General features: G+C 43.7%; 54 protein-coding genes, 1 tRNA gene and 1 pseudogene. 25 read left to right on the top strand and 31 right to left on the bottom strand.

Going from position 1 to position 57671, the window contains the following annotated elements:
• The first annotated feature begins 258 nt into the window (after window positions 1-258).
• Window positions 259-969 carry an oligogalacturonate-specific porin KdgM family protein gene (locus AB4405_RS12345; protein ID WP_372061048.1) on the top strand — a complete coding sequence of 237 codons (711 nt, stop codon included), beginning with the start codon at window positions 259-261 and terminating at the stop codon, window positions 967-969.
• A 96-nt stretch (window positions 970-1065) separates the two neighbouring features.
• Here the strand turns inward: AB4405_RS12345 and AB4405_RS12340 are convergent, their stop codons facing one another.
• The 3 genes from AB4405_RS12340 to AB4405_RS12330 are packed head-to-tail and all read right to left on the bottom strand — an operon-like array spanning window position 1066 to window position 4046.
• Window positions 1066-2166 carry an ABC transporter permease gene (locus tag AB4405_RS12340; protein ID WP_372061046.1) on the bottom strand — a complete coding sequence of 367 codons (1101 nt, stop codon included), beginning with the start codon at window positions 2164-2166 and terminating at the stop codon, window positions 1066-1068.
• Entirely contained in the window at window positions 2163-3089 is a 927-nt protein-coding gene (locus AB4405_RS12335; RefSeq protein ID WP_372061045.1) for an ABC transporter ATP-binding protein, read from the bottom strand. The genes AB4405_RS12340 and AB4405_RS12335 overlap by 4 nt, the downstream gene beginning before the upstream one ends.
• Entirely contained in the window at window positions 3090-4046 is a 957-nt protein-coding gene (locus tag AB4405_RS12330) for an HlyD family secretion protein (protein WP_372061044.1), read from the bottom strand.
• Between the two features lie 454 nt (window positions 4047-4500).
• Between AB4405_RS12330 and AB4405_RS12325 the strand changes: the two genes are divergently transcribed.
• The 4 genes from AB4405_RS12325 to napH all read left to right on the top strand — a co-directional run bounded on the left by AB4405_RS12325 (window position 4501) and on the right by napH (window position 7843).
• Window positions 4501-5454, top strand: a complete 954-nt coding sequence (locus AB4405_RS12325) for a M23 family metallopeptidase (protein WP_372061042.1) — start codon at window positions 4501-4503, stop codon at window positions 5452-5454.
• The gene (locus tag AB4405_RS12320; protein WP_372061041.1) at window positions 5358-5885 is read left to right on the top strand and encodes a polymer-forming cytoskeletal protein; all 528 of its coding nucleotides are present in this window, start codon (window positions 5358-5360) and stop codon (window positions 5883-5885) included. Before AB4405_RS12325 ends, AB4405_RS12320 begins: the two co-directional genes overlap by 97 nt.
• A 294-nt stretch (window positions 5886-6179) precedes the next feature.
• The gene (gene napG / locus AB4405_RS12315; protein ID WP_372061039.1) at window positions 6180-6977 is read left to right on the top strand and encodes a ferredoxin-type protein NapG; all 798 of its coding nucleotides are present in this window, start codon (window positions 6180-6182) and stop codon (window positions 6975-6977) included.
• The gene (gene napH / locus AB4405_RS12310) at window positions 6977-7843 is read left to right on the top strand and encodes a quinol dehydrogenase ferredoxin subunit NapH (protein WP_102468083.1); all 867 of its coding nucleotides are present in this window, start codon (window positions 6977-6979) and stop codon (window positions 7841-7843) included. Before napG ends, napH begins: the two co-directional genes overlap by 1 nt.
• Here napH and AB4405_RS12305 read toward each other — a convergent pair.
• The 3 genes from AB4405_RS12305 to AB4405_RS12295 form a co-directional block, all read right to left on the bottom strand.
• Window positions 7840-8298 (bottom strand): hypothetical protein, encoded by a 459-nt coding sequence (locus AB4405_RS12305; RefSeq protein ID WP_372061037.1) that lies wholly within the window; start codon window positions 8296-8298, stop codon window positions 7840-7842. The genes napH and AB4405_RS12305 overlap by 4 nt on opposite strands.
• A gap of 37 nt (window positions 8299-8335) precedes the next feature.
• On the bottom strand, window positions 8336-8938 hold the full coding sequence (locus AB4405_RS12300) for a 2OG-Fe(II) oxygenase (RefSeq protein WP_372061036.1): 603 nt from the start codon (window positions 8936-8938) through the stop codon (window positions 8336-8338).
• A gap of 161 nt (window positions 8939-9099) precedes the next feature.
• Window positions 9100-10911: a PLP-dependent aspartate aminotransferase family protein gene (locus AB4405_RS12295; RefSeq protein ID WP_372061034.1), complete on the bottom strand. Its 1812-nt coding sequence runs from the start codon at window positions 10909-10911 to the stop codon at window positions 9100-9102.
• Between the two features lie 161 nt (window positions 10912-11072).
• On the opposite strand from AB4405_RS12295, the gene AB4405_RS12290 reads away from it, so the two are divergent.
• On the top strand, window positions 11073-11528 hold the full coding sequence (locus AB4405_RS12290; RefSeq protein WP_372061032.1) for an Lrp/AsnC family transcriptional regulator: 456 nt from the start codon (window positions 11073-11075) through the stop codon (window positions 11526-11528).
• Between the two features lie 213 nt (window positions 11529-11741).
• Here AB4405_RS12290 and AB4405_RS12285 read toward each other — a convergent pair whose 3' ends face one another.
• From AB4405_RS12285 to AB4405_RS12260, 6 genes are all read right to left on the bottom strand, one after another.
• Window positions 11742-12152: a phosphate ABC transporter substrate-binding protein gene (locus AB4405_RS12285; protein WP_372061031.1), complete on the bottom strand. Its 411-nt coding sequence runs from the start codon at window positions 12150-12152 to the stop codon at window positions 11742-11744.
• A gap of 10 nt (window positions 12153-12162) precedes the next feature.
• Window positions 12163-13296, bottom strand: a complete 1134-nt coding sequence (locus tag AB4405_RS12280; RefSeq protein ID WP_372061030.1) for a hypothetical protein — start codon at window positions 13294-13296, stop codon at window positions 12163-12165.
• 97 nt (window positions 13297-13393) lie between these two features.
• Window positions 13394-14860 carry a methyl-accepting chemotaxis protein gene (locus AB4405_RS12275; protein WP_372061098.1) on the bottom strand — a complete coding sequence of 489 codons (1467 nt, stop codon included), beginning with the start codon at window positions 14858-14860 and terminating at the stop codon, window positions 13394-13396.
• 583 nt (window positions 14861-15443) lie between these two features.
• A complete protein-coding gene (locus AB4405_RS12270; protein WP_372061029.1) occupies window positions 15444-16772 on the bottom strand; it encodes an anaerobic C4-dicarboxylate transporter in 1329 nt (442 codons plus the stop codon).
• Between the two features lie 363 nt (window positions 16773-17135).
• Window positions 17136-17624, bottom strand: a complete 489-nt coding sequence (locus tag AB4405_RS12265; RefSeq protein WP_372061027.1) for a DM13 domain-containing protein — start codon at window positions 17622-17624, stop codon at window positions 17136-17138.
• Between the two features lie 142 nt (window positions 17625-17766).
• Entirely contained in the window at window positions 17767-18612 is an 846-nt protein-coding gene (locus tag AB4405_RS12260) for a LysR family transcriptional regulator (protein WP_372061026.1), read from the bottom strand.
• Window positions 18613-19034: 422 nt separating this feature from the next.
• Between AB4405_RS12260 and AB4405_RS12255 the strand changes: the two genes are divergently transcribed.
• Together AB4405_RS12255 and AB4405_RS12250 are read left to right on the top strand one after the other, a co-directional pair.
• On the top strand, window positions 19035-19931 hold the full coding sequence (locus AB4405_RS12255; RefSeq protein WP_372061025.1) for a DMT family transporter: 897 nt from the start codon (window positions 19035-19037) through the stop codon (window positions 19929-19931).
• A 174-nt stretch (window positions 19932-20105) separates the two neighbouring features.
• Complete coding sequence (locus AB4405_RS12250; protein ID WP_372061024.1) at window positions 20106-20921, top strand: hypothetical protein; 816 nt, start codon at window positions 20106-20108, stop codon at window positions 20919-20921.
• A gap of 165 nt (window positions 20922-21086) precedes the next feature.
• Here the strand turns inward: AB4405_RS12250 and AB4405_RS12245 are convergent, their stop codons facing one another.
• From AB4405_RS12245 to AB4405_RS12235, 3 genes are all read right to left on the bottom strand, one after another.
• Window positions 21087-21797 carry a hypothetical protein gene (locus AB4405_RS12245; RefSeq protein WP_372061023.1) on the bottom strand — a complete coding sequence of 237 codons (711 nt, stop codon included), beginning with the start codon at window positions 21795-21797 and terminating at the stop codon, window positions 21087-21089.
• Between the two features lie 278 nt (window positions 21798-22075).
• Entirely contained in the window at window positions 22076-23107 is a 1032-nt protein-coding gene (locus AB4405_RS12240) for an HlyD family secretion protein (RefSeq protein ID WP_372061022.1), read from the bottom strand.
• The gene (locus AB4405_RS12235; protein ID WP_372061020.1) at window positions 23107-23562 is read right to left on the bottom strand and encodes a magnesium transporter; all 456 of its coding nucleotides are present in this window, start codon (window positions 23560-23562) and stop codon (window positions 23107-23109) included. The genes AB4405_RS12240 and AB4405_RS12235 overlap by 1 nt, the downstream gene beginning before the upstream one ends.
• A 566-nt stretch (window positions 23563-24128) precedes the next feature.
• Between AB4405_RS12235 and AB4405_RS12230 the strand changes: the two genes are divergently transcribed.
• Window positions 24129-24213: transfer RNA gene (locus AB4405_RS12230), tRNA-Leu, on the top strand.
• A gap of 33 nt (window positions 24214-24246) precedes the next feature.
• Window positions 24247-24876, top strand: a complete 630-nt coding sequence (locus tag AB4405_RS12225; protein ID WP_372061019.1) for a DUF2913 family protein — start codon at window positions 24247-24249, stop codon at window positions 24874-24876.
• A gap of 144 nt (window positions 24877-25020) precedes the next feature.
• Here the strand turns inward: AB4405_RS12225 and AB4405_RS12220 are convergent, their stop codons facing one another.
• Window positions 25021-25605: a TetR/AcrR family transcriptional regulator gene (locus AB4405_RS12220; RefSeq protein WP_372061017.1), complete on the bottom strand. Its 585-nt coding sequence runs from the start codon at window positions 25603-25605 to the stop codon at window positions 25021-25023.
• 320 nt (window positions 25606-25925) lie between these two features.
• Between AB4405_RS12220 and AB4405_RS12215 the strand changes: the two genes are divergently transcribed.
• Complete coding sequence (locus tag AB4405_RS12215; RefSeq protein WP_372061015.1) at window positions 25926-26585, top strand: nitroreductase family protein; 660 nt, start codon at window positions 25926-25928, stop codon at window positions 26583-26585.
• A gap of 151 nt (window positions 26586-26736) precedes the next feature.
• Here the strand turns inward: AB4405_RS12215 and glgC are convergent, their stop codons facing one another.
• Window positions 26737-28050, bottom strand: a complete 1314-nt coding sequence (gene glgC / locus AB4405_RS12210) for a glucose-1-phosphate adenylyltransferase (RefSeq protein WP_102468070.1) — start codon at window positions 28048-28050, stop codon at window positions 26737-26739.
• 619 nt (window positions 28051-28669) lie between these two features.
• Between glgC and AB4405_RS12205 the strand changes: the two genes are divergently transcribed.
• On the top strand, window positions 28670-29551 hold the full coding sequence (locus tag AB4405_RS12205; RefSeq protein WP_372061013.1) for a DnaJ C-terminal domain-containing protein: 882 nt from the start codon (window positions 28670-28672) through the stop codon (window positions 29549-29551).
• Between the two features lie 412 nt (window positions 29552-29963).
• Here AB4405_RS12205 and AB4405_RS12200 read toward each other — a convergent pair whose 3' ends face one another.
• Entirely contained in the window at window positions 29964-30260 is a 297-nt protein-coding gene (locus AB4405_RS12200; RefSeq protein WP_372061012.1) for a hypothetical protein, read from the bottom strand.
• A 560-nt stretch (window positions 30261-30820) separates the two neighbouring features.
• On the opposite strand from AB4405_RS12200, the gene AB4405_RS12195 reads away from it, so the two are divergent.
• The 10 genes and pseudogenes from AB4405_RS12195 to AB4405_RS12150 all read left to right on the top strand — a co-directional run bounded on the left by AB4405_RS12195 (window position 30821) and on the right by AB4405_RS12150 (window position 42322).
• Entirely contained in the window at window positions 30821-31597 is a 777-nt protein-coding gene (locus tag AB4405_RS12195) for an alpha/beta fold hydrolase (RefSeq protein ID WP_372061011.1), read from the top strand.
• A gap of 815 nt (window positions 31598-32412) precedes the next feature.
• A complete protein-coding gene (locus tag AB4405_RS12190; protein WP_372061009.1) occupies window positions 32413-32616 on the top strand; it encodes a pyrophosphatase in 204 nt (67 codons plus the stop codon).
• A gap of 1086 nt (window positions 32617-33702) precedes the next feature.
• Complete coding sequence (locus AB4405_RS12185; RefSeq protein ID WP_372061007.1) at window positions 33703-34920, top strand: CaiB/BaiF CoA transferase family protein; 1218 nt, start codon at window positions 33703-33705, stop codon at window positions 34918-34920.
• Between the two features lie 12 nt (window positions 34921-34932).
• On the top strand, window positions 34933-36510 hold the full coding sequence (locus tag AB4405_RS12180) for an AMP-binding protein (RefSeq protein ID WP_372061006.1): 1578 nt from the start codon (window positions 34933-34935) through the stop codon (window positions 36508-36510).
• A gap of 29 nt (window positions 36511-36539) precedes the next feature.
• Window positions 36540-37316: an enoyl-CoA hydratase-related protein gene (locus tag AB4405_RS12175; RefSeq protein WP_372061005.1), complete on the top strand. Its 777-nt coding sequence runs from the start codon at window positions 36540-36542 to the stop codon at window positions 37314-37316.
• 704 nt (window positions 37317-38020) lie between these two features.
• Window positions 38021-39235, top strand: a complete 1215-nt coding sequence (locus tag AB4405_RS12170; protein WP_372061004.1) for a phosphoribosyltransferase family protein — start codon at window positions 38021-38023, stop codon at window positions 39233-39235.
• A 327-nt stretch (window positions 39236-39562) separates the two neighbouring features.
• Window positions 39563-39682: pseudogene (locus AB4405_RS12165) on the top strand (substrate-binding domain-containing protein); the annotation flags it as partial.
• Between the two features lie 151 nt (window positions 39683-39833).
• Entirely contained in the window at window positions 39834-40535 is a 702-nt protein-coding gene (locus AB4405_RS12160; RefSeq protein WP_372061003.1) for a helix-turn-helix transcriptional regulator, read from the top strand.
• A 63-nt stretch (window positions 40536-40598) separates the two neighbouring features.
• The gene (locus AB4405_RS12155; RefSeq protein ID WP_372061001.1) at window positions 40599-40958 is read left to right on the top strand and encodes a VOC family protein; all 360 of its coding nucleotides are present in this window, start codon (window positions 40599-40601) and stop codon (window positions 40956-40958) included.
• A gap of 374 nt (window positions 40959-41332) precedes the next feature.
• Window positions 41333-42322 carry a zinc-dependent alcohol dehydrogenase family protein gene (locus AB4405_RS12150; RefSeq protein ID WP_372061000.1) on the top strand — a complete coding sequence of 330 codons (990 nt, stop codon included), beginning with the start codon at window positions 41333-41335 and terminating at the stop codon, window positions 42320-42322.
• A 223-nt stretch (window positions 42323-42545) separates the two neighbouring features.
• On the opposite strand, the gene AB4405_RS12145 is transcribed toward AB4405_RS12150, so the two are convergent.
• Both AB4405_RS12145 and AB4405_RS12140 read right to left on the bottom strand, forming a co-directional pair.
• Window positions 42546-42974, bottom strand: coding sequence for a MarR family winged helix-turn-helix transcriptional regulator (locus AB4405_RS12145; RefSeq protein ID WP_372060999.1), 429 nt, complete (start codon window positions 42972-42974; stop codon window positions 42546-42548).
• Between the two features lie 3 nt (window positions 42975-42977).
• A complete protein-coding gene (locus AB4405_RS12140) occupies window positions 42978-43613 on the bottom strand; it encodes a cytochrome b/b6 domain-containing protein (RefSeq protein ID WP_372061097.1) in 636 nt (211 codons plus the stop codon).
• A 145-nt stretch (window positions 43614-43758) separates the two neighbouring features.
• Between AB4405_RS12140 and AB4405_RS12135 the strand changes: the two genes are divergently transcribed.
• Together AB4405_RS12135 and AB4405_RS12130 are read left to right on the top strand one after the other, a co-directional pair.
• The gene (locus AB4405_RS12135) at window positions 43759-44238 is read left to right on the top strand and encodes a cytochrome c (RefSeq protein WP_372060998.1); all 480 of its coding nucleotides are present in this window, start codon (window positions 43759-43761) and stop codon (window positions 44236-44238) included.
• Between the two features lie 70 nt (window positions 44239-44308).
• Window positions 44309-44983, top strand: a complete 675-nt coding sequence (locus AB4405_RS12130) for a hypothetical protein (RefSeq protein ID WP_372060996.1) — start codon at window positions 44309-44311, stop codon at window positions 44981-44983.
• 119 nt (window positions 44984-45102) lie between these two features.
• Here AB4405_RS12130 and AB4405_RS12125 read toward each other — a convergent pair whose 3' ends face one another.
• Together AB4405_RS12125 and AB4405_RS12120 are read right to left on the bottom strand one after the other, a co-directional pair.
• Window positions 45103-45864: an endonuclease III domain-containing protein gene (locus tag AB4405_RS12125; protein WP_372060995.1), complete on the bottom strand. Its 762-nt coding sequence runs from the start codon at window positions 45862-45864 to the stop codon at window positions 45103-45105.
• A 295-nt stretch (window positions 45865-46159) separates the two neighbouring features.
• A complete protein-coding gene (locus tag AB4405_RS12120) occupies window positions 46160-47263 on the bottom strand; it encodes a carcinine hydrolase/isopenicillin-N N-acyltransferase family protein (protein ID WP_372060994.1) in 1104 nt (367 codons plus the stop codon).
• Between the two features lie 129 nt (window positions 47264-47392).
• Between AB4405_RS12120 and AB4405_RS12115 the strand changes: the two genes are divergently transcribed.
• Window positions 47393-47737: a hypothetical protein gene (locus tag AB4405_RS12115; protein WP_372060993.1), complete on the top strand. Its 345-nt coding sequence runs from the start codon at window positions 47393-47395 to the stop codon at window positions 47735-47737.
• A gap of 371 nt (window positions 47738-48108) precedes the next feature.
• On the opposite strand, the gene AB4405_RS12110 is transcribed toward AB4405_RS12115, so the two are convergent.
• From AB4405_RS12110 to AB4405_RS12070, 9 genes are all read right to left on the bottom strand, one after another.
• A complete protein-coding gene (locus AB4405_RS12110) occupies window positions 48109-49188 on the bottom strand; it encodes an aldose epimerase family protein (protein ID WP_372060992.1) in 1080 nt (359 codons plus the stop codon).
• A gap of 63 nt (window positions 49189-49251) precedes the next feature.
• Window positions 49252-50220, bottom strand: coding sequence for a D-2-hydroxyacid dehydrogenase (locus AB4405_RS12105; RefSeq protein ID WP_372060990.1), 969 nt, complete (start codon window positions 50218-50220; stop codon window positions 49252-49254).
• Window positions 50217-51758 carry a tripartite tricarboxylate transporter permease gene (locus AB4405_RS12100; protein ID WP_102468055.1) on the bottom strand — a complete coding sequence of 514 codons (1542 nt, stop codon included), beginning with the start codon at window positions 51756-51758 and terminating at the stop codon, window positions 50217-50219. Before AB4405_RS12100 ends, AB4405_RS12105 begins: the two co-directional genes overlap by 4 nt.
• A 12-nt stretch (window positions 51759-51770) precedes the next feature.
• Entirely contained in the window at window positions 51771-52676 is a 906-nt protein-coding gene (locus tag AB4405_RS12095; RefSeq protein WP_102468054.1) for a tripartite tricarboxylate transporter TctB family protein, read from the bottom strand.
• Window positions 52677-52760: 84 nt separating this feature from the next.
• Complete coding sequence (locus AB4405_RS12090; RefSeq protein WP_102468053.1) at window positions 52761-53774, bottom strand: tripartite tricarboxylate transporter substrate binding protein; 1014 nt, start codon at window positions 53772-53774, stop codon at window positions 52761-52763.
• Window positions 53775-53844: 70 nt separating this feature from the next.
• Window positions 53845-54813, bottom strand: coding sequence for a sugar phosphate isomerase/epimerase (locus tag AB4405_RS12085; RefSeq protein WP_102468052.1), 969 nt, complete (start codon window positions 54811-54813; stop codon window positions 53845-53847).
• Between the two features lie 102 nt (window positions 54814-54915).
• Window positions 54916-55881, bottom strand: a complete 966-nt coding sequence (locus tag AB4405_RS12080; RefSeq protein WP_372060988.1) for a transketolase family protein — start codon at window positions 55879-55881, stop codon at window positions 54916-54918.
• 19 nt (window positions 55882-55900) lie between these two features.
• A complete protein-coding gene (locus AB4405_RS12075; RefSeq protein WP_102468050.1) occupies window positions 55901-56725 on the bottom strand; it encodes a transketolase in 825 nt (274 codons plus the stop codon).
• A gap of 53 nt (window positions 56726-56778) precedes the next feature.
• A complete protein-coding gene (locus tag AB4405_RS12070) occupies window positions 56779-57432 on the bottom strand; it encodes a GntR family transcriptional regulator (RefSeq protein WP_102468049.1) in 654 nt (217 codons plus the stop codon).
• Window positions 57433-57671 lie beyond the last annotated feature (239 nt).

The raw sequence follows: 57671 nt of genomic DNA, 5'->3' as shown, positions 1-57671 counted from the left end.
AACAAATCGTTTGTGATTCGATTTGTTTTATATGTTGCGTATTTGGTCTTTTTTGTAGAAAAACATCTTCTTTATGACATTATTCCTGTGATGCTCATCACTTTAACTTTCCGCATGACATTTTCATGACATTGGCGCGGCGTAAAGCCATATTCTGGCCTCCGTTTAGTGTTGCAACGAAGGATGCTTGGCAGTGGCCTTGTTGTTAGCACGTTAAATCTATGCCGTTGGCATTCCTGTTCGATACGGAGCTTTATCATGAAAACATTAAAATTGACGCTAGCAGCAACGCTTGTTGCAGCTGTTGCTTTACCTGCAAGTGCAACCTACGTTGACGTTCGTGGCGCATACAAAACCGAAGCACAAACGTACGAGACTCGTGTACGTGCCGGTTTTGATTTCGCAGAAGATTGGCAGATCCACCTTGAAGGCACACAAAATCAAGGTGATAAGTTGTTGAGTAATTCAGGCAAAAACGTTGCAGCGTTTGAAACTGAGCTTAACTACAACTGGGCGATCAACGACAATGTAACCTTGACTCCTGGTTTCGTATACTGGAATGGTTCTGACCACACAGAATACCGTCCTTACCTAAAAGCGACGTACGCAACAGGTAACTTCTACACGGCAGCACGTTACCGTTACCAAGCGGCTACTAATAGCGTCTCTGGTGGAACAACGAATGACACGAACCAAGTTGACGCTTGGATTGGTTACAACGTGTCTGATTTCAACCTGGAATACAACCCAGCCTACATCAACCAAAAAGATGGCGGCGCATTTACAGGCAATGGTAAAGACCAAGCGGATACTAAATGGGAGCACACGTTCCAAGTTATGTACACGGGCTTTGAATCTTGGGCACCATACGTAGATTATCAAATTCTTGATAAGACTTACGCAAACGAAACATACACGAATTTCAAAACAGAAAACCGCATCCGTGCGGGTGTAACGTTTAATTTCTAAACCGTTACTTATTTCTCGTTCTATCGAGAGTCTGTTAAAAAGCAGTGCCTAGGCACTGCTTTTTGTCGTCTGGAACCTTGGCAAAAAGCCAGATCATTAATCCAAGCTTTTTTTAAACCGCAGCGATGCAACCACAATTCCGCCTAATGTGAAGCACGCCAACCACACGACATCACGCCACACATCCATGAGGTCGGCGCCACGCAAAATAATCCCACGGATCATGCGCATGAAATGTGTCGCTGGTAAAGCCTCTGCTACCCATTGAGCGGCGTTAGGCATCGCCTCATAGGGAAACATGAACCCAGACAAGAGAATCGATGGAAGTAGGATAAATACCGTCATTTGCATCGCTTGTAGTTGAGTTTGTGCAATGGTTGAAATCACTAACCCCAACGTGAGGCTGGCGGCAATAAACAACAAGCTACCAAGTAATATCTGACTGATATCCCCGTTGATTGGGACATTAAAAATAAGCGCGCCAAGCCCGAGGATGATAAAAATTTGGATAAGCCCGATGAAAATATAAGGGACGATTTTACCAATCATCAGTTCTAACGAGTGAATTGGGGTAGTAATAAGCAGTTCTAGATTGCCACGCTCGCGTTCCCGGACAATGGCGGCACTGGTAAATAAAATCATCGTCATGGTGAGAATGACACCTAATAACCCAGGCACAATATTCACCGCAGAGCGCCTGCTGGGGTTATACAGTAACGTCGCTTCAAAAGTCTTGGTTTGGTCGGGATGATAACCCGCGATCGCAAACTCAGCAATCGGCATGTTTTGGAGTGATAGCATTGCTGAGCTGATCATGGTATCCGAACCATCGACGAGCAGTTGACCTAATATCTCGTTGTGTGTGATGCGCTGGGCGAGATCAGAAGGAAGGATCAAGGCGGCGCGAACCACCCCCTCTTTAATCGCCGTTTCCGCCTGCGCAACGGTCGCGTAAGAGGCTTTAACATTCACCACCTGCGTCACTTTTATCGCCTCACTGATGATGCGACCTGGAGCTGAATGACTTTGGTCCACAATAGCAATAGGGATATTTCGCACATCCGTATTCATGGCAAAACCAAACAGGATTAATTGAATCAAGGGGATCATCACTACCATGCCAAATGTAATGCGGTCACGAGACAATTGTCGAAACTCCTTGACCATAATGGCACTCATTCGAGTTAAGCTTTTCATTGTCTTCCCTCCCCAGTGACAGAGACAAAGACATCTTCTAGGCTTGGCCTGGCGGGAGTGAGTTCGGCGCGTGTTAACTCAGGGAATTGTATTCGCAACCAAGCAATAGGATCCAAGATAGATTGGTGAATGGATATGCGTAAGCGGATGCCAATTTGCGCGGCAGCGCGAACCTCCGGTCTTTTAAGTAATTGTTCTTTTAAGGCTCGAAGATTAGTCGCTTTTACTTCAATGATGTTGACACCCATATTACTCATGAGTACTTCAGGCTCACCATCTGCGCGCATCTCGCCTGCTTCCATTATTGCGAGGCGATGGCAGCGCTCTGCTTCGTCCATGTAGTGGGTTGTCACCAAGATGGTGGTGCCTTGATCACTGAGATCAAAGAGTTGCTCCCAGAATTCACGACGATTCTCAGGATCAACGGCTGAGGTTGGCTCATCAAGGAATAACAACTCGGGTTGATGCATGGTTGCAGCGGCTAAACCAAGGCGTTGTTTTTGCCCGCCACTCATCCCGCTCACACGCTGTTTTCTCAAATTGCTTAGGCCATAAATGGCGAGTTGTTCGTCAAGGCGTTGCTTTCGCAAAAGAGCAGGCATTCCAAATATTTGCCCTATGAACTGCAGGTTTTCCACCACGGTTAAGTCGTCGTAAAGCGAAAACTTTTGTGTCATGTATCCAATTTTGAGTCGCAATGCTTCTGATTGTGCGGGAATACTCAGCCCCAATACATCAATCTTCCCTTCGGTGGGTTTTAGTAAGCCCGTGAGCATTCGTATCGTGGTTGATTTTCCGCACCCATTGGGGCCAAGGAAGCCATAAATACTGCCTTTAGGGATCGATAAGTTCACATCATTAATGGCGGTGAAATCGCCAAACCGTTTAACAAGGTGGTTCGCAGACACGGCGATCTCGGTCATTTATTTTAACCCCGCTAGGTCAACTTGGGCAGGGATACCAGATGGTAGAGGCTCGGCATTGGCGGGTAAATCAACCTCCGCAAGATACATCAAGCGTGAGCGTTCTTCCTCTGTGAGTGCGTAATAAGGAGTAAACGCGGGGTCTGTCGCTACCCAGCGTATTTTTCCTCTGAGCGGCTCGTCTAGTCCGTCGACATGAACCATTACTTCTGCACCGGGAATAAAGCGGACACGAGCAGAAGCAGGGACGTACACACGCGCATAGGGTACGCGGTCAGCCAGCACAACAGCGACAAACGCCCCCACTGATACGCGTTCACCTAAGTTAAAAGGCAGATTATCCAATACGCCATCTCGAGTGGCCACAATGGTAAGCTCTTCTAGCTGCTGGTTTTGTAAGGCAACTTCCGCATTGGCTGCGGCTAGCGCGGCTTCTGCTTGGGTGATGTCCTCGGGGCGCGTCCCAGCTGTTAATTTTGAAAACTCTTCTTTGCTCGAGTTTAGCTCTGCTCTTGCCGCATCTCGGTTCGCGACCGTTTGATCTTTTTGTGATTGACTTGCCAGTTTTTTACGCACGAGTTCGGAGGCGCGAGCGTAATTTTGTTCGGCTTCAATGAGTCTAGCTTGCGCCATATCAACCTTGGCTTGTGCGGCTGCGATGTCTTCTGGTCTCTCACCGTTAGTGAGCCTCAGTAAGTAGGCACTTGCTTTGGCCTGTTCAGCGATAGCATGAGCAAGGATGGCTTCTTGCCGCTTGGTATCAAGTTTCACCAGCACATCCCCCGTATTCACCGTACTGCCCTCCCGAACAGGTAAAGCACGGATGATTTCGCTGCCTGTTGCAGAAAAGGTAATACGGTCTCGTTCTAGGGTGCCTAGGGCTTTGCTGTGTTCTTCATCTTGGCAGCCTAGTAAGGCTAGAGCTAACGGGAGAACGAGGAAAAATGCACGTTTCATATTGAACCTTCTTAAATGCGGTTATCACACCAATATTAGAAAGGGTTGGGAGTATTTTCTAGCTAATTTTCAGAAAGTTATGACGATAGATAGATTTTAAGTGTGGGGTAAACTAGAGCGTGTAAAAAACAAGAGAGGTTAGCGGACCTTTGAACTAAATAATTAAGTCTAACTTGTTATTTTTATTCAATATTTGACTGAGTGTCACGTCCTGACATTTTCCATATTTTGCGCCCTAGTCATGATTAGAGTGAATGCGTAGAGTAATTGAAGAACATGAGTTAACCATTTATGAGGAGGCGGCTTTTTGCGCGAGTCAGCGAGTTCTTTGGTCAACAAGTACTTCCGTTAGCACAGCGATGAATCCAATGTCGAGTCAGATTAGGCAACGTATTACGCCGGGTTAGACCACAAGATAGCAATGACTTTATTTGTCAAAAAGACAGCACTGAATATGAAAGACCAGTTAACGATTTCCATCTCAACAATCAATGGCTCGGCACATTGGCAGCTAAGTAAGCGAATCAGAAGGGCTTTTAAAAGCCTCGTCGCAATAGGGGGGCTCACGTCTGTTGGTGTTTTAGGTTTGGTCATATATCTATCCAGTAGTGTGGATGATGCACAACTTAAACACACCGAACTTATCAGTGAATCTCAGAACATGGCGAATGAGTTGATTGAGTTGCAAGACTTAAAACTCACCCTCGAACAAGACTTAGTCGAACAAGAAGAGACGATCACGCTTGTATCAGAAAGACTGACCGATTTAGAGCACGTGTTGGGTGTCACCAATGACTCTCGAGCCGAACCGCTCGATGTGAGACTCGATATGGCCGCAATCCACTCCAATGTGCGAATGACGATGCTCACACAAATACCCAGCGGCTCACCGGTTGGTCAAGAGCGAATCTCGTCTCAATTTGGCAAACGCGTTCATCCGGTATCGAAAAAAGCCAAGATGCATCGAGGGTTAGATTTCGCAGTCAACACTGGAACAAAAATATTCGCCCCCGCCGATGGTGTGGTTGAAGTCACGAGAAAAAGCAGCAAGGGGTCAGGCAACTTCTTACGTCTACAACATGCTTATGGGTTTTCAAGTTCCTACTCGCACCTGAGCCGATTTAATGTGAAAAATGGACAGTTCGTACAAAAAGGAGAGTTGATTGCTATCTCTGGCAATAGTGGTTTGTCTTCAGGCCCTCATTTGCATTATGAAGTACGATTTGTTGGCAGGGCACTTAACCCGAAACCATTCGTGGATTGGGGCGTGAACGATTTTGAAGATATTTTTAAAAAGGAACGAGGAATACGATGGGAATCTTTAGTAAAAACAGTCGAACAACGAGTCGCCCAGCAGCTGCAACTCTCATCGCCAAAGGGTGTACTATTAGCGGAAAACTCAAATTAGAAAGCGACATTCAAGTGGATGGCGTCCTTGAGGGGCATATTCACGTTGAAGGTGCGCTTATTGTTGCAGAATCAGGTCGAGTAAAGGGTGAGATTCACGCGAAGCAATTACTTGTCAATGGTATCTTAGAAGGCAATTGCCACGCAGAGCGTATCCAAATACTCGCAAATGGCCGAGTAAAAGGAAAAATTTGGAGTAACGATCTGAGTATTGAGCCGGGAGGTAAGTTCTTTGGTGAAACGGCAGAACTGCCCGATAAAGAGGCGATTGCGCTTAAAGTGCCGAACGAAGCGGCTTCTGCTAAAACCGATGCTAAAAACATAGTCGCTAATAGCATGGTCTCTAAAAACATTGCATCTAAAAACATAGCCTCTGAGAAGCCGATGCACTTGGAAACCGGCCATAAAAAAACTGAATTGAAAACCGGTTAAGATCAATGACACGTAAACCACGCTCCGGGTCGTTGGGGCGTGCTTGTTCGTAAATCCCCCTAATATTCCGGTATTGTTCTCCCTCTCGTACCGCCGATTGCAATGCATGGTTGTGGTCCGTAGCGTTGCTCCTCTATTCACAAAAATGTCATGAATGTGATCGCGATGCCTGCTTTGGTTTGACGTAAATCAACCAATGTTGCGTATAACTCAAAAGGGTAATGTCAATTACCTAATTCCACATTAAATTTAAGGGATATGTGATTAATACCTGCCTATTTATAGCGTTTGTGTATGAATGGGCTCAGTCGAGGCATTGTTATGTCGAAATCAAAAACGTCGGAAGCTCGCAGACGATTTCTAAGGGATGCAGCCAGAACGGCAGTAGGTGTTGGGGCGGCGGCAACTCTGCTCGGCCTCCAATCAAAGCAAGGACAAGCACACACCAGTGGAGGCGTACCCATTCGACCTCCTGGAGCATTAGAGGGCAACCAATTTGACCAAGCTTGCTTGCGTTGCGGGTTGTGTGTCCAAGCGTGCCCGTACGATACTCTGAAGCTAGCCACGCTTCTTTCACCGGTTGCATCTGGAACGCCTTACTTTACCGCCCGCACGATTCCTTGTGAAATGTGTGATGATATCCCGTGTGTGGTGGCTTGCCCTAGCGGCGCCTTAGACCATAGCCTAACGAATATTGATGACTCTCGAATGGGACTGGCTGTGCTGATTGATCACGAAGAGTGTTTGAACTGGCAAGGCTTGCGGTGTGACGTGTGTTATCGAGTGTGCCCATTGATTGATGAAGCCATCACGTTGGAACCTATCAGGAATCAGCGCACAGGATACCACGCTAAGTTTATTCCGACCGTGCATTCGGATGCTTGTACAGGGTGTGGGAAATGTGAGCAAGCCTGTGTGACGGAAATTCCAGTGATTAAAGTCGTACCGATTGAACTCGCAAAAGGTTATATGGGCGATCACTATCAATTAGGTTGGGAAGAAAAGGTAGAGCTCAGAGATGGGCAGTTCCCAGACACGCCAGCGATTGCACCAAGCGAACACATCCGAATTAACGATGGAGGTCGCAAGTAATGGCAAAGAATTTAGCGAAAGATGCAGGAAAAGAGGCGATTGTCGCGCTGGGTTGGTGGAAAGCTCATCGATTTTTACTGCTAAGACGTTTATGTCAGTTGAGCATCATTGGGTTGTTTATGCTCGGCCCAACCTTGGGGATATTAAAGGGGAACCTGTCTTCAAGCATACTGTTCGATACTATTCCTCTAAGCGATCCTTTGTTGGTTCTGCAAATAATGGCGACGGGGCATTGGCCTGAGGTTAATGCACTCATTGGTGTTGCCATTGTCGTGATATTTTATGCGGTTCTAGCACCAAGGGCGTTTTGTGCTTGGGTGTGTCCATTGAATTTGGTGACGGATCTCGCAGCGTGGATGCGTAGAAAGCTCAATTTAAAAACGAGTTACAAGTGGTCAGCAAAACTTCGCTATTGGTTAATCCCAGTGCTACTGCTTGGGAGTGCAGTGTCGGGCTCTTTGCTCTGGGCGTGGGTCGATCCTGTCGCGACGCTACACCGCGGGTTGGTGTTTGGCATGGGGGCGGGTTGGATTGTGATTGCCTTGGTCTTTTTACTTGACCTTGTACTCGTTGAACATGGCTGGTGTGGTCATTTGTGTCCACTTGGCGCTACCTATGGTGTCATTGGCAGTAAAAGCATTATTCGGATTACAGCGACGAATCGAGAGGCCTGTACCAAGTGCATGGATTGCTACAATGTGTGTCCAGAACCAGAGGTATTGAGGCAGCCACTTAAAGAGGGTGACCGTAGAGTAATGAGCCAAGACTGTATTAGCTGTGGCCGTTGCATTGATGTGTGCCCAGAACAAGTATTAGAGTTTCGTTCTAAGCGCAGCATCATTAAATCAATTGACCCAAGTGATTAGGCCGGATTTTTAATCATTTTGCAGTGTTCGAAACGCGCGCTATCAGCATCAACCATATAGCCGTCGGATGAAAACTCTGAACTTAAAACCTCGACAAAATCTTTGTCGATAACATAGCGAACGGTGGTGTGCTTTTTGAATTTGTTGTTCATTGTCGCACTGCCGTTAGCGATGAAGACCTGTGTACCAAGAATTTTTCTACTGTCCGTGCGTTTGAGGTCTAAAATAGTCCCTTGTTCCGACAAGGCGTCCGCCGATAGTGTTTCGACGACCATATTTTTTTTGAACAACTTAATCGTGAGAGACGTATTGTGCTGGGGCTGAACATTACATTGAATGACAGTGGAAGGCGTCTCTGCCGCCGACAAAGAGGCTAAAAGAAGAATTGGCGTAAGCAAATCCATGCCCTCGCGTTGATGAGTAGTGGTGTCAATATACAGGTAAATTATCGACATTTCGAAAATTTACCCATATTTACAATGATTTAATTATTCAGTTTGCGATGTCTAGATAATTATCTTTTACACCGTTGATCCTAAACCACCCTGCAATACTAAATCGTTCACGCTGAGTGGGTAGCACTTCATGAGGGAACTGCTCGGAGAAAAAGACGAGCAACCGGCCGGATTTTGGCGTTACTCGGGCCAATTCTTTATCCTCGAGATCATAGACGACCAACTCACCACCATCCTCTTCTGACCACTCATCATTCATGTAAAATACCGTGGTTAATCGACGGTTCTCATTCCCTTGAAAGCAATCGAGATGCTTTTGATAGAAATCACCTTTATTGTATTTGGCAAAATGTGCTTCATATTCAAACAGACCCAAGAAAAAACGTTGGTTAGTTGCTTGGCGAATAACCTCCATCTTGCTCATGAATTGCTGAACAGGTTCACCCAATTCGCAAGTTAGCCAGCATATTTTGTCACTACGAATCGCACTTTCACGCATGACATCTTCATTTCTTCCTATGCAGGCGCTTTTCCAAGTGTCGGGTAAACACCCCTTGAGGGCATCGACTTGTTGGGGTGACAAGAAATTATCCCAGACGTAATAACCTTGCGAGTCGAGAGTATCAATAAGTGTTTGCATAAAGGAAGAGCACCAAGCCAACGGAGAATAGGAGGCGCTTTGTAGAGCAATCAGAGTGTTGCTTCAAATGCTCTTGTTTGTCGTCACGATTACTGAGATTAAAGCGTGCGAATAACTGGCCGTAAGCGGACGGCCAGCATCGTTACTTCTATGAAATGACGTTACGCTTTTAAGGCTTGAAAGCGTGGCAGATTTTGGGCAAATCGCTGGTGGACATCCATATAGGTTGTTATGTAAATATCATCGATGGTGTCAGGGCATGGAAAACTGGCCGAAAAGTCTGGGTGTTTGCGGTCTAATGAGAGTTTAGCGGCTTCGATGATGTGGGCGATAAACATTCTTGGATCTTCAAGTCCAATTGAAATACGCATTGTTGTCGGCTTGATTCCTGATTCGTTAAGGGCTTCGTCACTTAGCTCGGAATGAGTGGTGAGCGCTGGACATAGCGCGACAGTGTTGGTCTGTCCTAAGCTAACTTGCATGCCTATTGCCGGCTCAAGCATATCAAAGAATTGTTTGAACACGTCTCGGTTGATTGGTTCTCGGTTACCGTTGCCCTCCATATCGATGGTAAAGAGTGCGGCGGGTAAGCCAAGGTGCATGTTTTTTTGACAGTGTTCGTAGTTATCACTGCTTGGTAGGGCAGGACAAGAGACATTAATGTCTGGGTGGGCATCAAAAATAGTGGCAAGGGCGAGGGTGTTAATGGTTTTCTGAATCACGCGCATCTCATAGGTTTTCATGCCATTTAATACTTCGAATGCTTTGTCTGCGTCAAGGAATGCCCCTTTGATGTAGTAGACATTCCAAAACAGCGTCTCATTCCACGGGATCGTAACAAGATCGCCATTGGGCTTGGTGAACGCCATATCTTCACCTTTAGGCGCAAACATCGTCTCATTACGTCCTATAACCACACCAGCAGTTGTGGTGCCTGAGCCCGCGAGCTCCTTGGTGTAAGAATGGATGACAAAATCGGGCCTTTCCATGATGTCATCGCGTTTTAGAACCGGGTGTAATAAGGGGGTGCCGACGGTCGAATCTACGATGACGTCCCATCCTCGCAGATGTGATTCTCGGCTGATTGCCGCGACATCCAAAACGTACCCATGTGGATTGCAGGGGGACTCGAGGTAAACATAGATTTTTTTGCCTTTCGCCAAGCGATCAGCGTAGCGTTCTGTTATGTCATCGAGCCTTTTTGCGAAGGCTTCTCCCGAGTAACCATCGACCCATTCGACGGCAATGTTGAGATTGGATGATTTCCCAAACCAATCTTCAAGTAATTGGTAAGCACCACCATAGATATTGCGAGAGGAGAGAACAATATCTTCATAGCCAAGCAAGTGGCTAAATACACCATCAATCGCTGCCATGCCTGAGTTAAAGTTCCACGCTAGGTACTCGTTAGCTCGCGATCCCGCCTCTATGTCGACAATATGATTAGCCAACGCAATCGACGTTGGGTTCAATAACCGTGAATAGATATCATGCAAGGGTTCCTTGCCGTTAAACGCGTCTTCAATCCATTCCGTACAGGCAAATAAATAGGTTGCGGTTCTTGTAATTACAGGGCTCGCGGAGAATATCGCCGAGACATTATCGAAGATGGGGTACGCGCCTTTGGAGGCAAAATGACCATTGTTGGTCGCGATGGATTGATAGGTTGCCCGCATCGGATTTTGTAGATTATCTAGGATTTTGGCAATCTGAAATGACAGAAATCGCTTGGCATTAAACCACGCGATTCGGTCACTTTTATCCAGTTCAGAGAGTCCATCGACAGTCAAAGCCCACAGGTCATGGGTTTTATTGTTGGCGGTGTAGAGTGTAGTGGCCAGTTCGACCAGTGCGGTGCCGTATTCGGAGTTGGGGTCGATTCCAAAGTGTTGGGCTTGTTCGACCGCAAGCGCTTGGGCTTTTTCATGTTTTGTGGTTTTTCTGAGTGGGCTGAGCTGTGTCGCGATATTCATGTCTGAGTCCTTTTGACGATTCTCCTTAAAGTCTAGAAATTGCCAATGACGAATGATTGCGAGTTTGGTTAATAAGACCTAACCTTGAGCAATATTATTGCGCTTAAATGATTTATATAGTGCATTGATGCTAAATATTGATGAATTGTGGTGAAAGCAGAATGGATGATATAGATAAAAGAATTTTACGAGAGCTGCAGAGTAATGCGAGATTGAGTAACCAAGAACTTGCCGATCGTGTGTCTTTGTCTCCGTCACCGTGTTTACGTCGTGTACGTGCATTAGAAAAACAAGGCATTATAAAAGGCTACCATGCGAGCGTTGATCAAGAAGCCTGCGGACTGCCGATTACCGTCTTTGTATTGGTAAAGCTAGAAAAGCCGACAGAGGAACAAATGCACAGCTTTGAGCAACATGTTGAGTTGTTGGATGAAGTATTAGAGTGTTTTTTGATGACGGGTAATCATGATTACTTGTTGCATGTGGTCAGTGGTTCATTGAAAACCTATGAGCAATTTATTCGTAAAGAGTTAACTCGATTACCTAACATTGCGGCGATTGAGTCTAGTTTTGCGTTTGGACAGGTGAAAAATAAAACCCGACTGCCTGTTGCTTGATTGCTTTTATGACAGGGAAAAATAGATGGTTCAGGTTCTTTGCATTGATTGTCTTCGATGAACCCTTCTCGAGTGACATGATATGTCGGTCATTGAGCGCTATGTACGACGTTATGTAAAATAAAAATGGTCAGTGCAAAGCAGCTGACCATAAACCGTACGAGTTAATCGTTAGAGTGCACTCTAAAACGTTAACCTGTGAACACTCACGAATTAGTACTTAAACAGTACTTTTACGCCGTCGGTAAGTGCTGACTCATCAATGTAGCCGATAGCATTGGCATCAGCGGCAACGGTGCTGACAACCGCCCCGAAGTCAGCAACCTGTACTGGCGCTTCGGCTTTACCGGTAAAGACAAGACGTGACCATGCAGATTGCAGTTGCGACTCAGAACGACCAGTTGCGGCATCGTGAAAGGCGATACGTTGTGCGTCACCATCGTTAAGCTCAACTAAGTTGGCGGTTTGACCATTGCTAAGTTGAGTCTTCTTGCCTAAAAAGAGCTGTTTAACTTCACCACTTGATAAAGCATCCACGCCTGCGGGGTTGCCAATGACCACAAAGCCCGCTTGGGCGTTAAGAGACAATAAGCTTGTAAGCACTAAGGCTGTAATTTTTTTCATGAATTTCTCCTTAGAATACGAAGTCTACAGTTGCTGAATAAACCAACGAGCTATTTTCGTTGAATGAGTTGCCAGTGGCATTAATGTTGCCGATCAAGCCACCAGAAGTGTCGCGGTAATCGACGTACGTGACATCAAGTTTAAGCGCCATGTTCTGAGCAAAATCCCAACGAGTACCTGCTGAATAGGATAAGCGCTCAAAGTTATTTAGAGTTTGCTCACCGACTGGCGCATTGTCACGTTCATCGTCATCTGTGGTTTTATTCCAACCCATTGCAAAGTATGGCATCACACTATCAATACGATATCCGATTAATCCAGACACAGCACGAACATCTGAATATCGCCCTTCCATCTTCATTTCCATTGCTTCGATAACGCCAAGTAAGCTTCCGTTATCGTATTGAGCACCGATAGAAGCGAACGATGCTTTTTTGTCGTCCAAAATGCCTTCGACATATGCTTTTGTTTGGTCACTATCCATTGGTGGAATTTCAAGGTCACCTGGTGCTGAGTAGCTTGTTTTTGTCGATACATAAGAGCCGCGGAAGGTAAAGTCATCTACGTACCAAAGGGCAGTTAAACCAACAGTTTGGTTAAGATCAACCTCACCCCAAGTAGAATCACGTTCTTCTACCTGCGAAACGCCCGCAAAAGGTTGCAGTTGCAGTGTGGTTTCGCCGATAGAAAAAGGAATTAAAAGATCCGCACCCGTATAACTGTTGACAATGATGTGCTCGTAAACCTCTTGAGAAGGACGAATCATTGGATAGGCATAACCTACATCGATGTAATCAGAGTACATGAAAAGCGGGGTACGCATTTTACCTGCACGGGCCGTAAAGCCATCGAATTTGTACGATAGGTACGCCACTTCGATGGTTGGCTCGAAGTCATAGCGTCCATTAGCGACAAGTTGTGTGGTGAACTTGGCTTTGTCGTTGATATCAAAGTCAAACTGAATTCCAGCGATGGTATCTTGCTTGGTATCGAAGCGTTCGCTGGTGTAACCAGCGTATCCAGCATCGTTGTTTGATTTACCAATACCAACAGAACCAAAACCACTAATTTTTAGATCATCCAAACTGGCAGCGCTAGCGCCAAAGGAAAGCGCGATTAGAGAAGCAACCACTGTTTTTTTCATTACAAACTCCATAAGTAACGTATTTTCTTTTTATTTAGGCAAAACAAACCCCTCTCATGCCAATATTGGAATGAGAAAGGGATTTAAAAATAGGGACTTAGCTGACTTTAAAGCGACCCGTCAACTGATTTAAATTGCTTGTGATAGTGTTCATTTCCAGAGCTACTTGATTGACGTGTTCGACGGATTCTGAGGTCGATTTTGCCATCTGAGAAATGTCACCAATGACTTCTTGTATGCGAGATGACGAGTTTTCTTGTTGCTCGGTAGCACTCGCAATACTTTCGTTTCGTTCGTTGATCTCGACCATGTCCGTCGTGATTTGGCGCAGAGATTGCTCTGCGACAAGGGATTGTTCAACACAGGCTTCTGCTTTTTCGGCACTTTCGGCAATGATGGTTGCAGCCGTGCGCGTCTGATCTTGCAACTGTACTAAGACTTGCTGAATCTCTTGCGTTGAGGTTTGTGTTCGGGATGCTAGCGTTCTTACTTCATCAGCAACGACTGCGAATCCTCGGCCTTGTTCACCCGCGCGAGCAGCTTCTATAGCAGCATTTAATGCCAGCAGGTTGGTTTGCTCGGCAATAGAGCTGATAGAGTCAAGGATAGAGCCTGCACTTTGTGCATTAGTGTCAAGTTGACGTACAACATCAGAGGCTGAACGAACATCTATCGTTAGGTTTTGAACGGATTGAATGGTCTGATTAACTTGCTGTTCACCACGTTGTGCTTGAATATTGGCACTTTGCGCCGATGCGACGGTATCGTTCGCATTCATGGCGATGTGTCTGACACCCTCAAACATTTGGTTAAGCGATTCGGTTGCTTCGTCGACAGCAAGGTGCTGCTTTGTTGTGAGTTGATTCGAGTCTTGACAAGATTGCACCAGTGTATTGGCAATGGTATTTAAACCTTGGACGTTTTCAATTGTTGCCGTTACGTTTTGTTGTAACTGTTCGACAAAACTATTAAACGAATGGGCAAGTTGCGCGAGTTCATCACGTTTATTATGAACGAGTCGAACGGTTAAATCACCGTCACCTTCAGCGATATCACGCATCTTATCACTGATATTCTTAAGGTCATTACGAATACCTTGTACAACAAAGAACCCAAATATACTGAGCAATGCCAAAGCAATGCCACCAATTAATAGCATATAACGCTGAGATTGAGCATTTTCATTTTCTAAGGTTTGAACAATAAACTCAAACTCATCAGAACGCTGTTCTCGAAATTCGATCATATCATTAGATAAGGTTTCTAATGTCTTATTGTTTGCTGCCGCTAGTGACGCAGCATGAGATAAATCTAACGTTCCTTCTATCATTTTAAATGCAACATCATGCGTACCATTGTAATATTTATTGGCAGCTTGCTCTAAGCGCTGTACTGATAATGAAAGCGAAGGCTGTAAGAGTTTTTGTTGTTTAAAGTTAGCCAGTAAATTATCAAAAGTTAGTTTATTTTGCTCAAGTAACTCTTCATCACCAAGCGTAACGGCGAGGTTAAATCGCTCGGCGATTTGGTCTAAAATAACCGTATTGAGTGTAGCTGAGCTCATTATTGGATAATAACTATCCTTTAGCTGTGCTACTAGTTGAGTATTTGAGGTTAAGGTTTTATTACCAACGGTAAATATACTCGCAATACCGATGACAGCTAATACGCAGAGAAGCGTGATTTTGTTTTTAATAGACAGCATAGAGATAACATCCGACAGTATTTATTTTTATATTCCTTTATCGGCAAATCTATCAGAAAATTTATAGTTTTAACTCTAAATTTACACTTTTTTTCGAATTATTTGTTAAGGGCGGCGTCAGAATGATATATTTTAAATTGAGTAATGCTTGCGTTTTATAAAACGCACACTCTCATTAAGTGGCTTTATAAAAGTTGCATTGATTAATGTGGGTCATTAAATTAAATAATAATGTCAAAAAGTATAAATATTAATTTTTTTTGCATAAATAAGATGAGCGGCCCGATAGATGATGCCGTATTTAATCTTGATAGTTGAACTTTAAATAGTGATTAATGTTGATATTAATATTTATAATAATAGCTAATGACTAATTTTTTTAATCACTAGCTATTTTATTTTGATGAAGTGAGATTATTGTTCAATAGTGTCAATATTGAGTTTAGCCAATCACTACTTGGCCCAACACATAACCGGCGCAGCATGCTGAAATCACACCAATGAGACCAACACTCATGAAAGAGTGGTTGAAATACCATTTACCAATCTTTGTGGTTCCCGATGAATCAAAGTTCACAGTCGCAATGTCTGATGGGTAGTTTGGAATGAAGAAATACCCATAAACGGCAGGCATGAGACCGATCAATAGCGCAGGTTCTAAACCTAACGCTAGCCCGACAGGCAGCATCATTCTGGCTGTAGCAGCCTGTGAATTGACGACGACCGAAACGGTAAATAACGCGAGTGCAAAGGTCCATGGGTAGTCGGTTACCATACCTACGATGCCAGATTTAAACTGGGGCATGGCATACTGGAAATACGTATCGGACATCCAAGCAATACCAAAAATAGCGATCGCGGCAACCATACCTGACTTAAATACGACGCCGTTAGGCACTAAACGTGGGTCGGTATTGGTCGCCAGTAAGATAATTCCGCCAAAGCAGAGCATCATCATTTGAATGATGACCGACATACTGATGGGTTTACTGCCGTCGGTGATTGTGCGCAATTCTGGCACCATAGCGATGATGACGATGACAACGATCGAAAAAAGAAAGATGAGTACAGAGTTTCGGGCGGACTTAGGTAGCACTTCATCCAATGATGTCGCGGTAGTATTCAAAATACGCTCGCGCCATTCGGGGTCTTTCAGGCGTGCTTGGTATTCTGGATCATCGTTTAATTCTTTGCCTCGTTTCATGCTGTATAACGACATCAGCAATGTACCAAACAAGGTTGCAGGTACCGTGACCATCAAAATTGACAGTAGGGTAATGTTGGTTTGAATCTCTGCAAGTTGGGCGAGGTAATACACGACGGCTGCGGAAATAGGCGAAGCAGTAATCGCAATTTGAGAGGCGACAGAAGATGCCGCCATTGGGCGCTCTGGGCGTATACCATTTTTAAGCGCGACGTCACCAATGATTGGCATGATGGAGTAAACAGCATGTCCGGTGCCCAGCAAAAAAGTCATGCTGTAGGTGACGAAAGGGGCAATGAGTGTGACGCGTTTAGGATTTTTTCGTAGCAACCGCTCGGCAACTTGCAGCATGTATTTGAGACCACCTGCCGCTTCCAGTATGGAAGCACACGTGACAACAGCCAAGATGATAAGCATGACAGTAACGGGGGGCGACGTAGGGGGCATTTTGAAGATAAAGACTTCAATTGTCAGACCAATGCCTGACACCACGCCAAGACCAATACCACCCTTTCTCGAGCCGATGTAGAGCATGGCGAGTAAGAATAGAAACTCTAGGTATAACATCACAATTTCCTTATTTACATTTTGTAACAGTGACGTAATTATCCTTTATTATATTGTGGTTAATTGAACGGAAGATCACATAACTTATTGAATAAGATTCGAAAATTTATTTTTCTATGTTGGATCACTGTATGGCTGGTATTCGTGATTGAGGTGTAAATTGGATGTGAAGAATTCGAGGCCGTTACGTTGCATTACTGATAGGGATAGAGGTAGGAAGCCTGCAGAAGTTGGTTCTGCAGGACGGTAACATACTAAGGGTTTCAATAACGGGTATTTTGCGTCGCAGGGTCATGAGTTTGCCCCTGTCCCTTCGATGCGTGTTTACAACGTTATTGATATCACCGTTCACTGAATATTCACTTACTGAAGAGGGGAGTCCTTAGATGTAAGTTCGGCCGAGGTAATAAATTCACCAAACGTTTCACACCAAATCACTGCCGTATTGAAATCCGATAGATTTGTGCCACTGGGCAGAGGAAGAAGGAAGCGGTCAAAGGTTTTGATATCACCGATTCGTACCATTGTGGCTTTGTGTTTATTAAAATCGTCTTCGGTTTCCACAAAGGTGGGAGAAAGGTAAAGTTTGTAATCGGGCCCAGGGGCGAGTTCACCCATGAACATGACTGAGTCCTGCGTCAAGGCGATATCACCCTCGCCCCAATGGAAGAAGTCGCTGTCTTCCCGCTCTTTATCAAAGCGACCGGTTAAAGCGACCTGATTTGATTGATAAGAGGTGGCGTCAATATTGGGGGGGTCAGGTTGTATTAAAATCGGTAGCACATAGATACCTAACATAAATCCCGCGAATAATGTGCCGAGATGGCTGAACAGCAAAATCACTCGTTTCAAAACTACACTCCAATCGTTAACTGACATTCATACGCAAGTTAGGCATGCAATTGTCTTTAAACCTTAGTTCATATCATGCGAATGTACTTCATCAATTTATCGTTCAGGTCTTACTCTTATCTTGTTGGTGGCGCGCATCTGTTTATCGGTATTGATTGTTTTGGATGATGTGCTTGATGTTTTGACGAATCAGCTTGTGCTGCTCGTCATTTAGGAAGCGTCGATGATAGATCATTCGAAACTGTAAGTTGCGCATTGGAAACGGTATTTCCAAGACCTTGAGCTTGAGAATAGGTGCCATGTGTTTTGCTAGTGATACGGTCGAAGCGCCAATTAAATTGGTGGTCGCGGCTAACGACAGCATACTAGATATGGAACCTGTTTCTGCTTTAACGCGGCGGTTCGGCACAGGCTTTTCTGCTAGGAATTCAAGCATGATGACATCATTTCGTCGCAGTTTTAATCCGATATGTTCCAACTCAAAGTATTGTTCGAATGATAATGAATCCCCAACTTCAGGATGATCACTTCGACACACACATACGACGGGTTCACTAAAAAGATCCTCGACGATATGAGATTGACTAATGCTGGTGGCGACGTCGATGACCAAGTCAATTTTTTGAGAGTCAATATCAGCCAACAATTGTGACTCGCTGAGAGGGGGCTCTTGAAAGGAGGTACCCGCAATATCACAAACAAGATGCATCAGACTTTCATTACAATACACCTTTGTCATGTCTTTATTTTTTTCAATGGTTTCGAGCACCGCTAGTGGGGTTTGAATTTTGTTGGCGAGCGCAACCGCGGCGCCTGTAGGCGCGATGCCTCTTCCCGAACGGATAAACAAGGCTTTGCCAACCACGCCCTCCAATCTTTTTAATGCGGCGCTGACAGCCGGTTGTGTTAGCTCGAGCTGTTCTGCGGCCAGAGTGATAGAGCCGTGCTTATAAACCGCTTGAAACGTAGTGAGTAGATTGAGATCCATAACGTGTTGCTGCTCCATAGGATGAGGGGTTTACGGTCAAAATATGAGCGAACGATTCTACAGCGAACGACATTTTTGTTAGCTAATTAGCGATCAACAATACGGTGACGACGGATATCTGTGAGCGCACTAGAACGCTGTATTAGTGATATCTCTACATAGCATCGCTATCGTGATTGTTCTTTTAGCACTATGCTTTTTTGGAGTATCAACATACCGATTTTAAGCATCATTAATAGTAGTATAAAAGGCTAATGGTCTGTGTTCTAACGATAAAATTTATGCTACCAAAGCATAATGATGTGTCAATGGTTGAGGCTGATTGGAAGTGTTGTAAGTAAAATCGGAGATGAACAAATTGATTGTAGTTTCACTTTTGTTGCCTCACAGTGGCGTTTAATGGAATTTTTAGAGAGCAGGTTATGGATTTTGCCAGTTTTGTACGCCTTTTTGTTCTAGCCGCCATCTGGGGTGGCTCATTTTTGTTTATGAGACTCGCCGCTAACGTCATGGGCCCAGCAATCCTCATAGAAGCGAGAGTGTTGTTCGCAGCATTAGCGTTACTTTTAGTGGGTGCCTATCTGAAAAAAAAGCTGGAGTTTGTTCGATACCGGCGTCACTTTTTCACCATCGGCTTGTTTAACTCTGCATTACCCTTTCTTCTTTTTGCCTATGCGGCTCAAACCTTGAATGCGTCAACCTTAGCAATACTGAATTCAACCGCACCTATCTGGGGGGCGATTATCGGCGTATTTTGGCGTAAAGCGCCGCTGACTAAATCGGGTGTGCTCGGATTATGTGTCGGGGTCATTGGTGTCGTTGTGCTCGTGGGGTGGGATGCAGGGCGAATCGGACAAGAAGCGGCGCTACCCATTCTAGCCAGTATTATGGCCGCCTGTAGTTATGGTATCGCGACTAATTACGCCAAAAATGCACCGTCTATCTCTTCGTTTAATAACGCACATGGCAGCATGTGGGCGGCCTGTTTAATTGTCTTACCGTTGGTGCCATTTGTCCCGATGCGAGGGGAACCCACAAGCGATATCTGGTTAGCGGTTGTTTTACTCGGTGTGGTGTGTACGGGTGCGGCGTATTTATTGTATTTTCGTCTAGTGAACGATGTGGGACCTTCTTCTGCGTTGTCAGTGACCTTCTTGGTCCCTATGTTTGGTATTTTGTGGGGTAATTTGTACTTAGATGAGCCAGTGGGCGTGAATACGGTTGTAGGGGCATTGTTGGTGATCACCGGAACGATGTTAGTGACGGGCTTTTCATTTTCTACATTTAAAAATAACATAAAAAATAAAGCTAAGTCCTGATGGTATAAGGATTAAGCTACGGTCAAGACTCAAAATGTAATGAACACTATAACCCTTGGTTAATTGAGGTTAACGAGACGTCCTTTTAGGCTGCACGCGCGCTAAATGGACAGGGCGTTGTTTTAACTTGTTTATATCTGCTGGACGCGGATGTAAATCATAAGGTGATAGTTAATGCGTGCAAATACTTCAATTTTAGCCTCAGCAATCGTTGCGGCTTTTTCTTTTTCTGCAATCGCGTCTGAATCTGAAGCCACTCAAGTACAAGATATGTCTGACCCGTTAGCCGTTTATACCCAAGCGGGTGCGGGTATTTCGGATAAAGGTATCAACGTAAAAGTTGGCCAAGTCTACGATACGGGCAATCCTGATACCATGGCGATGAACATTCTTGAGGTGAAGGGTGTAGCGGGTGAATGGCTTGGTTGGACTGGTACTGGTGACCGCGATAATTCCATTGATTCCGTTCGAATCCGAAACTTTAGCGTAGACAAAACGAATGGCCGTGGCTCACAAATTGATGTGAACTACGACGTTGCGCAAGAAAACCTGAATGCGTCATATAGCATCATTCAAGCACTGCCTGCATTTGGTAATCTTAATCTTTATCCCCTCGCAGGCTTGGGCTTAAATGTTCGTAATGGGGAATTCCCTGATTATCAAAATCCTGATATGGATATTGATATAGAATCTAGAAAAATAGGTTACACAATTCCAGGCACCTATGCCGTTGTTGGTGCTTACACCAAGTATGCCCTTACCGACAAGATCTGGCTCAACTATAACCCGATGTGGTTGACCACAATCTCGGGATCCAAGTCGTATGTAGAGAATGCATATGGACAAGGCCAGAGCTCAATTTTTACCAATGAATTTGCCGTGTCTTATCAGATTACAGGGCGTGCCAATGTTCGTTATTTTGCAAACTGGACACAAAATCAGAGCTATTTTGAGGGCGACCAACGGGTTGAGTTTAACTACCAGCTTTAACGTTTAGATAGTGCTGGCTTAGGCTTGAATACAGGGAGGTGTTCTTGCAGGTAATAGCGATTGAGTAGTGTGGAAACAGTGATATTCAATCCTTCGAATATCGACGGTTTTTTTTGGGGCTATTGAGCCACTCAGTTAGGATGACCTAAGTAAGTTTGTAAGAGATTAGAACGGGAAAATAACACCCACTTTACCGTATGTATTGCGAGTATCTGTACCGAATGCGCCTTCATTGCCGACTTCTACATAAGGCACCATGTTTTGGATGTCAGTGAAGGTTGCGCGTAGCTCAACGTTGTAGATGGTGTCTTTGCTTTTGTCCACGGGACCATTTGCTACCGTGATAGCATCTTTATTATTTTCTTTCTGGCCAACGACTTTTGCGTTGAAGTACATACGCTCAGTGACTTGCTTGCCTGCGGCAAGGTCAAAACGGTAAATATCACTACGTTCAACACCGTGATCCGAATTTAGGTCTGTATCCTTACGAAGACGTAGTGATGAATCAAATAGATCTGCCACGTTACCGCCAACAGTCACGCCAAATTTATTTTGGTCGTTTACTGGTTTATTAGGTTGATTTTGTACGCTCTTTTTATCTACAAATTCATATTCGCCTTTTAACCAAAAGCCGTTAAAATCATGTTTATAGTTGAAGTTGTACTCGTTTTCGAAGTTCGCTTTGCGTTTCGCTGATACGCCAAAGCCTTCATACCCAATAAATGCCTTAATACCAGAACCGTTACTTGTGGAATAAGCTTTTTCGCCGCCATTTACGAACTTAGCGTCTAATTCTACGCCACCTGAGAGACCTTCAGCCATAACATTGGTTGCAAATACCGATGTTAATGCGAGAACGATTGCTGTTTTTTTCATGTTAGTTACCTTTATTTTTATTAGTCCACTGATTTGGAACGCGGCTAAGGTAACGAGAAAATCGAATAGTTCTAAATTACTTTATATGTGGTTTTCGAATAGATTGGTGGTGGTAGATTAATAAAGGAAAAGTCGGGCGATTAGGTATGGGTTTGTTGATCACTAGACGTAAAAAAAGCACCGCACATAAATGCGGTGCTTTGAGCCCAAACGCCTGTTCCAGAACCATACAGAGTTCAAATTTTTTTGTGGGCTCCAAAGGGTCAATCGGTTGTGGTCTAAAATGCGTTTAAGTATGCCTTTAGCGCCTTAAGGCGAACGGTTGCTCCACCAATAATGTCCATAAATCCGAGTTTTGTTGACGGCTTTTCTGCTGATACCCAGCCTGAGCCTGTGGCACCTAGAGGCACGGTATAGCCCTCTGGCTCATCAAATTCAATGATAATAGTACGACCATGTGAACCAGCATTGTTACCAACGTGCTGGCGAACCTGTTGGCTTGAACCTATTGAAGAGACCGTGGCTTCTCCGGTGTTGCTTGTGATGCTATGCACTCGACCTCTAAAAATTTCTCCAGGGTGTGAGTTAACAAAAAACTCAGCAAACTGTCCTTCTTTGATGTGGCGATACGTCTGATCGCTGACACGCATCTCGACAAATTTACGATCGGTATCGTAAAGGAATAAGTTACCAGTACGAGATCCTTCGGCGATGTTGATCACGCCGACAATACCATCAAAAGGAGCACGTACCTTATTTCTATCATTGAGCCATTCTGTTTGATTGATCTTTGCTGTGATGCTGTCCGCATCAGAGTGCGCGGCCATTAAGTCGGCGTTTCCTTTCTGGATCTTAGTGTAAAGCTCATCGCGTTCTTGTTCCGAGCTAAATTCGTCAAGCCTAACTAAGCGCTGGTGGTTCTTTTTATCGATAATGATTTGCTCTTCGATGCTAATAATGCGGTGCTCACTGGCGATCAAACTAGAGCGTAAGCTTTTTATCTCTTCGTCCGTGTCTTCCGACTCTAGCGTATACAGTAGGTCACCTTTTTTGACGCTTTGGTTATGGGTGACATAAATATCTTTCACCTGTTGCCCAAACAAAGGGCTCAATACGGCGTGAGGGGCCTTTACCGTGGTACTGTCAGTTAAATCAGCGGGTGACCAAAACCGGTGTGCCGTAAAGAGCATGAAGGCAATAAATGCCCCAACACCAACGCTGATCACCGCATTTCTTAGTGTCCATTTGATTACGCCAAGTTTGACGAGTAACCAGATGATGAGTACATAAGGGAGCATGATTTCTTTCATTACACTTCCTCCTTCTTGTTACCGTGAATACCAATATTGATGATACGGCTTACCGCTTTACCGACGGCCTCCCAGTTAGTAAATGCTATGATGATAGCTAACACCCACCAAAGCTTGTCGATGAACAAACCGCACAACGACAGCGCAAAAACAAGGTTGGCATGTGCACTTTGCATGTATTGACTGCGGTGCACCGCGACTTCATGTAATTGCCACAGCAGATACAGAACGTAAACGATAATCGACAGCGTAATAACAAAAATCATGCCCATAAAAATTTCAGAGTTGAGCAACCCGATAATGTTCGGTTCTCCATTGGTAAAATGCTCTGCTGGTAAGGCTTGTCCATGAATGGTTGAGAGCAAAGAAAATGCGTAGCTTAATGAGAGAAAACCACCCACAACGACAATGGCCTTGACGCAAAATCTAAGGGATTTTAGGAAAAATGATTTCATGTTTGATAATCCGTGTTTAGATACAAAAGAAAAAGTTATTGAGAACTTTATGTGAGAATAGGGGAGTGAGACTGCGGAATGCACGTGTTAGCTCGAAGGTGCATTTTTATCGTTGAAATAGTGATAAGGATGCTCGCTGGTAAAAAGTCGTACGGATGTAATGAACAAATTTGATTAAATAGTCTGAGCATGGTTTTTCCTAGTTCAGGCTATCCTTAGCATTCGAATAAAGCGGCCAAACACGCATGGAATTGCTTTTGACAGGCGTGTTTTTTAAAAATAGTTCGGTGTGCAATTATCATATTCGAATCATTCTGTTGGATATAGCGGGTCAACTTTAGTTCTCACATTAATCAAATTTATGAGTCAATTCTTTCAACTCCAATTTCAGTATGAGTGTCAATGTGATGATGAATTGTACAAATTGCTCATATGTTCATCAAACGAACGAGTTCCTATGATTTTATCTAACGAAATGCTATACAAGTAAAATATCGTCAGTTAACATTCGTTGGTTCCAGAAAATTGGAACCAAATGAAATAGACTTAGGTTTGTATTCATTGATGCCGAGATGGTGAAATTGGTAGACACGCTAGCATGAGGTGCTAGTGCCTTATGGTGTGAGGGTTCGAGTCCCTCTCTCGGCACCATTCCCCCCCTTCTATACAAGTACACAGACTACAATGCAGAACAACGGAATCAGTTCAAAGCAAATCAGTACGTCTAACTCGGAATCAATTCAACTGTTGACCGAGGTGTCTCTTCACGCCCTTTTGCATCTAGAATTTAAGAAACTTGAAGCCAAAACAACACATTTCGATCGTGAAAAATGTAATGAACTCTTAGTGCGTTGGTTAAAGCCGAAGCTCAAAAGCAATAAGTACAAAGCCGTTCGAAAACAGCTGAAAACGATGAGCCTGCAGGCCAAAAAGTCACAAGTTGACCTTGAAGAGGTACTTTTGACAGGGATTGAGGCAAAACCTGATGCGATCCAACCACACCTGGACAGCTACCTATTATTGATTCGTGAAATTGAGAAAAAAATAGGGACGACGGCGCTTCTTTCAAGCCCAAGACAAGTTGATCTGACTCATGATGAAGATGGGTGTTTGTTGTGTGTATTATCTGACGATCTCAATGGGCATTTCGGGACCAAAAATCAGCTTGTGAGCAATATATCGATCCTGTTCCGAGGAACGGTTCGAGAAAAGCACCTTTTCCTTGGCGCGATTTATGCGAATGATGTTTTTGCTTACCAAATTCAATACGAAGATGAACATTTTGTCCGTATTGAACTTGAGTTAAATAAATAACTTAATTCAAACCGTTGGCTCAAACGACTTAGCCTTAGGGTACTTAGTTTTAAAATACATAGTTTAGAGTACACTGACTATTTAGAGTACGCTGACTAAATAAAATGTTGGGCCAAATAAAGCGATAGAGCAGAAAAATTTAGGCTATATAAATAGTGCAAAAATATCATCAACCAATGCTTTGGTTTGCTGAGTATCGCATTGGTTGGCTCGAACATAGGTTCGAATACCCATAATCTGAATTTGCACATACTGGCCTATTCGCTGAGCGTCACGAGACGGGTCAACGTCACCACTGTCCTGTGCTGCCTTGATGACATTCGCAAACTCTTTCTCAATACGACGTAGTCCCTTTCTCGCGCTATCCAAAAGCTCTGAGTTCTCTTCCGTTAACTCTGCTACTGTTTTCGCGAGCATGCACATGTTGCTTGGTGTGGGTTGATCGGTGGGCACGACGATATCGCTAACGAATTGCTTCAAGCCTTGTAATGGTGATGCTGCATTCGCGACGGTCTGTGTTAGTCGCTGAACACTTTGCTCCGCATAGTGCTCTAGCGTGATCTGATACAAACTTTCTTTACTGCCGAATTCTGCGTAAATACTGCCTGGTCTCATATCGATAGCATCTTGTAGGGCTCTCATCGAGGTTGCGTGGAACCCTTTCTCCCAGTATAGAAGCATCGCATTGTGAATAACCTCTTCACGTTGGAATTTAGCCGCTTTAGCCATCGTTATTTCTCGTAATTTGAACGTATGTTCAAATTTTAACTCGAAGGTATAGTGAAGTAAAGAAATGTGAGGCACTTGAAGAAAGGTGTCAAAATGAGTTCATCAAAATAGGTGAATATTATTATGGTAATTTATTGCCATAATAACTGGACGTTTTAACCCTTTTTCTTTTTGACTAGAGCCTTTATTCTAGCGGCGTCAACATGGTTGATGACAGGGTACAACGAGATTTACGATGCGTTCCAACACCAGTAATTTCCGTAAATAGGCCCCATTTATTATAGCAAATTATAGATTCTTAGAATCTTGGAGAAAGCAACGTGACTCATCAAATTATCAAAGATCTAAACAGCCGTTATACCGCGAAGAAATATGATGCAACAAAACGCATCGCGACGGAAGATATGGATGTGATCAAAGAAGCACTGCGCTTGTCTGCATCCTCTATCAACTCTCAACCATGGAAGTTCATTGTGATTGAAAGTGATGCAGCAAAACAACGCTTTCATGACTCTTTTGCCAATATGCATCAGTTCAATCAACCGCATGCAAAAGAAGCATCACACACGATCTTATTTGCACATAATCCAAATTTTAATAAAGACGACTATCGTAAAGTGGTCGATGTTGAAGTGACCTCTGGCCATTTGCCTGCCGACATGTATGAAACGATGTTAAATGGTGCCTTTGGTTTTGTTGATTTAAATACAGATGAGAATGGCTACAATGGACAGTGGACTAAAGCGCAAACCTATATTGCCTTAGGCAATACACTGCACGTTCTCGCGCGTCTAGGCATTGCATCAACGCCAATGGAAGGGGTTGATGCAGAACTTCTTGGTGAGATCTTTAAAGATGAACTTAATGGTTATGTGTGTGACTTTGCCTTAGCTCTGGGTTATCACAAAGAAGGTGAAGACTATAACTACGGCTTGCCAAAATCGCGCTTGGCACAAGACGATATTATTGCCGTGTTATAACTTTCAGTCGTCGCTGATGATCGCTGAATAGAATGACGATGTAGCGATGATTAAAGTTGAAAAAGGAGCCTTATAAAGGCTCCTTTTTTACGTGGAGATAAAGCTGGCGAAGACAACAAAGCGAGTCGATGCGCCAGTTAATCCTGAACGATTACGCAGAGGTTTTTTCCTTGCCTGCTACAGGTATGACAACCTGTTCAACGAGCTTGTCAATCATCTCATTGGTGACCAATACAATCCCTTCTTCTGTGACAGTAAAGCGCGCCTTATCGTGTTCAACGTCAAAACCAATCGTCATTCCATCTGGGATTTGGCAGCCTTCGCACACAATAACTTTACGTAACTTACAGTCCATTCCTACCGTGGCACTTGGTAAGAGAATACAGTCAGTCACTTCTGAACGGTCTTCGACGCGTACGTCTGAAGAGATAAGGCTATGTGTCACCTCAGCGCCTGAAATGATGGCGCCAGCAGTTAGTACTGAATCCACAGCGAATCCACGACGGTCAGATTCATTGAACAAGAACTTCACGCCCGGTCGCTGTACTTGAGATGTCATGATTGGCCAGCTCTTATCGTAGAGATCCAGCTGAGGCGTTGGTGCAAGCAGATCCATCGTCGCGGCATAGTACTCTTCAACTTGGCCAACATCGCGCCAGTATCCGTTGGCACCAGGGTGTCCATTTTCAGTAAAAACGTAGCCTTTCAGCTTACTGCGTCCAATCAGGCTTGGAATAATATTGTGACCAAAATCATGCTTGTAGTTTGGATCATTAAGCGCTTGTTTTAGTTCATTATCCAGTACATCTAGGTTGAAAATATAGATGCCCATTGAAATCAGTGCTTTGTCTGGTTCGTTTGGCATACACGTTGGGTTTGTTGGTTTTTCAACAAAGTTGATGATGTCACCCTCTTCATTGAGGCCCATCACACCAAACTCAGATGCTTGTTCAATTGGTTTTTGGATACAGGCTACCGTGACATCGGCGCCGCTTTCTACATGGAAGTTCACCATGCGAGAATAGTCCATTTTATAGATGTGATCGCCACCTAGAATCAGAATTCGTTCTGTCTGGTCATAACGCTTCATTAGATCTAAATTTTGGTAGATCGCATCCGCTGTACCACGATACCAGTCTTCACCTACTCGCTGTTGTGCAGGAATAATGTGAACACCTTCATTCAGCGCTGAATAGGTGGACTGCCACCCCGTCTGAATATGGGTAATGAGGTCTTGCGCCATATATTGCGTCAAAACACCCACTTTACGAATACCAGAGTTGATACAGTTGGACAGTGCGAAATCAATGATTTTGAACTTGCCACCAAACGAAACCGCTGGTTTTGCTACCGTAGACGTGAGTTCTTTAAGCCGAGTTCCTTTTCCTCCTGCGAGGATCATAGCCGTTGTGTTACGTAGTCGAGCATTGCTCGAAATATGTGAATATTGGTTTCCCTTTGGCATTGTATTACTCCATTTACTTACAAGCACAAAGACGTGAGGGGGGAGAATAAAAACGCGCTTTCTTCTAGGTGAGAAAGTCTTGTTTAAATGTGTGCACCCAAAAACGTCAAAAAATAACCCTTCTATAAGAACAGAGAAGTGTTATGCGATCCATGTCATATTTGTAAAAGACCTTACCAACCGTACGATTTTAGCGATAGATCACAATTATAAAAGTACGCTTTAGACTAAATTGTGTAATTTTGTTCCAAAACCGGTTGGCCCAGTTACAATTGTGTTTCTATCAATGTGAACCGTATATCGATAGCATTACGTTTTCATTACATAGTGACGTTTGACCGCTCACAAATAACTCGAATTTTTGTGTGATTGGATGATGGTTGAGCAACTGACTCTAGGGTGAGTAATTGTTATACAAAAATGAATGGAAAGAGATGGCTTAGCAAAAATAGGCGGAACGCTGGCTAGGTCTGGCTTCGGTAACATGAATAAACCCCAGTTTCGCACGAATAAATAGTTGAGTTATCCGTAATAATACATAAACTTGTCGGTATTCAGGGCGTCAGAAATAATGAGCACGCCCATTTGCGTTTATGTCGATGAGTAATGAGGTTTTAGCATGTCTAAAAAAGATTATTACAGCGTGCTAGGTGTCTCAAAAGGTGCGTCAGAACAAGAAATAAAAAAAGCTTATAAGCGGCTTGCGATGAAATATCATCCCGATAAAAACCCAGGCGATGCGACGGCAGAGGCGAGCTTTAAAGAAGTAAAAGAAGCGTACGAAATTCTGACTGACAAAGATAAGCGTCGCCAATACGATCAGTTTGGTCATGCGGCCTTTGAAAATGGCGGTCAGGGTGGTCGCGGCGGACATCACGGCGGGTTTGAAGACATCTTCGGACAACGTGGTGGCTTTGGCGGCGGCGGTTTCGGTGGGTTTGAAGATATGTTTTCACAAGGCCGCGGGCGTCAACCCCGCCCTAGACGTGGACAAGATAATGAATTCACTCTTACCGTTGACTTTGTTGATGCCGTTCAAGGTGCCGATAAAGTAGTAGATTTACCGATTAATGGTGAACATAAAAAAATCAACGTTAAGATCCCAGCTGGTATCAAAGACGGTGAAAAAATTCGTTTTTCAGGGAAAGGTGGAGCGGGCTCTCACGGAGCACCTGCTGGTGATCTATTGCTTATTATTGCCACACGACCACATGCTTTCCTAGAACGTGAGGGCAATGACCTAATCTGCAATTCACCAGTGGATATGATTACAGCGGCCTTGGGTGGAGAAATTGAAGTCAATGTCCTGGATAGTCGCTTTAAACTGAGAATTCCAGCCGGCACTCAGCACGGTCGTAAATTCAAAATGACGGGCAAAGGTGTGACAAGTCGTAAAGGTGATACGGGCGACTTATTGATTCGAATTCAAATAAAGATCCCGACAGGTCTTAGCGATCAACAGCGCTCATTGTTAGAGCAGCTTAAAGAAACAATGCAGTAGTAAAATTCAATAAGAATTTGAATTTCAAATCGTTGTTCATTTATTGCTGAAAACAGCCGCCTTGTGCGGCTGCTTTTTTATCTACGCAGCTCGGCGTTTACCGTGAACTAGCGCTATGCTTAAAGATTGTCATTTAATCGATGAGCTAAAAGGAGGCAGCAATGGTCATGGTATTTAAAGCGCTAATAATAGGGTTGCTGTTTGGGCTTGTCGCAAAAGAAGTGCTTGCGCAGCCACTTCTTTTCACGTGTTGATGCGAGAGTCGCATTTTGTTGTGGTCAATTAACGCCATCAAGACCAAGCTGATGTCAGCCCCTGTCCTTTATGAATAACGCCGTTATCTAACCCGTCGCTTATCCCATTCTCATCATTGTCGTTATAAACTCCGTCTACAGGACGCTCTTCCCAAACGTCAATAGGGCGATTGATTGCGTATCGGTAATTTTGACCGCCTAAGATTCTCTTCCGAGGTGTCAAAAAACGCGACGTTTTGACCTTCACGATCATAATCTTCAGCTTCGATAATGGTTGGTAGAGTATGGATAGGGAGTGCATATCGGTCGCTTTCCCACGGGTACACATCGAGTGCATCACCATCCCCATCGTTGTCAGAATCTAACTCATTCACTTTACTTTCAAGTGCGGTCATCGCGGTTATTTGAGTGATGACACTACACAGGATTAGCGTTCGCCATTTGGGTTTTGTCATGGATATCACAGTAGTTATCTCGATTAATTCAGTCGGTTTTGCGCGCGTTTATTCAGCGTATGCTCTTAACGGTTTCATACTCACTAGGCAACGAAAAATAGAATTAATAGAGTGCACTTTGGCCAAAGGTAGTGGTTTTAACCTTATGTAAACTCAATGCACATTGAATGTGTGAATGATTGTGGTGGTAGAGGGAAGTTATTTGTCTTGTGCTTAAATCTTGTATGGAGTGAGTGGTTATCAATGGATGGGTAACTAACGGCTTATATTTTATGTGTGTACAATTTTTGCTTAGATAAAGAGATGGTGTTGTTGCTAAATAATTAGTGGATACATGACGATAACCTCTGTTATTGATTGATGAGAGCACAGCAAACACAATATGGCTTACCCGCATAAGTTTTACAGGTAACTCATTGAATTTAATGGAACAATAATCAACAGACAAACACTTTTACTCAGTTTGGCATTTTGTGTCATTTTGGTATCAAGATCGCAGCTAGTTTATCTAGTCGTGGTTCTACCAGTTTGATATGCTGTTGTTGAATTGGAGGGGTAGTATGAAGTGGAAAGTCGTTGTCGCGATAAGCGCCGCATTGACCTTGTTTGGGTGCAGTAAACCAGACGTAGAGCCAACAAAAAGTGAGTTATCTAACCATCAGAGCCAGCAAGTGATCATCGTGCATGGATTAGCTCGTAGTGCTTGGTCGATGCAAACGATGTCTAAACTTGTCTCTGAGCAAGGCTATCAAGTATGTGTTGTCGATTACCCCACAATTCGTCAACCCATTACAACAACGTTGCAGGAAAGCTCAACGGCCATTTCAGATTGCATCACCCAATTTGAGCACGCTGATTTTGTTCACACCAATCAATCCAAAACGCATTTTGTTGGCCATTCATTGGGCGGTTTAATGATACGGTCTTATCTCGCTAATCACCCCGATTTTGTCGCCTCTAAAGAGATGGGGGAAGTGGTATTTTTAGGTACACCCAACCATGGTAGCGATGTGGCGGATTTCTTTGAAAACAACGGTATCCTTTCATTGCTAGGTGGCACAGCCACATCTTTAACGACGGATTCAGACAGTTTCCCAAATACGCTTCCCACCCCTAATTATGACTTTGGTGTCATTGCTGGCACGCGGAGTTATCCGGTGTTTAGCGGGATGTTTAACAACACAAACGATGGCTTGGTCTCAGTAGAATCGACCAAATTAGAAGGGATGAAAGATTTCGCTGAGGTCAATATTAAGCATGACAAACTCAGGCGTGATCCGTATGTGACCCGGCTGATTTTGAGTTTTATCGCGACAGGAACATTTGACGCATCGTAGTGGGTTGTTTGGTAGAACTCTTGCTTCGAAGGGGGCTTTACTGCAATACAGTCAACGTGAAAAAATTGCATGACGTTGGAGTGAGTTGAAGATAATTCACTGTTATTTCTCGATGAAATTGATATAACTGACGGACCCCAAGGAAGAGGGAGTACGACATGGAGTTATTGATAAAACTGGAATACATTGCCTTGCAAATCTGGGCGATATTTTTGATAAAAGCACTACTGTTTGGTTAGCGTGAAATAAGTAGCGTTTGAGTACCTATTTTTAGGTTCTAGTCTAATACGGCGCTACCTATCTCCCGCTCGGCTGTATGCATTTATAAATGCCATTCGCAGTTTAGGCTGCATCTCATTTTTTAGACCATGACCTCTTAGTTAATCGCTCTGTAAGCTATCCCAATTAGGCCGTCATCCTAGTGCAGACGAGGCCCTCTCAACGCGTGTGACTCACTTAAATATAAATGAATGACACCCGAATAAGTTCATAACGCGCTGACGAAGATCCCCTTTTTCAAGGGGATGACGGTTAGTTTTTATTTGTGGAGGCAGTCACATGCCGGAATTTATTTTGCGCTGATGAAAACGAACAGGCACGTTTGTGGACAGAAATGAGTTTCGGAGAACCAAGTATTAGTAAATCACGAATTAGCATAAGTATGGAAAGTCACTAAGCTCACTGTCCAGTATTGATGGTGCACATCACTGTCTTGCTTTCACACAAATCTGACATAGATGAATGCCATAAACTATCGATATAAACATCAATATATTGTATTATTACATCCGTATTTATACTTATTAGGATTTTCTATGTTGATTCACGAATTTTCGAATAAGGACGTTACCGCTGAGCATGTAATTTTAGCTCAAGCAATACTAGCAGGGACTGCTCAAGGTGATAAAAGTAAAGCACAGCGCTTTATGACTTTTGTAAATGAGATTCCCGATGCGCCGACTGTACAAAACCTGATTCCACGCTTTAGTCAATTTATGAAGCGCTTTAGAGCCAGCTGACATTCAGAATACGTTACACAGGGATGTGTAATTAAGATCACCAATTCCCCCCTAACCACTACCTATTTTTAAACTCTATCTGACCCTATGCTCGCTCTATATCTAGCCATTGTTGTCGGAGGACAATCGAGTTTGATCAATTTTAAAAACGTTCCTGGACATAAATGAGTCAGTGATATTGCTAGTCTGGAAAGTTATGAATTAGCCAATATAATGAAAAGTAACTTCTGACTAAGGAGTGAACACCAACATCATCACCTGAGCTAGAGTCGAGAATACCAAGCCTTGATAATCATTCTAAAACATTAGTTAACTGTGCTTCAAATAGGTCGTCCATTTCTTTGAATGATGTGAAGCCGAGAGATTTTGCTGTAGCACCTTGATTAGAAAAATAAAATCCCTACAAACAATACCATTAATTCTTTCTGGGCAGCCCGTGATATATCTCATTGCGCACCTAATGTCTCCAATTCCACTATGCTAGATATATTGTGATACTTTCTTCTAAGTTTGTATTCAATAAGATGTATCGATAATTATCCATTACTTTTCAATGGGTTGCTTTTAATTATTGAAGTTTATTAATATAAGTCATTGATTATAAGGTAATTGGTTTTTACTTTATACAATGATAATAGACGAGCCTATTTATTCTCATCTTTTAGTGGTTTTTGATGTTTACTTTATTTTTAATTGGTCAGTGTCAGGAGTGATGAATTCAACCTTGTTGCAGGGTGGTTTTTTGTGACAAGATCTAGCTGTGAGGCTGCTGTTATTCTTGGTTGTCGCCAATTACATCGTCACTTATTTTTCTTGTTATATTTACTGAAGTAACCAGTCTCGCTAATTTTACCCATTAATAAATTTTAACGTGGAATGTGGAATATAAATCTAGTAATGCTAAAAGTCGGCAGGAAGCATTGTAGGATTTAGTCCTCTCTAAACGATTGGGTAAGTTTAAATTATTACGTTAATTTTGTGCTCAAGCGTATTTCCTCAGAGCCCTTATTTTGTAACTAAGTTTGCTTTGCTAGATATACGAAAAATAACTTCTTCATCTACTCTATATAATTAAGGCGGTAACACATGGCAGGAATTTTAGATGGCATTCGAGTAATCGAAATAGCTTCAATGGCAGCAGCTCCTTCAGCAACAGTAATGCTTGCCGATCATGGCGCTGAAGTGATCAAAATTGATCCACTAGAAGGAGACCCATGGCGCAACGGACACCTGACTCCGGGCATGCCTAAAAGTAATATTCCTTGGACAACTTATATCCAAAATCGCAGTAAAAAATCTGTTGCTTTAGATCTGAAAAAATCAGAAGCACAAGATGCTCTTCATAAGTTGATTGCTACGGCGGATGTTGTTCTCACTAATTCTCCTCGTAAAGTACAAGAAAAACTTAGACATACTTATGAAGATATCAAGGCTATTAACCCCAACGCCGTTTATGCATGGGTAAATGGTTTTGGTTTAGAGGGGGCAGACACTGACGCTCCAGGGTTTGATATGACGGCTTGGTATGCGCGAACCGGTGCTATGGATGAATTTCGCCCTAATACGGGTGGTCCAGTTCCTTTACCTATCGGTTTTGGTGACCTTAATACTGCTACAACATTATTTAGTGCTGTGATGACGGGTCTATTCCACCGTGAACGTACAGGGAAAGGCTCAATGGTGTCCACATCTTTGATGGGGGCGGGCTTGTGGGCCAATTCAAGCTTATTACAAGCTGCTCTTGCAGGGACCTCTGCTTTCCCTAAGTTTGAGCGTGAAGAGTGGCCAAACCCAGTCACTGGTGGGGTATATAAAACCTTAGATAACCGTTACATCATCATTGTTGAGTTAAACCCGAACAATATAGGCAACCTGTTCTCAGCATTTAATGCCGACGAACTTAAACACGATGAGCGTTTTTCTACTCCGAAGTTAATTAGCCAGAATCATCAAGCGTTGTTTGCTGAAATGGACGGGATTGTTGGTAAGCATAATCTCGCAGAAGTGAAAGAGCGATTAAGCAAGTTCGGCGTTAACTACAGTGCAGTACAGACAACGCAAGAATGTATTCATGATGAGCATATGATCGCTAATGGTTGTTTTCCTGATGTTGAAGGTACTGATGGGATGCGAACGATTGATAGCCCAATTCATATTCAAGCAGATGGTGTAAGTAAGGTTAAACCGAGAACGCCTCCAGGTGTTGGCGAGCATACTATTCCTGAACTTGAGTCTCTTGGTTACAGTAAAGAACAAATCGCAGCACTTTCAGAATCAGGTGTTATTGGTTTACCAAGAAAATAAGAGAACTCGATATTGGCTAATTTATCTAACATAGAACAAGTATCTAAAGGCAATCAATTTCAGAATATGAGTGTTGTTTGGTTACTTGACCAATGGGTGGAACGTCAACCGGATAAGGATTTCATTGTCTGGGCTCCGTTTGAAGGAGAACCATGTTCTTGGACGTACCAACAACTTGCTGATGACGCTAAGCGCTTTGCTTCAGGATTAGTTGAACGAGGCATTCAAGACGGTGATTTTGTACTGATCCACCTTGATAATAGCCCTGAGTTTCTTATTGCTTGGTTTGGGTGTGCTTATATTGGCGCAATTCCTGTTACCACCAACACTCGGTCAACGAGCGACAACATGAAACACTTCTGTGAAGTGATGCAACCTGTTGTCGCTATTACTCAGCCTTCTTTACATAGCGTTGTCTCGAAGGCGTGTAAAAGTGGTACCCAACTCATAGTGGCGGGTGCTGAAGCATTACCAAGTAATGCTGAGCACTTTGCTTCTATTTATAGTGATTCTTTACTCACTGTATTACCTGCTGATCATCAACGTGATTTTGCAGTGCAATTTACGTCAGGTACGACATCGCGCCCAAAGCCCACATTATGGACAAACGCAAATGCGATGTGGGGAGGAAAGTCTATGGCATTCAATATGCGCTTGAATCAAGGCGATATTACTTTGCTGTACTTACCTTTGTTTCATGCAAATGCACAGATTACCTTGCTGAGTACTCTTTGGACTGGTGGCACCGTCGTTATACAACCAAAATTCTCTGCCTCGCGATTTTGGGAAGCTTGCGTTAATCACAACATTACTTGGGTGTCGATGATTCCGTTTGCGTTCAAGGCTCTGTCTGGACGACCAGTACCTGAGCATCAAGTTCGTTTTATGGTTGGTTTAGAGCGCTTGCCTGAGATTGAACAAGAATTTGGCACCAAAACCATGGCGTTGTGGGGTATGACGGAGACGATGTCCGCTTGTATCGTTTCGGATCCAGACCATCCTGGGCCTCCCGGCAATATTGGTCGACCATCACCATTTTACGGAGTTGAGGTTCGTAAGGATGATGGTGGCCTAGCAAGACCAGGGGAAGAGGGGCAACTATATATCTATGGTGAAAGAGGCGTCACGCTCTTTAAAGAATATTACCGCCACCCGAAACAAACGCTGTCGTTGTTTAATGAGCGTGGTGCGTTAGATACAGGAGACCGCATCCATATCGATGACGCAGGCTGGATGTTTTACGTATCTCGCACGACCGACATGTTACGAATTGGCAGTGAAAATGTGGCGGCACTAGAAATTGAAACCGCGATAAGTGAGACCGGTTTAATTATGGAGTGCGCGGTTATAGGCCAACAACACGACATGCTGGGTGAAGTACCGGTTGCTTTTATATCGCTTAATAAAGCGGGAAAACAGCATGAGCCTAATGAGGTGAATGCTTTAATTACTCAATATTGCAAAGAGAAAATTGCCGATTTTAAAGTTCCCGTAGCAATACACATAATCGACCATTTTCCTCGATCTACTTTAGATCGAATATCGAAGAAGAAGCTACGAGAACGATTAATACCATTATCTAATTTATGAAAACTAACCTAAAAAATTCGGAGTACTAAATGTCTCAATATAAATACGTTACAACAGAACAAATTGGCCAAGTTGGACTAGTCGCTATTAATAGACCTGAAGCGTTCAACGCTCTAAATTATCAAGTGACAATAGACATAGTTAATGCACTTAAAGCTTTTGATAACAATAGTGAAATTGGGTGTATGGTTTTGACTGGGGGCGATAAAGCATTTTGTGCAGGTGCTGATTTAAAATGGATCGCATCACAAGACTTTGAGAGTGCATTTACTTCAGACTTAGCCTCTGAAATTGACCAAGTGGCGCAACTACGCAAACCTGTTATTGCAGCTGTTCATGGCGTGGCTTTTGGTGGCGGAACTGAAATTTCGCTAATGTGTGACATGGTTGTTGCAGACCCTACAGCTAAATTCAGCTTACCTGAAGTTACATTAGGTGTCATTCCTGGGGCGGGAGGCCCTGCTCGTCTTACGCGTGCAATAGGTAAGGCTAAAGCGATGGAATATATCCTGACCGGTAAAGTGTTTGATGCACAAGAAGCAGAACATATGGGAGTCATAACCAAAATTGTGGAAGAAGGGAAGCACATCGAAGAAGCAATAGCACTTGCGACATTGATTTGCAATAACCCGAGAATGGCAGTGTTGGCTGGCAAAGAATCCGTTAACCAACAAGCTGAAACTCCGTTACAACCGGGTCTAAAGTTAGAACGCCGTTTGTTTCATGCCCTATTTGGTTCACAGGACCAGCGTGAAGGTATGACAGCATTTGCTGAGAAACGTAAACCTAATTACAAAAAGTATTAATGTATTTAATTAAGTATCAGTGTAAATGCTATTATATAGGTTAGCTTTTGAAGCGCTTAGTAATAGTGTGGTTAGACAATCTCTTCTTTTTATATAGTTTATAGCTAGTGTCGATATAGCCTTAATTTGTGTTTAGTTTTTACTATTAAAAGGCTATCTCTGAGGTAGGTGCTGTTAGGGCAATCATTACCGCTTGAACATGAATATATATTTGGAGGGAAGAAAGAGGACTGAACGTAGAAACGTTCGGTCCTTTATTTTACCTATAGGAATGAAGTGACCAAGACTTTCTTAATTCGCACCAGTAGTTTTGGACACTGAATTAATAGTTTTGGACTGCCCAGACTCTAGTCTTACTGGAGCGAATCACATTACGGATTATTGACTGATATTAGCTCATGTGTTTAGTGAAAAATATGAACTCTAAGTAGGAAAGGGGCACAACTAAGCGCCAGAGCAAAAACGGTGAGACCTTGTTTAAGTGAGTACCGCTTAGCTTAGTTGATAAGTGAACTTATTTTGCCTGCCTTCGAGAAGACGAAAAGGACACACCGAAAATCATTAGACTCTCTCAATGGGATAGCCTAGCCGCGATATCATAAGCCTTGACCACAAACCTGGAATTCCCTCTGCCGTTTTGCTCGCTTTACCGCTAGAATACCCCCATCACAACCCACTCATTTTCCGAATTAATAAGGAATGCCATGAGCAGCCAAAACACACTATCTAGCGATATAGTGATTGTTAGTAACTCTTCCGATAATCCATTTGCCATCGATGTCGCCTATGCGATGGGACAACATGAAGACATTTCAGATGTCATCAGTATGAAGCACTTCATGAACACCGAATTTTGCCCGCGCTTTATTTCCGATGAAGACGACACAGACAATATCGGCAACAGTTTGGAAGGTAAGACTGTCGTGATCGTTAGCACCGGCAACCTGGTTACCAGTCGTCAAGAGTTGGCGATGCATAACTTTATTATTGCCCGTGCTGCCAAAGAAAATGGTGCCAGTCGTGTGGTGTTGGTGGAGCCTGATCTGTTCTTCTCTGCTCAAGATCGTGGTGCACGCCCTGAGCTTGGCGATACAGGTGGTGAGCGTTCCGTTTCGGACATTAAGAAGTTTGATGGTCAGCCGTTTACCGCGCAACTGTATGCGCAGTTACTAAAGCTGTCTGGCGTTGATGATGTGGTCACGGTACATAACCACTCTGATTCGGTGCAGAAGATGTTTGGCGATGTGTTTGGCGGCCGTTTCTATAACCTCATTCCTTATCAGATTTACGCCCATTATCTACTTAACTCTAACATGTTGAACTATGGTCCAGACGGTGAAGGCTTGGTACTTTGTGCACCAGACAAAGGGGCGCGCGACTTTGTTAAAGAGATGTACAACAGAATTGGTTTGAGTAAAGCTAAATTTATCATGTTGGATAAAGAGCGTACTGCTGAGCGCAAAGTGGAAATCACACTGCATAAAGAAAGTGAAGATACTTTCGAGGGGCTGGAAAAATCGAGCATCGTACTGTTTGACGACATGGTACGTACGGGTTCAACGGTGGTGAAATCGTGTCAGTTCCTACAGCAGCTTAAACCTGAGAATATGGTGTTTACGGTTTCACACTTCTACGCCAGTACTGAAGGGCGTGAGCGCATGTCTCACCCTGCATTGGGTGAAATTCTAACGCTGAATACCATGCCAACCATTCTTAACCGTGATGAACAAGGCCGTTTACGTAAGAAAATGGTGGTACTGAAGATTGAGAAGTATTTGGCGCAGGAGCTTAGCAAGATCTTAGCGATCCCACAGCGCTTAGAAGAAGAAAACCCATATAAGATCGATATGTCCTCTAAGAACCCGCGCTTTCAGCGTAAGATTTGGTTCTCTGATCAGCTATCTGAGCTTAAAGGCTAACTGAGGCGCCATATTGACGCAACATGTCGACGTAACATGGGCTCATTGATGGACTAGCCAGTGAATAACGACACATTCTTATCAAGAGTGTGTCGTTTATTTGTTTTTGAAAGCCATAAATCCTTGGTGAAGCGCAAACATATGAGGCCGAGAGCAGCTCCACTCAATAAATGAATCATACTGACGCCAATGCTGTCTCGAAACAGAACCAAACTTGGGATAGGATAAAACGAAAAGGACACATACCGAAGGAATTAGAGTCGTCTGATTTTGTTTAATTCGTCTATTTCAGCAACGTTTTGACACCAGCGCCTACGGTGTCTTCAGGCTTTGCATCAGCAAGGTATTCAAGTTCCAAAACAGGTGTCTGTCGTTGGTTTTGATGACCTTTCTACCTCTCGCTTTTTTATCCTGCATTTAACGACGATAAATGGAATAATGAATTAAACTGGAATATGTTGTCTTGCGAATCTGGATAATATTGTAGATAAAATCGGCTACGGTTTGGGTAGTTCTATGCCTATCACTTTACGCCTTTATTTAGTTAAGTTGGATGTGTTATACCTTGTTCTTACTCTTGTTAGTTTTAGGTATTGCTATGTCTAGAAGTCAACGACTCTTTGATCTACTGCAGTTACTCCGTTGCCATAAATTCCCTGTTTCTGCAGAAAAGTTAGCGGGAAAACTAGATGTGAGCGTGCGGACGATCTATCGAGATATTGCCACGCTGCAATCTCAAGGGGCTGAGATTACGGGAGAGGCGGGTCTTGGCTATATTTTAAAACCCAGCTTTGATTTACCACCAATGATGTTTACTGTAGATGAACTGGAAGCGCTGCGACTTGGCGCTCAGTGGGTTTCAAAGCAAGCCAATGGTGAGTTTAGTGAGGCAGTTAATAATGCACTTGCTAAGATATCTGCCGTTTTACCGTCAGCGCATCAAGCTAAGTACAGAGAAGATATTGTACGTGTTGCTTCAATTATAGAGGTCCCGCAGGTAATGGTGGAATTATCAGAGATTAAACAAGCCATTAAAAGGGAACATAAAGCCGAAATTATTTACATAGATGCAAAAGAGACGATAAGCACAAGAGTTATATGGCCTATGCTAATTGGCTTATTTGAGCAATACCATGTGTTGGTTGCATGGTGTGAGACAAAGCAGGCGTTTCGTAACTTTCGACTAGATAGAATTAAGGAGTGGCGAAAAATCGAACACCAATACCCACGCTCTCGCCATGAGTTGCTGTCTGAGTGGGAAACATTAGAGCAAATTAATAATAGGTACTATCGCTACTGACAAAAACTGTCATGCATCCGTTTTACACTCTTTTATCCATTTCATAGAAGTAAGGAAGTTATTATGTTTACTCTCGATTCAATTGTCCTTTATGTTGAGGATATCCAACGCAGCATGACATTTTATGCCAAAGCCTTTAATTGCGAACCTAAGCTTTTATCCCCAACGTTTGCGGCATTAGATTTTGCAAGCAACGTTAAAATCACACTTAAGCAAGCCGATGTGTTAACACCAACAAGTACCGTTCGAGGTGGAGGCACAGAGCTTTCTATTCCCGTTCAGGATAGAGACGCGCTTCACTCTCTATTTGAAAACTGGACACGACAAGGGGTGGAGTTTGCTCAAGAGCCTGAAGAATCTGTTTATGGTGTTAATTTTGTCGCTCTGGACCCAGATAACCATCGTATTCGAGTATTTTCTTAAACCGAATAGTTGACCCTAACAGGAAGGTCAGTTCGGAATGTACGTCCATCAATACTCAAAGGTAGGCCCCATAACCTCCGATGTCAGACGATTTACTGCCGTGATCGCACCGAAAGATTGACGGACGCACACTAAAAGTACTTCTCAATATCGAGTCCGAAGATGAGTCATTCATTTTGGGTTTGCTCTTTGTCGATGTGGTTTTCATTCGATTCATTCGGCCATTCTTTACCTCATCATTATTAAGAAAGGCTTAAAACTCTTTCTTGTAATGATTGAAGATGAATTTAAATAATTTGTCTAAGCTGTAAAACAGGAAATGAATGGTTAGCGATGAGCTGATTTGTAATCACTAAATGCAAGGGTAATACCTAATGAAAGCAACAATCGTACGTGAATATGGTGGTGTGGACGCATTTGAAGTCGCAGAAGTGGCAAAACCAGAGATTAGCGCTGGTGAAGTGTTGGTTCGAGTGGCGGCGACAAGTGTTAATACTGTCGATATGATGATTCGTGAAATGGGGGAAGGCTTACCTTTCTCACCTCAAACACCAGCAATCTTGGGAATGGATTTTGCCGGTACGATTGAAGCGGTAGGCTCCGATGTTAGTGGATTTAAGGTGGGCGATGAAGTTTATGGGTGTGCTGGTGGATTAGGGGATTTACAAGGTACGCTTGCGGAATATATGCCAGCAGATGCCAAACTCATAGCGCACAAACCTAAAAACTTATCCATGCGTGAGTCAGCGGCGATACCGTTGGCGGGTATCACCGCTTACGAAGGGTTAGTGCGAGCCGGTACGGATTCTGGTCAGAAAGTGCTGGTTCATGGTGGTTCTGGTGGTGTGGGGCATTTAGCACTGCAAATAGCCAAGCACTTTGGCGCAGACGTTTATGCTACGGGGCGAGCGGGAGAGCAAGCAGCCTTGATGGAAAAATTAGGCGCGACAGCGATTGATTTCACTTCAGAATCAGTTGAGGATTATGTTGCTAAACATACACAAGGCGCAGGTTTTGATGTTGTTTACGACTCGGTTGGTGGTGAAAACCTAAACAATTCAATGAATGCTGCTGCGTTAAACGGCCATATTGCCACAACGGTTTCGTTATTAGAATTGGACTTAAGTACAGCGCACTTCAAAGGCTTGTCTTTGCATGTGGTGTTTATGCTGATTCCTATGATTCACAACGTCAAGCGTGAAGAACACGGCGAGATATTAGCAGCCATTGCTAAGATTGCAGAATCTGGAGCATTAATCCCCGTCGTCGATCCTCAAACCTTTGACCTTAGTGAGGTCGGTGATGCTCATGCACATTTAGCCTCGGGTAAAGCGATTGGTAAAGTGGTGATTGACGTTGCTTAAGGCAGACGCAACCTAAATGAGGCTATGCTAAGCTCGCGTTAATGCGAGCTTTTTTATCTACTGATAAAGGCATTCAAAGGAAACACCCCAAGAAAGATGACTAGATTCTCTTTTACTGTCAGTTAAAGAAACTTTTTCAGCACCTCAACGCCTCACTGTTACCTCGGTGACTTCCCTTCATATGGAAGGTCACAGAGATAAGATCTTGGGTGTCATGCTGCAACTAAACTTGAGCCACCATTTTTTGCAGTAAGCTAATCATGGTTTTTTGCTCATCAGGATTGAGCGCTGAAAGGATTTGTTGATTCACCTCAACAGGCAAATGAATCACTTCATTTTTAAGTGCCTGACCTTCAGCCGTCAGAAAAATCCGAAATGAGCGGCGACTTTCAGGGTCGGCCTGACGCTCTACTAACCCGAGTGCCACCAGTTTATCGAGCGTTCTTGTTGTGGTAGAACTTTCTACTTTCGACATTTGGGCAATTTCTCGCTGTGTGATGCCTTCTTTCTCCCATAAGCACATCAATGTTGGCCAAAGTGCCAGGGTTAGCCCTTTCTCTTTCAGGCGCTTATCAAATTCTTTCGACGCATGATTAGCCACGACATTTAGCAACCAACCAAAGCTCGTTTTTCGTTCAAAGTCTTGTTCCATGTTCTACACCATTGAAATAGCAACTATTGCGATAGTAACTGATGTTGCTGCCATTAGCACGACTATTGCTCGTCGATGACTGACGAGCACAGGTTGATCAACTGGCGTGTTCCTAGAAACCCTCTGGTAACCAGACAGCATGGCCCACAAAAGAGGCTTAGATTTAAATTTATAAACGATGACGGCGCCAACATGCAACATGATTAACAGCGGTAACCCGTCCGCGAGTAGCACATGAAGCTGCTCTGCCATTCCATACATAATGTCTGGAAACTCGATACCAATGAGGCTCAAGCCATCAAACATTCCAGCAAGAAGCATCCCAGTCAAGCACTGTAGAAGTAGGCTAGTGAGTAGTGTGATCACCATCCAGCCTCCTAGTGGGTTATGACCTAATTTCGGTTGCTGAATGCCTCTGATGTAAGCCCATACTCTTTTAGGGGAAGCAACAAATTGCTGAAAAATGCTGGTTTCGCTGCCGACAATGCCCCAAATAAAACGCCAGGTAAGTAAAGTAAAAAGTGCAAGACCTAACTGGGTATGCGGGCCGTTCCCTGTTACACCCGTTACCATTAGTGCTGTAAACACTATCGCTTGAGCCCAGTGATAGACGCGTGTGCCCAGATCCCATATCGCTATTTTCTTCATTTTTATGATCTCATCTTGGAAAAGTTCATTTGATTTACACAACAACTGTTGCGTGCACAATAGTTGTTGTGTAAATTATAAAGCAAGCAAGCAAGCAAGCAAGCAAGCAAGCAGACAAAAAAGAAAAGGGCATGACATGACTATTTTGAAAGGTTTGAACACAAGAGAAGTAACGAGAAACGTTGTTCTAACATGGGCGCGAGTACTGATTGGCGGCGCTTTAATGCTGAGTAGTACCACGATATTGGCAAATGCAGTTGAACAACGGCAACAAGCATTTTCAGATATTGAATCGAATACGAAATCTGTATCAAGATTGCTCGATCAAGACCATATCGTTTGGGACGAAGTGCAACTGACGAGTGAAAAATTGCAGCTGGACAGCAATATGGTTTCGACAGCGTTTGTAAATGAAGCGCAAAAGGGAGGCAAAGCCAAGTCGGACATTTGGGACAGTCCAGAGAAATTTGACCGCTTAATGCTGGAAATGACCGACAGCTACGCCTCATTGACGGCGGCGGTCAGAGACCAAAATGAAAAACAGGCAAAGCAGGCGATTAAATCGGCAGAATCCACATGCCGCAGCTGTCATCGTTCATACCGTTCAAGGTGGTGATATCCGTAATACCGAAATGAATCCTATAAATAAAACCACAGAAATATAAGCATAAAGAGAGAGTAAGCTCATGAAACTAATTAATAAAATCGTATCTAGTATTACCGTATTCGTGCTTCTTCCTAACGTCGCGATGGCGCAAGATTATGGTGTTGAATTGCAATGGAATACCCAAGACATCTATCAAGTGCTCGAAAAGATGCCAGAGCAAAAACAGGCATTTAAACAGTTTATCGATAATGGTCGGGTGAAAGATATGTTTGTTACCGACAGCCAAGTTGGCGATAAAGCGACGCAGCTATTACGGTTTGTCATGGAAGGTGACAGTGAAGCGGATATTCGAACCACGTTGGCAGGACTGCCACTTTACAAAGCAAGTCTTGTGACGATAAGTCACGTCCAACCCTTGGGTTCAAAGTGGTTAGACTCAACGCCGCAAGACAACCATTACGGCCTGACACTGACCTGGAAAGCGGGCATTGAACCGATGGAGATAGACCGAGTACTGGGCATTGATCTACAACGTGTTATTGCATTAAATCAGGTTGGGTCGGTGTCTTCATCTTACATTAATACACAAACCGTTATGTCGAATGTCGTGCGTCCGGTGTACTTGGTTTCAGTGTTAGCAAAAGATGCCGCTCAAGCATTAGAAATGAGCCATCAGTTTGAGGCGATTCGCCTTGGATACGCCGATGTCGAAGTTATGCACCTTGGAAGAAAGCTGGATATGACGCAGCTTTAGAAAGATAAATACTTAAGTTAGAAAGTTAGAAAGTTAGAAAGTTAGAAAGTTAGAAAGTTAGACAGCTAGATAGCAACGTAAACATTCACGTTCTAAACTTAACCACTAACGTTAGATGCTTAAACGCCAATTTTAGGGCAGCTTAACCCTAGCGGGCAGCTGCCACAGTTTGGTACCTTGTTGCAAAACTGCTGTCCGTGCTCAACAATGAGTCCGTGATAATAAGCGTATCGTTTTGTATCAGTATCAGTATCAGTATCAGTATCAGTATCAGTGCTAGTGCCAGTGTGGACTCTCACATCTGCCTCACAATTAATCGGCGTTACGCTAGTGACGGAGAGAGCGCTCTCCATTAGCAGCCGAAAGGCTTCATATCCGCGTGGTACTGTGATGCCGTTTCTCGACACAATTCTTCTCGCGTAAGCATCAATCACAAATGAAGGTTTGCCGATGGCATATACAAGTATGACATCGGCGGTTTCTCCGCCCACGCCTTTAATATCCAGTAATTCACTCCGCAAGGTCGTCAACGTTTGGGCTCGGACTCGTTCCATGTCGTAGCCATACTGGGCATACCATTGCGTGAGGGCTTTGAGTTTCAGTGCTTTCTGGTTGTAATAACCACTGGAGCGAATTTTGTTTGCCAGTTCTTCAAGAGGTAAGCTTGCCACATAGTTGGGTGCTAGATTATGGCCCAAGTTGTGAAGCGCCTTTTCGGCATTTTTCCACGTCGTATTTTGGACGAGTACCGAGCCAACCATGATGTCATAAGGCTGAGGGGTTGCCCACCACTCAAACCAACCGTAATGGTGTTCTAGGGTTTGGAAAACCTGTTGAATGGCTTGTACTTGATGGGGTGTATTGCCAAAGGCGTGCAACATAGAAATCCATGGATGATGAGCGATAGAGACGAGTACATAGAACAGGCGCTAAGGCGCAAATAGTAATGCTATAAACCCCTGTTTTTCTATGTACTGTCGTTACCGCTAAGGCGGGTGGTGAACTTATTGTAATGGATGAAATAGCAACATGCGTAGTTTACTTAGCCTCGTTGCATCAATACCGTTTTTTGCTGTTCATTTTATCCCATAAATTTGCAATGTAATGTATATGATTGATGCTACGTATGATCTCATGGGTTTAACGAAGCGCTCATTCCATATTGGCCCACATGAATTAGTCTAGGCAGACTTTTGTATAATCACTGAAACGCGGGTTATCCCCCGATACATACGCACAGCCATTCTTCACATCAAACACCATGGCTTCAACGGTCACAAAATCTTTATCGTTATATTTCGTGAGATTGATTGGACGTTGATTAAACAGATATTGCATCCCTTCAACGCTCAATTCTTGCGAATAATCCAAAAACAAATTGGCAGCGTCTTCGCGGGCAAACGTGTCAAAGAACGCTGCATTCATCTCGTACTCAGTTTCTAACTGGCTCATCTGTTGGCGAAAGTCTTGGTTATGGTTGGCATGGGCGACACCACGCTCGCCTCGAATGACTTTCATGCCGTCAGCACTGATCTCGATTGCGGCGCTTGCGCCTTTATCATCGACCACCGTGAAGTTTAGCGCCACAATTGTGCTGTAGGGTTTCAGCATATTGATGACATCTTCCACACGCTCTTGTTGTACGGCAGCCGCAAAAATCGCGTCATGAGTCACGAGGTTATCGGCGTCAATGCCGCTTTTCCCTGATGGTTCACCAAGGAAGTTAAGAACGATACCGACATGACGTCCCATGCCTTGGAAGTGTGCGCCATCGGCTACCACAAATAGACTATCATCGGTTTTTACTAGAGTGGTGTGGTCGGTCAGTGCCGAGAGTGACAAGTCATTGGTTTGTCCAACAATACCATTATTGAACGCGACCGTGGTACAGCCTGAAATCGTGTCAGCCGTACCTTCTTTTATGCTTTCATTCACGACCCAATCCGTATTGACGGCGGCAGCAAACAAGGTCGCCACAGACACGCCTTTTAACTTGGCTTGGGCTTCCATCATTTTGGTGTATTCAGGTGCGAGTTTACGGTTATTGTTAGTCGCACGCTCAGCGGCTTCGATAACGATTGGGTTTGGTGACAGTCTCTCCATTTTGGATAAGGCTTTCGCCAGTTGTTGATCAGACTGACCAGACATATCAAGTACCAGCGCCCCCGATTGAACCGCGTCCCGCTCTCCAGAAAAATAAGGGAGGTTGTCGCCAGCTGTATTGGCGTAGGTGGCGAAAGATGCGCTGGCTATCAAAAGTGATAAAAGTGTTGTTTTCATGGGGGATACCTCAGTTACTGGATGGTTTAATGCGATTTACGCGGCATATTCATTGTCGATGGCTTTAAGTTAACGGTTTGGCAGTCTAAAATCTGGACATGTTAATGATGATAATTTGGTATTTTGGACATGGAACTGGATTCAGACGGTTATGAGTTTTATGGATTTTCGGATCCTGAATTGCGTGGAATGCTCATCGAGCGAATTGAATTTGCATTAGCCGCGGCAAAATGGAGTCGCGTTGATCTTGCGAAGAAGTCGGGTTTACCTAAAAGCAGTGTCTATGCCAAGCTCAATCGAGAACTCACTAGCGAGCTGACGTTTTCGGATTTGTGTGCGATAGCCAAGGGGAGCACACTCAAGAAATTGGATGATCTCCTAAGCCGCCCGGAAGAAGAGTTCGAATTGGTGTATCAGCTCGACTTGGTGATTCGAAATTACATGGCGCGCCAAACGAACTCGGATGACGAGTAACGCGTCTTCGGTTGATTTTTGGGTGCAGTAATGTGTTAGTGCCACCGTTATGTAGGCGTTACCGTTGGAAACGGTCCACGTAACTTAGCGATATTGAGTTAGCGGTTTATTTGGGTTGAGCAAAATAGTCGGAAACTAAAGGTAGAGCAACATTGCCCAAAAAGTATTGTTGGCAGGCGGTGTTTGAAACCAGGTGCGATTTTGTTCATATTCTTGATGTGAAGTCTGGACGAGATTGGTATCAAAAAGTATGTCCTAAAGTGGTACTTAGACTTTTAACTAAAATTGAAAAAGTAAGGCGTTTAGAGGAAAAGTTAGCTAGCCGAGTCAATTTTAAGTCCCATTACCAATCTTTGTCATCGCTGTATCAATTATGGCAAAGTAGAAAAGTCATAAACAATAGTATGATTATAAGGCACACTTGGAGATACAATCGATGTTGGAAACTGAGCAAGGTTTACTGAATTGACATACCCCTTAGGTTCAATGCACACCCCAGAAAATTTCCCATAGATAACCCCTTTTTTTCCCTGCACCTTGTGAAGGTTATGCCCATTATAAAAGTGAACGGTTTGCTCATTAGACAAGACGTTCAAGGTCAGTTCCTGAGTACGCAACTTGGCGATGTTTCGTATCGTATTATTTGTGGCTAGGGTATAAGAGTCGTTGATATCAATATTTCTGTCTATGCTTTTCGATAGCTTCTCTCCAGTGGAGAAATCAAAGATTGAGTCAGCGATCGACATAATGTTTCCATTCGGAATACGGTCGTGTTTTTGTTGAAGCACGCTTTGCGATGGCAGTGTTAACAAATGATTTCTCACATCTGTCGATTCATGTCCATTGAGATTAAAGTAACTGTGTGCAGTTAGGCTTATTGGGGATGCAGCGTCAGCGGTTGCATCGATGGTAAGCGTTAATGTGTTGTTTGTCTCACGCTTCTCTGCTCCCTGGTGTGCTGAAGTCGAAGGGGACGATGTTAAGGTGTAGGTTGCCGTTAAAAGCAAATTACCATGAAAGCCTTCTTCCCCATCGCCATCTTTCAGGGTGAAGGTAGCTGAAACAAAGTCAGCAGTTTCAGCGGTTTCTTCTAGTGTCCAAACTCGGTGGTGGTAACCAAACCGACCACCATGTACACAGTGTCTTCCGTCGTAGGCATTGCCATTAACTGAAATATCTTGCTCGTTAAACCGAAACTTAGCATTCTCAATTCTATTGGCAACACGACCAATGATAGCGCCCATGTAGTGGTTATCATTCGCGTATTGTTGCACAGTGTCATAACCGAGAACGACGTCTACCCGCTGACCGTTACGAATAGGGACCAAAAGATTCTTGATTATCCCCCCAAGGGTTAATAGTGACACAGACATTCCTGTTGCCGATGTCAACGTCACCTCGTTAACTTCTTGGTTGTAAAAAAAACCAAAATGGTTAATTTCTATTGTCATATTCGTCATCCTGCCGGTCGTCGCATTTGTAATAGTGGTAGCCGCTATATCGGTTAGAGCTCTTTAGCGATTGACAACGTTGCTTGGTACTCCTTCAATAAAGTGTTTTATATTGTCTGCGACCATATTCATTATCCGTATTCGAGCATCTAATGTAGCCCAAGCAATATGCGGGGTGATCACGCAGTTTTTTGCGGTTAATAATGGATTGTTTTCTGCTGGAGGTTCTTGCCACAAGGTATCCAGAGCGGCGCCGTATATATCACCTTGGTTAAGCGCTATAGCAAGGTCACTTTCGTTGACCAGTTGCCCTCTTGAGGTATTCACCAATATGGCATTGGGTTTCATTAGCGCCAAACTTTTTTGGTTGATAAGGTTTTCAGTAGCGGGAAGTGCTGGGCAGTGCAGCGAAACAATATCTGAGCTCTCTAGTAGGCGCTCTAGTGGCACTATTTCGTGTCCGTAGTTTGGTTGAGATTTACAGTAGTCATCATGGGCTAGTACCGTCATACCGAAGGCCGACGCGATGGCGCCGACGCGTTGGCCTATGTTGCCAAACCCTATGATGCCGATGGTTTTTCCCGCTAATTCAAGTTGTGGGGACAGCCAATATGTCCAATCGTTGTTTCGACTCCAACCTAGGTTTTCTTTTACGTCATTGCTTATTGATGCCACATTGCGAGCAAACTGAAAAATGTGTGCAAACACCATCTCAGCAACGGTATCAGTGCCATAAACTGGCACATTCATGACCGGAATTCCGCGCTGCTTTGCATAACGGGTATCAACCACGTTGTAACCCGTCGCGAGAACAGCAATACACTCTAATTCAGGGCAAGCCTCTATCACTTCTTGAGTTATAGGGGTCTTATTGGTCAGTAAAATATTTGCGGTGCGCGCGCGTTCGATAACTTGCTCAACACCATTTGTGCTTCTATCGTAACTACGAAACGAGCCTAGGGATGCTATTGGTTGCCATGGGTTATCGCCGGGGTTTAGGGTATAGCCATCCAAACATACTATTGTTTTCATGATGCTTCCTTATGAGATGGTAATCGATTCTTCAATGAGTTAAATAGTGAGCGTATTGCACGGTTAACCGCGGGGATCTGACTACAAATAATCATCACAATGACACAAACCAATATAAAGGAGATTGGACGCTCAATTAATGGCATCAAGCTACCGCCGGTTGTTTTTAACCCAGTACGTAATGATGTGTCTGCCATTGGGCCTAATATCACACCGATAACCAGTGGTGCGATAGGTACTTTTAGCTTAATGAAAAAGTAAGAAATAATACCGATGATACCCATTAAATAGAGATTAAACACACGCATACCCAACGCAAATGAACCGATCACACAAAGCACCGCGATCAATGGCATAAACAAGGTCTGTGGGATACGAAGGATATGGATAACTTGTTTAGACAAAATCATGCCGCACACCCACATTGCAATCGCGGCAGCAAACAAGATTGCGGTCACTTCTGGAATGAACGATGGGTTGGTTTTCAGCAACATAGGGCCTGGAGCGACGTTATGGAGCATCAAGGCGCCAAGTAGCATCACTGCTGGTGGCGACCCCGGAATACCAAGGCTTAACAGTGGGATCATAGCGCCACCCACACAGGCCTGGTTCGCCGTCGAGGTTGATATCACACCTTCAGGCGCACCTTTACCAAATGTCTCGGGTCTTTTACTGGTTTTACGAGCAATCCCATAGGCAACCCATGCCGCTATATCTTCTCCAATGCCCGGTACAGCGCCAATACCGACCCCGGTCAAAGCAGAGGCGATGATATTTCTTGTATTACTAAACATTGTTTTGAAGTCAGGCAGTAATCGACCTATTGACTTGGCATTCATCGACCCCATCTTCATCTTAGACTCAAGCACTGACATGATTTGTGGTATTCCAAATGCGCCAATGAGTACCGGGACAACATCAATACCATTGTCGAGCTCATGTATCCCCATCGTGAAGCGCGGATACATCTGCATATGATCCTGGCCAATCGTCGATAACCAAATGCCAAACAACCCTGCAATCCAACCTTTGATAGCAAGCTCTGGAGAAGTTAGGCTTCCAGAAATCAAAATACCGAAAAGGGCGAGTAAAAAGTATTCATAGGAAGTAAATTGCAGCGCTGCTTTCGCGATAACTGGTGAGAGTAAGGCGACAAAAACCATACCAATAGCAGAGCCGATTAGTGACGAGGTGGTTGCTAAACCAAACGCTCGTCCTGCTTGACCTTTTTGTGCCATTGGATAACCATCCATTGCAGTGGCTGCGGAGGCGGCTGTTCCGGGAATATTAAGTAAAATGGAGGTATACATTCCACCATACACACCGCCAACATAGATAGACAATAACGCCAGTAGAGCGGTTTGATTATCTAATCCATAGGTAAGGGTAGTAAGCAATGCCACCCCTAATGTCGCCGTTAAGCCAGGCATGGCACCAAAAATAATGCCTAAGAATGTACTGCCAACAAGAATGAGTATTAACAGTGGTGACGTGAAAATATGCCAAAACATACTTCCAAAAGTAGAGAGAATATCCATGTTCCTTCCCTATTAGAATGCGTCTTCAAGTAATTGCATGTCTTCATCTGACAACTGCAATTCTTCAGTGTGTTTTGTGGGTGCCAAGTAGGTGTAGTACGTTTGATTAAATACTTGTTCAACGACTAAACCTTCGTTTGGCAAGGGCACTAATAAGAAGTATCTGAAGATAGGACACAAAACGGCAGGAAAGACAAAACTGATAATCAACAGTCGTCTTACTTTTTCTGTCACCTCAGAGCCGTATTCTTTGGCCACCTGATAAAGGTAACCGCACATGACACCACCACTTATTACGAGTACCAAGTCAGTGGTATAGGCGTAATAAGCGTTAAGATACGCGGAAGCACCGGAGCCAAATAGCGCAATAGAAATTACGACCGTTGCGCCATAGATTTTTAGTAATTGTTTGGTCACTTGCTCGATGTCGAGATAATACAGACCAATATAAAACGTCAGGAATATCGCTGACGCTAAGAAGAAGTCATACCAAGTAATTAGTACATAAATGTAAGTAAGAATACCCCCACCAGAAATGAGGAAACCAGTCGGGTTAATATTCTTGTAGTGCTTAATTAATAATGCTTTTCCTTGTTCTTTTTTACTTTTTACGAACACCGATAGCCCGGCAGCAAATAAAGAACAACCAATAAAGAGTGGCAATAGTCCAGGAGATTCATACCACTCGGTAGTGACACCGCCAACCGTCCCCGAAAAAGGCATTGTGAGTGAGTTGGCAACCACCATCAATGCAAATATCATGACGACTAAAGAAAAAGCAAAGTCCCAGCCGTGCATCTGTTGTTGTTCAAGTGTTTCTTGGTCTTGTTCTCCATGACCTGTACTCTCCTCGTTTGTTGATAGCTCGTTCTGAGAAGACGGTTCACTTTGAGAAGAAAGTTCGTTATGAGAAGACATCGTTGCCCCCAACAGCAAGTCAAAAATTGAAAGATAGCGGCCAACCGCCCTGCGACTGGCCGCTATGTACGCTCAGATTTTGCATTATTCAGGTTTTGGAATACCCAGTGACTCAGGGTTGATTTTCGCCGCTTCAAGATCCCACAACGTCCAGCTAAATAACGACTCAAGTCGTGCCATACGTTGATTCGCTTTCTTGCCAAATTCGCCTAAGAGTTCGTAATGATTTTCGCTGGCGTAGGTTAAGACTTCATCGCTTTGCATTGCACTCGCGAAGGCTTTAGCCACCGTTTTCTTGATCTCGATAGGTGTTTCTTTCTTCATGGCAAACCCAATTGCCTGAGAAATCGGTAGGTATTCTTGCAGTGTCGGGTAGATTTCTAGTCCAGATGGAATAGTAATGTCACCCACTGTAAAAGGTTTTTCTGTAAGTGTCGCAAGTGCTTTAAAGTCACCGGATTGAATCAGTTGGTTTTGCTCTGCTACTGAGGTGATAACCACATCAACCTCACCGCTGAGCGCTGCATTTTGACTTCGTGAAGAACCTGGGAATGGGATAAAGTTCATCTTGCCACCAATACCCTTTTCAAAGGCAAGGTAGTTGATGTGGTGAAGCGAACCAGAGGATCCCGCACCTACTCGAACTTTACCTGGGTTTTCTTTAACGTGAGCGACGAGTTCTTCAATAGTGTTGATAGAAGAGTTTTTAGAAACAGAGATCACGTCTGGAGAACTCGCGACGATAAAATAGTCGAATACGTCCATTCGATTGTTCCACCCACCCATCACTGCCGCAGCAACGTTGGACTCAGACAAGCCAACTAGTGTATAGCCATCTGCGTCAGAGTTGTATCCTTCGAGTAGTCCAACAGAACCAGAAACACCACCAGGTTTGTTGATGACATTAATATTCGTACCTAGGTATTTTGCCATAGAGGCGGTTGCGACACGGTTGATAACATCAGTACCACCACCGGCAGACCAAGTGACTACGTCGGTGATATTTCGGGTTGGGTAACGGTCATCCGCGTGTGAAAATGATGTCGTTAGGGTAAGTGCAGCGGCTAAAACACTTGTAAGTAGAGTTTTTGTTTTCATTAGTTTCACCTTTGTTAATGCAGCGCTTAATCTAGAGCCAAGCTTTCGCTGCTGATTACGTAAACTGGGGTTAGATCTTTAGGAAGTAAGTTTCAAGATCGGCCCAGATATCCATGTATTCTTGTTTTCTTAAGGTCTCGCCAAAACTCTCCATACCAATCGCGTCGATGCGATCTGATATGCGATTCGTTACTCGGATATTTGCTTCAAACATCTTTACCATATCCCAACGAGTCGGAGAGGTATCTGATGTAAGCCAACCTTGATAATTAAACTTTTTCAAATAATAAATAAATTCAATGTATTGCATTAAACTGCGACTTCCGCAGAAATAGTCCCAATCCCACTTACCATCATTATCATTGATGTGTATGTAGTACTTCATGTCGAGAGAGTTGAGTAATGCAAGCTCTTCCGCGGGGTTGTTATCACCATAAAGTGAGTGACCATAATCAAGTGTGACGCCAATATTCGGGTTTCCAATATCGTTGATTAAACAGATGGTTTTCGCAGCATCATCAAGGTAACAACGACCACGAATCTCATTCGGCTTGTATTCAATAAACAATGGAATGTGTGGTTTATAATCGCCAGCTTCACCAAATGTTTCGCACAAACGCTGCCATGTTTCGACGTAATCGGCTTGAAATGAGAATTCATAGCCATCGCTAAGTGGGCAACACTGTACCTTGTCGGCCCCCACTTCTTCTGCGTAGTCCTTGGCTTGTTTAATAAAGCTTACTGCGCGGTCTCGGACCGCTTTATCTGGAGAGGTAAGCCCCCCAGAAAGAAACTCTTTTTCCACCTTCACATTGACGTTTATACAAGCAACCTTTACCTCATATTTAGCAAGGAGTAGCTTAAGTTCAGTCAAGTTGTCATAGTTGACTTCATAGGGGTAAACCAGTTCCGCTCCAGTCATTCCGTCGATGGTGCGAAGTGTTTGCATTTTTTGCTCCAACGACTTGGGGTCGTTGTATTCAGAGAACCGATCTCGGGTTTGGCCGAGAAACGGTGTTATTACGGCGTGCTTAAACATAAATCTCCCTAGGCATTTGCCTGTGCTTCTAAACTAAGCAATACGTTACTTGTAAACTGATGATTAAATTACCTTTAGCCTAATCATATGGTTGCCTATCCGCTATGTGGTCGGTTGTTTGGACACCAACATCGTGCTGGCACAATCAATAATATGTTTTGACGATAGGCCGTACTTATCTAATAAGAGTGGGTATGCACCTGACTCCGCAAATGTGTCGTTTAAGCCAATGTGGTCAAATTGAGCGTGAATCTGTTCCTTGGCCATGCGAGTTGCAATGTCATACGCCATGCCGTTGCGTTTTTGGTGACCCTCAGCAATGATGACCTTGCCAGTTTTTTTAATAGATTGGCGTATTGTGTGCCAATCAAGAGGCTTGACGCTGTAGGCGTCGATGACTTCAACGTCGACACCTGCCTGGCGAAGTTCATTAGCCGCTTCTAGCGCTTGGAAAAGGATGTCGCCGTAGGAAACGATAGTAAGGTCATTGCCATGCATTAATGTGTGGCTTCCACCACACTTGAACGTAGTGGTGTCGTCATACAGTTCGTAATACGCATCACGCATCAAGCGACAGTAAACAGGGCCTTGGGTTTCCAGCGTAACGTCAAAGAGCGCTCGGGTTGATGCACTATCACAAGGGGCAAAAATGTGCATGTTAGGCAGCGAAGACATGAACGCCATGTCTTCGGAGGCTTGGTGAGTCACGCCGTCAATCGCAGCAGTCGTGCCGCTATGTGATGACATCAATTTGACGTTGAGATTAGGGTAGCAAACGAAACTACGAACGCTTTCCAGTGCTCTCATTGTTAGGAACACACCATATCCAGCGACGACGACAGGTCGACCGTTCGCTGCCATGCCTGCAGCCGATGCCATCATACCGAACTCAGCAATGCCCATTTGAAAGTATCGATTTGGGTACTTTTCATTAAACAAATAAGAATTGGTTGAGTAGCCAATATCGGCCTCAAAAACGGCAAAATCTTGGTTTATCTCCCCGTACTCAACCATTCTTTCTGCAAAGGCTAATCGAGTAGGCTTAGAGGATTTGGTTACGTTAATCATTGAGTTTTCCTCGTGGTTATTACGCGACAAGCTCAGCACGAGCAGCGTGGAATTCTTGGTCACTAGGGGCCTTACCATGCCAATTGCGAACATCTTCCATAAAACTTACCCCTTTTCCTTTGACTGTGTTCGCCACGATACACGTGGGCTTGCCTTTAAAGGCGCGAGCAGAATCCAGAGCCTGCAAAATTTGTTCAATGTTGTGCCCATCAATTGTGATAACGTGCCAACCAAAAGAAAGAAACTTATCTTCAATGCTAAGCAATGGCATGATTTCGTCGCTTGTTCCGTCCATTTGCAGGTTGTTTTTATCAACAAAGTACACGAGATTGTCGAGTTGATGTTTGGCTGCCGCCATCGTAGTTTCCCAAACCACACCCTCATTGAGTTCGCCATCACCAAGCACCGAGTAAACGCGGCGGCCGTCTTGCGCCATTTTGCCTTCCAGGGCCATACCTGTTGCTGCTGCGCAACCATGACCTAAAGAGCCGGTCGTAATATCAACGCCTGGGGTACTTTTCATATCGGGATGACCTTGCAACACGCTATTGATTTGTCTTAGTGTCGCGAGGTGTTCTTTGTCAAAGAAACCAAGTCGAGACAAGCAGGAATACCAAACAGGGCAGGCGTGGCCTTTGGATAAAACAAAGCGATCTCGGTTGCTCTTTCTTGGATTCGTTGGGTCGAGATTCTGCATCTCATTAAAATACAAAGTTGTGACTATTTCTGCGGCTGAAAAAGAACCACCAATATGTCCTGATTGAGCTTTGTAAACCATGTCAAGAATATCAATGCGTACTTCTTTTGCTAATTGATAAAGTTCATGGACACTTAATTTGGGCATAAGTGTACCTCCTCTATTAGGATTAAAATTTAAATGTAATAATTAGTATGTGTCTAATTATCTAAAAAATGATAATTATCTAAGAACTCAATAAATTGTTTGGAAATTTGTTCCCAGTGTATCAAGTGCATTTCTCTTGCTTCATTTATATTTCTAGATTCCAAGTTGTCGATCAGCTTGTTGTGTTCAATGATCGAATCCCATGGTAGTGGTCTAAGCTTTATAACGATATCCTTGCATCGTTTATTTTGTTCGTTATATTTCCTAGCAGTTTCAATTAGTCTTGAGTTTTTAGTGAACTGAAATATTTGATCATGAAATGCAAAATCATGAATGGCCCATTGCTGTATATCATTTTGGTCCAGAGCTTCAGCCATTTTATAAGTATAGTCTCGTAATATATCTAACTGTTCACTTGTTAGCCCATTTGACATGCAGATATCGAGTGCTATTACTTCAAGATGAGCGATTAACTCGTAAAGCTCTTCTACGTCACGTCTTGACAAAGCGCATATCTTTAGGCCATGTCTAGGGTGCAATGTAATCAAACCATCTTGTTGTAACCGGAGCAGAGCTTCACGGACAGGCGTTCTACTAAAACCACAGATCTCGACCGCTTCATCAACGAGAAGTTGTTGATTTATTCGAAATTTGTTCTCAAGTATCATGCACTTAAGTTTATTATATGCCTGCTCAGATAACTTCATAATTTGCTTTTTCTCTCCTTGTAAATGCAAGTTAGTAACTGGTGTTAACTAATTTACTACCGCATCCAATAACAAATTTATTAAAACATCCGTTAATTGCTATTGAGTATAAAATAACCATCGTATTTCAAACGCGATCTGAGTCACGCAAATAGACTAAATATAATATATTTCAATAAGTTATTAAGGTACAAAAAAAGAATATTAGTTCATTAATAAAGGTAGTAAGTGTTCAAGAC

The organism is Vibrio sp. 10N.261.51.F12, assembly GCF_041471725.1.
GTDB lineage: Bacteria > Pseudomonadota > Gammaproteobacteria > Enterobacterales > Vibrionaceae > Vibrio.
The sequence above is the reverse complement of the archived record's forward strand: the minus strand, read 5'-3'. Positions and strand labels throughout refer to the sequence as shown.

Coding starts and splice junctions, on each gene's coding strand:
- AB4405_RS12335 (WP_372061045.1), bottom strand. CDS start 3,089: ATGACCGAGATCGCCGTGTCTGCGAACCACCTTGTTAAACGGTTTGGC.
- AB4405_RS12305 (WP_372061037.1), bottom strand. CDS start 8,298: ATGTCGATAATTTACCTGTATATTGACACCACTACTCATCAACGCGAG.
- napG (WP_372061039.1), top strand. CDS start 6,180: ATGAATGGGCTCAGTCGAGGCATTGTTATGTCGAAATCAAAAACGTCG.
- AB4405_RS12150 (WP_372061000.1), top strand. CDS start 41,333: ATGAAAGCAACAATCGTACGTGAATATGGTGGTGTGGACGCATTTGAA.
- AB4405_RS12130 (WP_372060996.1), top strand. CDS start 44,309: ATGAAACTAATTAATAAAATCGTATCTAGTATTACCGTATTCGTGCTT.
- AB4405_RS12070 (WP_102468049.1), bottom strand. CDS start 57,432: ATGAAGTTATCTGAGCAGGCATATAATAAACTTAAGTGCATGATACTT.
- AB4405_RS12270 (WP_372061029.1), bottom strand. CDS start 16,772: ATGTTATACCTAGAGTTTCTATTCTTACTCGCCATGCTCTACATCGGC.
- AB4405_RS12195 (WP_372061011.1), top strand. CDS start 30,821: ATGAAGTGGAAAGTCGTTGTCGCGATAAGCGCCGCATTGACCTTGTTT.
- AB4405_RS12185 (WP_372061007.1), top strand. CDS start 33,703: ATGGCAGGAATTTTAGATGGCATTCGAGTAATCGAAATAGCTTCAATG.
- AB4405_RS12205 (WP_372061013.1), top strand. CDS start 28,670: ATGTCTAAAAAAGATTATTACAGCGTGCTAGGTGTCTCAAAAGGTGCG.
- AB4405_RS12105 (WP_372060990.1), bottom strand. CDS start 50,220: ATGAAAACAATAGTATGTTTGGATGGCTATACCCTAAACCCCGGCGAT.
- AB4405_RS12200 (WP_372061012.1), bottom strand. CDS start 30,260: ATGACAAAACCCAAATGGCGAACGCTAATCCTGTGTAGTGTCATCACT.
- AB4405_RS12250 (WP_372061024.1), top strand. CDS start 20,106: ATGCGTGCAAATACTTCAATTTTAGCCTCAGCAATCGTTGCGGCTTTT.
- AB4405_RS12300 (WP_372061036.1), bottom strand. CDS start 8,938: ATGCAAACACTTATTGATACTCTCGACTCGCAAGGTTATTACGTCTGG.
- AB4405_RS12075 (WP_102468050.1), bottom strand. CDS start 56,725: ATGCCCAAATTAAGTGTCCATGAACTTTATCAATTAGCAAAAGAAGTA.
- AB4405_RS12340 (WP_372061046.1), bottom strand. CDS start 2,166: ATGAAAAGCTTAACTCGAATGAGTGCCATTATGGTCAAGGAGTTTCGA.
- AB4405_RS12255 (WP_372061025.1), top strand. CDS start 19,035: ATGGATTTTGCCAGTTTTGTACGCCTTTTTGTTCTAGCCGCCATCTGG.
- AB4405_RS12080 (WP_372060988.1), bottom strand. CDS start 55,881: ATGATTAACGTAACCAAATCCTCTAAGCCTACTCGATTAGCCTTTGCA.
- AB4405_RS12135 (WP_372060998.1), top strand. CDS start 43,759: ATGACTATTTTGAAAGGTTTGAACACAAGAGAAGTAACGAGAAACGTT.
- AB4405_RS12125 (WP_372060995.1), bottom strand. CDS start 45,864: ATGTTGCACGCCTTTGGCAATACACCCCATCAAGTACAAGCCATTCAA.
- AB4405_RS12290 (WP_372061032.1), top strand. CDS start 11,073: ATGGATGATATAGATAAAAGAATTTTACGAGAGCTGCAGAGTAATGCG.
- AB4405_RS12245 (WP_372061023.1), bottom strand. CDS start 21,797: ATGAAAAAAACAGCAATCGTTCTCGCATTAACATCGGTATTTGCAACC.
- AB4405_RS12110 (WP_372060992.1), bottom strand. CDS start 49,188: ATGACAATAGAAATTAACCATTTTGGTTTTTTTTACAACCAAGAAGTT.
- AB4405_RS12220 (WP_372061017.1), bottom strand. CDS start 25,605: ATGGCTAAAGCGGCTAAATTCCAACGTGAAGAGGTTATTCACAATGCG.
- AB4405_RS12345 (WP_372061048.1), top strand. CDS start 259: ATGAAAACATTAAAATTGACGCTAGCAGCAACGCTTGTTGCAGCTGTT.
- AB4405_RS12155 (WP_372061001.1), top strand. CDS start 40,599: ATGTTTACTCTCGATTCAATTGTCCTTTATGTTGAGGATATCCAACGC.
- AB4405_RS12145 (WP_372060999.1), bottom strand. CDS start 42,974: ATGGAACAAGACTTTGAACGAAAAACGAGCTTTGGTTGGTTGCTAAAT.
- AB4405_RS12330 (WP_372061044.1), bottom strand. CDS start 4,046: ATGAAACGTGCATTTTTCCTCGTTCTCCCGTTAGCTCTAGCCTTACTA.
- AB4405_RS12095 (WP_102468054.1), bottom strand. CDS start 52,676: ATGTCTTCTCATAACGAACTTTCTTCTCAAAGTGAACCGTCTTCTCAG.
- AB4405_RS12190 (WP_372061009.1), top strand. CDS start 32,413: ATGTTGATTCACGAATTTTCGAATAAGGACGTTACCGCTGAGCATGTA.
- AB4405_RS12295 (WP_372061034.1), bottom strand. CDS start 10,911: ATGAATATCGCGACACAGCTCAGCCCACTCAGAAAAACCACAAAACAT.
- AB4405_RS12320 (WP_372061041.1), top strand. CDS start 5,358: ATGGGAATCTTTAGTAAAAACAGTCGAACAACGAGTCGCCCAGCAGCT.
- AB4405_RS12240 (WP_372061022.1), bottom strand. CDS start 23,107: ATGAAAGAAATCATGCTCCCTTATGTACTCATCATCTGGTTACTCGTC.
- glgC (WP_102468070.1), bottom strand. CDS start 28,050: ATGCCAAAGGGAAACCAATATTCACATATTTCGAGCAATGCTCGACTA.
- AB4405_RS12285 (WP_372061031.1), bottom strand. CDS start 12,152: ATGAAAAAAATTACAGCCTTAGTGCTTACAAGCTTATTGTCTCTTAAC.
- AB4405_RS12170 (WP_372061004.1), top strand. CDS start 38,021: ATGAGCAGCCAAAACACACTATCTAGCGATATAGTGATTGTTAGTAAC.
- AB4405_RS12325 (WP_372061042.1), top strand. CDS start 4,501: ATGAAAGACCAGTTAACGATTTCCATCTCAACAATCAATGGCTCGGCA.
- AB4405_RS12225 (WP_372061019.1), top strand. CDS start 24,247: ATGCAGAACAACGGAATCAGTTCAAAGCAAATCAGTACGTCTAACTCG.
- AB4405_RS12100 (WP_102468055.1), bottom strand. CDS start 51,758: ATGGATATTCTCTCTACTTTTGGAAGTATGTTTTGGCATATTTTCACG.
- AB4405_RS12260 (WP_372061026.1), bottom strand. CDS start 18,612: ATGGATCTCAATCTACTCACTACGTTTCAAGCGGTTTATAAGCACGGC.
- AB4405_RS12085 (WP_102468052.1), bottom strand. CDS start 54,813: ATGTTTAAGCACGCCGTAATAACACCGTTTCTCGGCCAAACCCGAGAT.
- AB4405_RS12120 (WP_372060994.1), bottom strand. CDS start 47,263: ATGAAAACAACACTTTTATCACTTTTGATAGCCAGCGCATCTTTCGCC.
- napH (WP_102468083.1), top strand. CDS start 6,977: ATGGCAAAGAATTTAGCGAAAGATGCAGGAAAAGAGGCGATTGTCGCG.
- AB4405_RS12115 (WP_372060993.1), top strand. CDS start 47,393: ATGGAACTGGATTCAGACGGTTATGAGTTTTATGGATTTTCGGATCCT.
- AB4405_RS12090 (WP_102468053.1), bottom strand. CDS start 53,774: ATGAAAACAAAAACTCTACTTACAAGTGTTTTAGCCGCTGCACTTACC.
- AB4405_RS12235 (WP_372061020.1), bottom strand. CDS start 23,562: ATGAAATCATTTTTCCTAAAATCCCTTAGATTTTGCGTCAAGGCCATT.
- AB4405_RS12280 (WP_372061030.1), bottom strand. CDS start 13,296: ATGAAAAAAACAGTGGTTGCTTCTCTAATCGCGCTTTCCTTTGGCGCT.
- AB4405_RS12160 (WP_372061003.1), top strand. CDS start 39,834: ATGTCTAGAAGTCAACGACTCTTTGATCTACTGCAGTTACTCCGTTGC.
- AB4405_RS12175 (WP_372061005.1), top strand. CDS start 36,540: ATGTCTCAATATAAATACGTTACAACAGAACAAATTGGCCAAGTTGGA.
- AB4405_RS12275 (WP_372061098.1), bottom strand. CDS start 14,860: ATGAGCTCAGCTACACTCAATACGGTTATTTTAGACCAAATCGCCGAG.